Origin of the sequence: Paenibacillus sp. ISL-20 (genome assembly GCF_018613005.1) — a bacterium.
Taxonomy (GTDB): domain Bacteria; phylum Bacillota; class Bacilli; order Paenibacillales; family Paenibacillaceae; genus Paenibacillus_AQ.
Genome location: NZ_JAGGRD010000035.1, coordinates 57,672 through 115,342, shown reverse-complemented (window position 1 = coordinate 115,342; position 57,671 = coordinate 57,672). Strand labels below are relative to the sequence as shown.

Genomic DNA, 57,671 nt, shown 5'->3' with positions numbered 1-57,671 from the left:
GAATAGGGATGATTGGTGATAAATGGAGATAAACCGTTGAGGTATATTTTTGATTCACCACGTAATATCTTTTACCTTCACGCTTCTGCCAAGCGGCTGTTACATCTTCGGGTAATGTATTGGCTTCCAGCTTCTCGGCTGTATATTCTGAGAAAGCCAACTGTCCAAGTCCTGGCAAGGATATATAAGATCGAGACCACAGGTACGTACTTCCGTTCTTCTCCGTTACAAATTTCAACTTTTCTGTGCCTTCATCGTTAAGAAAAGTTCCATCCGCTGTATATGTGTAATTTTTAGCCGAATCACTCGGCGCTGTGAGTGTGGATACCGTCATTTGTCCAGTATGATTCATTTCGATCTTCTTAACCGAATTATTGCCGCCATATAGACCAGCATACGTGGATATTTCTTCGGGTATATCGGCCTTCACTGGCACGCCAAACGATTTTTCCGGCTTCCGTTCTGTAATAATGCCCTTTTCCTCAAGTGCGCTGAGTAATAATTCACTCGCAATGAACTGATCTTTGGCACTTGTCCCACCTGATGAGGTAACGGCTGCAGCCAGATTGTATTCCGGCAGTACGATTAATGATGAGTGATACGATATGGTATCTCCACCTTTCGTAACGGCCTTGATGCCGTATTCACTGAATGGGAACAAGTTCACACTATCCCACCCTAGCCCGTAAGATATAGACGTATCGCTATCCTCCGGTCACATGCCTCTTTTGTATTCTTCTTGCTCCATGGCCTCTACCGACTTATTGGAAAGAATGCCTTCGACCTCTCCCGTGAAAATTTGTGAAAATTTCACAAGATCTTCAGCGGTAGAGTAAATGCCTCCAGTAGCGATGATATTATAATTCTCTTGTGGAAGCTGCCCCTCAACCAAAGGAGAATAGATTCCCGCCATTTTTGCCGGATCAACCAGATCCTGCGGTGTTTTGGTATGTTTCATGTCCAGGGGCTCTGTAATATATTTGTGTATAAATGCAGTAAAGCCCATGCCACTAACTCTTTCGACCAGAACTTCCGCTAATGTAAAACCATCATTACAATATACGGAGTATTCTCCTGGATCGGCTTTTAGAGTCTGTGTCGCCAATTGATCCAGAAAAGTGTCATGTGAATACGTGTCATTATCCCCGTACAGTGTGGCATTGCTGCCGGAGCTGCCCAGCAGACCGGAGGAATGATTCAACAGCATGCGTGGTGTAATTTGTTTGTAGCGATTATCTTTCATCTTAAAGTCCGGGATATAGTTCACAACAGGCACATCCAAATCAATCTTGCCTTCGTCAACCAGCTTCATTACAGCAGTGGTAAGCACCATTTTACTGGTTGAACCAATGCCATAGATCGTGTTCGAAGTAAGAGGCACCTTGTTATTTACATCGTTCTTGCCCGTTTGACCGGACACTACAATCTCTCCAGCATCGATTAATGCATATTGCACACTGGTCGTACCGTACGTCTCGGTGAGTAATTTGGCTTTTTCGACCACCGTTTTCTTCGTTGTCTCGTACGTAAAATTACTGCTGTTCATGACAGCTGGTGCGGCCATGACTGACATTGGAGTTAACATCATTAACACCAGAGTTAAGGCGGTGATTGAAGTTCGTTTTCCCTCTTGTCGTCCCATTCACATCATCTCCTGAGTTTAAATTAGAGTTCTTTCGGATCTACAAATTTCACCTCTGGGTAGATGTCGCTCGGCCCCTGAATCAGGTTTCCACCCGTTCCTTTCAATTGCTTGTTAAAGAAATCGAGTACATATTGATTTACGATGCTTGATCCTCTTTTACCATTGATCTCTCCTGTGATCCCGGACAGTTTAATCAGTTCTGAATAAAATTGAAGATCCGTGAAATTGAAGTGCTGGGTTCCTTCTATATAAATCACATTTCCCCCATGTTCAATAACATTTTTCATAATGTGCAGCTCATCTGAAAGAAACTTAGTTACTTCGTCATCCGAATTTCTATCACTTTCAAAATTGGCTAACCAGTCTTCAAAATTTCCCGATCTGATAAACATAAACGGCTTGTTTATATCATCTCTATCCTCTACTTCATTCAGTGACCCATCCATATTAACCCCGGCCTTGATTCGATGATCCAAATACGTTGCATTAAACGCCGTTGCACCCCCAAAAGAATGCCCCATCGAGCCTATGTTATTTAGATCAATTTTCCCTTTGAATTGACTTTCAATTGCACCTGAATTCAGCTTTTCGATTTCATTGATTACAAACTCCACGTCTTTTGTCCATATATCCCCGATTTCTCTGCGGTCATCTATGGTTGTCATCTTTGTTGTATAGCCCGTTACACGGCCATCAGGAAAAAGGGTAGCAAAAGTGCTGTACGTATGATCGATTGTCACTACGATAAACCCATGACTGGCCAGATTCTCGGCCTGTGATGCTTGTAGAACTCTACTGGTTCCCATACCATGAGATAGCAGCACCACAGGATAAGGACTTGCAGAAGGTAATATTTCTACATTTTCATAAGAGTTGCTATGACTATACTTCCAGTAGTCGAGCACAAATTCAGGCAGTTTCAAAGAAGCAGAGAAGCTCTGAATATACGTTTTGAACATTTCTTTATTATTTGGAAACAGCGTGTCACGCTTGTTGTTATTAATATTTTCAGTTGGGTACCATACTTGAACCATTAATTCCCTCTTATCACTTTGATCTTCAGTCAAGACTTCATCTCTGTTCTGATCTGTAAAATGAAAGGTTTGAGTACCCACTTTCTCTGGACCATCAGGCTTCGGCAAATCAAAGACTGGCAAGTATACAGACAAGCCGGTAGATACAACAAGTAAAATGACGATTAGGGAAGATAAACTATACTTCAACAGCTTCCCTATTTTTAGATTCACCATCTTACCTGAATGTCTCAATAAAACGATGAGTATGAATAGCGCCGTCATAATATATACCAAAAGTAACTGCCATCTGTATCCCTCAACAAACAATTGAACTAATAATATAACGCTACTTCCTATACCCACACCCAATCCTGTCTTCTTAGCACTTCTTTTAATGAACAATAGATCTACGAGTAAAGCGAAACAGGATAGAACTAAAAGTATCTCAAATAATCTCATTTTGAATTCCTCTCTCTCATCACGGACATCAGCAGAATTGGACATACTATGGAAAAACCGTCCCCAGGACGGCTTTTCATATTCATTAATACACAACTGTGAAATTACGAGTAGACTTTTACAGGATGTTTATTTCGTTTCGTTCATGAATGCTCTAACATCTTCAGCTATTTCTTTGAATAACGTATGGTGTAAATAATGTTCTCCATCCATCGTTATTACTTTTCCATGTACCGAGTCTTTGATCTGTCCTTCGTGCAAAGGTATCCATCCTTTTACACCTTCATTATTCGCTTGAATAAGGAGAAGAAGCGGAAGATCTTTAGGGAAGGTTAACCCTTGAGCCTCTTTAAAATTGGAAGAAATATGGTCCATCTCATTCAACATCGTGGAACTATTTGAGTTTTTATTTGACAGCATTTTCATCTGCTCTACAGTGTGGTCATCAAATGGGAGTCCGGTATAAGGGTCACTACCAAATTTGACCGCCAATCTTTGGAGACCTGATTTTTTAAGAAATGCGAACGTTTTTAATGGGAATTTAACATCCATACCCGGTTGTGTTGGTACACTGCTATCGATTCCGACAAAGGCAGTCACCTCGTTTGGATATTTGTTCACATAATCAATGCCGTAAATGCCTGCAATGGAGTGGCCCATGAGCATGTATTGGTTAATGTTAAGCTGTTGTAGAGCTTCATGAACCTCACTTACGATATTCTCTGTGGTTCGTTCTTTTTCAGTTCCATCACTTAATCCATAACCGAAAGGCTCAACCGCCACAACTTTGTAATATGGAGATAGCTCATCGATGAGCAGCTTGAAATCAAGCGCTGGTGCAGCTGTTCCATAACCTGGAAGAAGCACGATCGTTTCCTTGCCTTCGCCTTGAATGAACACATTCATATTTTTCCCGTCTACAGATACGTGCTGGCCGTAGGGCTCTATCTTTTTCGCCTCCGAATTGCTACTGATCACATTCGTGATATAAACGATACCTAGAAAAAGAACAATGGCGATAACGATTGCTCCTATGATTTTAAGTATAATGTTTCGTATCTTCTTTGATTTCGTTCCCTTAGTTTTCATTACCTCTGTTTGTGTCACTCTCATCTTCTCCTGTCTAGAGCTATTTGATAGGCTTCCTTCATTGCCGCTAATGAAATCTTATCCAATGAAGATGTACTCCCCGTGACGTCAATATGAACGGAGTATGAACAAGCAAATAAATGAATAATTACTGCGACGTCATTGGCGGATAAATTGGCGTGAACACATTATTGAATTTCCTTTATAAATCCCCTGAATCTTTCAGCAATTTCTTTGGCATGGGAACGATACAAATAATGATTCGCTTCCAGGAGCACCACTTCACCATGTACAGAATCCTTTATTAACTTCTCGTGCTCGGGAATCCATCTGTACGTTGCCGGGTGATTCTTTTGAATAAAGAAAATAACAGGAAGATTCGGAGGGAAAGTTAGCTGTTCAGCTGCTTTAAAGTTGGAATACATGCTTTCTGCCTCATTTAATTGAGTGGTATTATACATGTTTTTGCGTATCAGAATGTTCAATTGTTCTTTCGTTTGTTCATCATAAGGCAGTCCATCATAAGGGTCAGCACTCAGTTTCAATTGTAATCGGGCGAAACCTAAGTTGCGGAACCATTTAATCGGTTGTGTTTCTGACGAATCAATCTTTTGTTCACTCAGCGCTGGAACACTACTATCCAGTCCGACAAATGCACGAACTTCATTTGGATATTTGTTCACATAATCCAGGCTATAGATCCCGGAAATGGAATGGCCCATAAGGATATAACGATCAATATGGAGACTCTGTAAAGCTTCATGAATCTCACTTACGATATTTGCCGTGCTGCGCTCCTTTTCGGTCTGATCGCTCAATCCGTAACCAAAAGGCTCTACGACGACGACTTTATAATATGGGGATAACTCTGAAATAAGCGGTTTGAAATCAAGTGCTGGCGATGCCGTTCCAAAGCCGGGTAAAATCACGACGGTTTCTTCGCCTTTTCCTTGAATGGTGACATTCATCTGATTCCCATCTACAGATACATGCTGACCATAAGGTTCCAATCTCTTCTGCTCCGAATGACTGCTGATTTTGTTAACGGTATACACGGCGGCAACAAAAAGTAGGATAGCTATAACGATTGCACCTAATACTTTAAGCAAAATGTTTAATACTTTCCTCGATTTGGTTCCACCCCATTTTTTCTTCTCTCTTTCTTTTGTCACACACATCTGCTCCTGTCCTCATCTGGTTAATGGCCGTAACAAGCCGTTCATGCAAGCCTAACCAACCAAGATGTCCTCACCTTGACGGCAACATGAACGGAGTATGAACTAACAAAAAAATGCCACGTTTCACATACAAGAAAGCTTGCATGTGAAACGTGGCATGAAAATACGGTTTAGACAATCCGGATGGACATTCTATACATCCACCTTATCCTGTAATTCTAACTATCGGTTGGCGTAGAGATTGGCAACGTGACAATAAAGGTCGTTCCTTGACCTGGTTCACTTTCTACTCGGATGTCCCCTTGATGAAGCGATACAATCTGTTTAACGATGGCAAGTCCCATACCGCTACCGTCATACTTGCGGCTGTGTGAACGATCGGCCTTGAAAAAACGCTCAAATATGCGCTTCTGATCTTCCAGGGGAATACCGATGCCCGTGTCGGATATTCGAATAGTCACGTTTTTGATATCCTGCTGGATGCTGACGTGAATCACGCCGCCATCCTTGGAAAATTTGATGCCATTGCTGAGGATATTCGTCCATACCTGATTCAATTGGTCACGATCAGCCGTTACTTTAACGGTCTGTAAATCAAGCTCAAAATGAATGTTGCGGGCAGACCATTGCGGTTGGAGCGCCACGATGACTCGCCTAATCTGTTCATCAAGACTGACTGTGACGAGCCGCAGTTGCTGTGACTGCGATTCAAGCATACTCAGCTTGAGCAGGCTATCACTCATGGTGGACATCCGCTTCGCTTCAGCGATGATAATATCGAGATACCGGCTTCGTTCTTGATCGGAGAGGTCTACTTGCTTGAGCGCTTGAGCGTAACCGGATATCGAGGTGAGCGGGGACTGTACCTCGTGCGACACGTTCGTTACGAATTCCCTGCGCATCTGCTCAAGTTGCTGGAGATCGTGCATCATGTCTTCGAAACTGCGAGCCAACGTACCTAGCTCACTCGTTTGCTTAATATTCAGCTTGACGTTGAAATCTCCAGCTGCAATACGTTTGGTTGCTTTTGTCAGCTTTTTGATTGGTCTGACCAGGAATACAGAGGCAATAAGAATCAATAAGCTTCCTGCAATCAACGAACAGGTTGCAAAGATCAATCCCCACTTGGCGACAAAAGAGGTAGAAGGTGGAGCGAGCGTCTCCAAAAACATCGCTTTCGTTCCCATTTCTGTTTTCACCGGCAACCCTAAGAGAACCGTAGCAATACCATTCGGCGTGTCTTGAACAACGCCTCCATCGATGACTTTCTTTAACTGCTCCATCGTCACCGTAGCAGGTTTGTGTCCGTTAAGTTTACCGTAAGACTGGAACTCTCCCGTTGCTTCGTAAATCCGAATATGATAAGAATCGAGCTGCTTCATTCCACTTACGAACGAGTCCGCTTCACTTAACGGCAGGGTCTTGTAAATCTGCACGATGTCTTGTCCAAAGTTGCGCAAGTTGATTTGAGCGTTTTGGTTCAATTTATCTTCGAATATCCAAGTGGACATAAAAAAAGAAATGATCGTGCCCGCAATGACGGAGACTAGAAATGTCAGGACCACACGGATATATAAAGATTTAATCATTCGTAAACCTCAAGCCGGTAGCCAAGCCCACGAACCGTTTCGATCCGAAAATCAGATGTAGCCGCAAACCGTTCGCGCAAGCGTTTGATATGTACATCTACGGTTCGATCATCTCCAGCATAATCAATCCCCCAAATTTGATCGATCAATTGCTCGCGCGTATAGACTTGTCCGGGTGTACCAGCAAGCTTATACAGCAATTCGAACTCCTTGAGCGGCAGCGTGAGCGCCTCTGTTCCTCTCATCACCTTATAGGTTTGCCGATCAAGTGTAACGCTTCCTAACTGAATCGTCTGTGTAGAGCCGATCCGGTATCGTTTAAGTAATGCTCTCACACGCACCGTTAACTCCAATGGATCGAAAGGTTTGGTCAAATAATCGTCTGTCCCAAGTTCGAATCCTTTTACCTTCTCCCATGTTTCGCCTCTCGCTGTCAGCATAAGAATCGGAAGATCAGGATTGACTCTTCGGAGTTCTTTGCACAACGTCCAGCCATCCATAATCGGCATCATAATATCGAGCACGACAAGATCAACATGCGTTGAAGCATAGACGTTCATTGCTTCCTTGCCGTCCGCGGCCTCGGCCGTTGTGAATCCGTCGTTACGTAGAAATAAACAGACGAGTTCGCGAATATTCGCATCGTCGTCAGCAACCAGTATAGTAGGCATCCGTTCCCTCTTTCCCATCTCCTATTGAAGTACCATTATACTATAAAGTAATCATGTATTAATCCCATACTACCTAATCATCATACCCGGGATTATCATGGAATGCACCTCGAATGCTTTCATCCCTGGACAAATCAGCGACAGAGGATTCATTCCCCTGCCGCCTTCTCTTTCGTATATTAATTTTTCCGATTCCACTCCGTTATCCGCTTCTGCTTTCTTTTTTGAATTTCATGATGGACCAGACAACCAATAACAGCAGAACGGACAGACATACGCTGATGCTGACCCGATTCTGTCCATCGATGAGAAAAAGAACCGTGATTACCGAAAGGCAAAGCGCAGTAAACGCGGTTACATAGGGGAAGCCCCATACCTTAAAGCTGGGCTGCACCGGATAAGCTTTGCGAAGCTTCAGCTGGGAGAAACAAATACAGATCCATACCAGCACCACAACGAAGCCTGGAACCGCCATCAGAACCCGAAACAATTGGTCTTGTGCGATCAGTCCCAGCAGTGAACCTGCCAAAAGAATGATCGCGCAAAGTTTCAGCGTATTAAGCGGAATGCCTTTGCTCGTGGTCTTGGCCAGGCTCCTTGGTGCCTCCCCGGCAGCTGCCATGGAATAGATCATGCGCGTCGCACCATAGATACCGGAGTTAGCTGCAGAGAGCACGGCCGTTACCAATATGAAATTCATGATGTGGGCCGCTCCCTGTAATCCCGTAGCGGACAACACCTGAACGAAAGGACTTGACTCTCCCCCCAGCTGGTTCCATGGAATCAATCCGCAAATAATCAGGAGCGGCAGCGTAAAGAACAAAATCACCCTTAATATAAAGTTGCGTACAACTTTCGGCAGGATTTTCTCCGCATTTTCGGTCTCGGTTAATGTGAGACCTATTAGCTCGGAGCCTCCATACGAAAAGGTGACGACAAGCAGAGCCGAGAATATGGCAAACCATCCATTTGGCAAAAACCCGCCGTGAGCAGTGAAATTTTGAAGGTACGGGGTGTCCGAACTCGGAATAATGCCAAACATCAGAAAACTTCCCAGCACAATAAAACTAATAATCATCGCGATTTTTATCCCGGCAAGCCAGAATTCCACTTCGCCAAAACTTCCAACACTCATCATATTGATTAAAATAATGAGCGCCGCACTTGCAAGGCTCAGCAGCCACAGCGGAACCTCCGGAAACCAGTATTGCAGAAAGCTGCCTGCTGCAATCACTTCAATCACGCATACCGACAGCCACATGAAACAATACATCCAGCCCATGACAAAAGAAACCCGCTTACCAAAGGCTTCGCGAACAAAATCCTTCATATTGCGGCCCGGATACACCGTAGCCATTTCCGTCATCGCTCCCATAACGACCAGAAGAAGCAGTCCCGCAAAGATATAAGAGAAAATAACGCCCGGACCGGCGAGACTGATCGTCTCGGCACTTCCTTTGAATATCCCGGTGCCGATTACACCGCCCATCGCCATAAAGCTGATATGCCTTGGCCTCAATTTCTTCTGTAATGAAACTTCATCTTGTTTTGCCATTCACATATCCCCCTGATGACTTTCAAATTAATCTATTGATAAGTATAACCTTTTCTTCTAAGGAAACAACTTAAGAAATTCGCAAAGTTAATGAGGAAGTACGATAGCTCTAATGCCTCATATTCTTTAATAAACGGTAAATAGGTTGTTCCTGGAGCGCGGATCATAAAAGAGCCCTGGGAGGTCCCGGGCTCTTTATTCATTCGTTATGATTATCGCTAGCTCATACCATCACTGCTTCAGTGACGGACAGTACTTCATGGTTTGATCATCATTGAATTACATTCATTGCTTCCCTGTTGAGACGATTCTGACATTGCTGATTTTGGACATATTACCGGAAGTATCGTACGCAACGATAAAATATTGATACGTTGTATTCGGCGTCAAGCCGCTATCCTTATAATCCGTCGTATTCGACGTTCCAATGACGGTATTATTCCGATAAACCTTATACTCTGTAATGCCAGCATTATCGAAAGAAGGAGTCCACTTCAGTTCCACCGATGAATCGGATACGGCTACCGCCTCTTCGATGGTTGGCTGCATCGGCGCTTCGGTATCCGCGATGGTCGGTGACCACCAGTTACCCGAAACGACAATCATGCTTAGGAGACGCAGCGTATTCCCAAAGTACACATCATCATTCGTGGAGATGGAGGCATTGTGGTCCCATAATCGGTTGAGCCACTCCTGATTCGCCGGATTTATCATGGCGCTGACCATCATCGGCGCAGAAAATGATGTATCCGTATAATCCACGAGTGCTTTTGACCCGTCCAGCTTGTAACCACCATATATTTTGCTTGGATCATCTCCGGTCACTTGGCGAATCCAAGACGTCATTTTATTCAGCTGCTCCTTGGCACGAGTTTCCCCTGTCATGAGAGCGTCCGTACCGATCCGCCAAGGAATACGCGAAGAGTTATAACTATAGTCCCCGTCCGTTTCAGACTCCAGGAATGTTGAATCTGCCGGAGCATAGCTGCCGTTTTTCTTCACCACAAAATCGGGCAGCAGTCCCGCATTCGGACTGTACTTTTTGTATAATCCTTCGCTGATGGAATAGGTTTTGTCAATGACGCGGTCCCAATTGGCGTCTCCGCTCGCGTTTTTGAAGTCTTTCAAATGTTGAAGCATAAAATCGGAAGGACGCGTAGCACTGCCATATTTAGCATCGTCGTCGCTTACCCAATCTGCAAGCTTCAAAGTCCACTCAGCATGACTGACATCGCTCTTCATGATCGCGTCAATTACTTTTTTGGCTTCGGCCAAGTAATTGATCTCACCATCGCTTCCCCACTGGCGATCCGCAAGGAGCAACGCGTATGCGATATCCATATCACCGTCCGTGGCCGAATCCACGCCGCTGACATTCACGACAGCCTTGCCTGTATCGCCCTGCTTCCAAGCCATAAGGTCCGGGTTGATCTTGCTTGGATGTGCTCTGAAATATCGATATAGTCCGTCAAAATAAGCCTTGGCCTTAGGATCATGACCCGCCATGTGTGCGGTGATCAGCATCCCGTATCCGTGCGCTTCCGAAACGGTCATCGCTTGATACTTGACATTAAGCTCCTTGTCAAACTCTTCTTGGAACCAGTCCCCGTCGGCATACCAGACGTAGTACTGATCCGGCTCCGAAGATTGAAGATACGGCTTCTTTTTCAAGTATTTATGCTTCCATTCATCATACAGCCGGGCAACGGTTGCATCCAGTTGCGCTTGTTGCATATGATTTGGCTTGATCGAGCCGGAGGTGTAGGCCGTATGCTGCGGAAACGGCTTGTAAGGCCCGGTTCCTTGTGAAGAAGACATCGTTTTCAAGCGGATTTCTTCAGACGGCAGCGATTCGACTCCTCCCGCGGTAACGGCTGTCACCTTGTACCGATATTCCGTGTCAGGCGTCAGCCCGGTATCGATATATGTTATTTCCTTGGTTGTTCCAACGTGACTATCGTTGCGGTAAACATGATAACGATCCGGCGCCTTGCCGGAAGGCGCTCTCCAGGTCAGGTCAATTTGGAAAGGAGACACGCCTTTGCCCGCCAAACCATCCAAAGCGGTTGGAGGCTCATTCCCCTCGGCCTGATTCGAAGTGCTTACCGTGACTGGGCTGGAATTGTCTCTTCTGCCAACAGACTTGATCACCAGATTATATTGAATATCCGGGTTCAATTTGTCGATAACAACGCTGTACTGCGACGTTCCCGACTTTACTGGCACATAGAGGCTCCAATGCTTGCTGATCTTGTCATCCTTTTCGTAAATACGGAATCCTCTTACCTGCTCTTTGCTTGAGGAAGGCGACTTCCAGGTCAACGTAGCTTTGGTACCTTGGAGTTTAACCTGTGCTCCCTCCACCGGATCCGGTTTGGTGTCTGTTCGTTTGATACCGTAATGATCGTACACCTTCAGCCCATTTTTCCCGTATCCGCTCTTTCCTTCATCTTCAACAGCAGCCGTATAGGCATCGAATTTCAGAATTTGATCTGCAACCGACACATCCGTAAACATTTTTTTCTTCGGCTGGTTGTTAATCGCTGCGAAGAAGTCGTCATAAGGTTCGTTCTTGTAATAGAATTTGTTTCCAAACGCATTGGACATCAAATACACCGTTCCTTGAGGATTGACGACGTTGCCTGCTTCGTCTTTTTCCAGTTTTTTCGGATCGATGACCTTGTCCCCGTACATCTGGAAGGAACGCATATACATATGATCGTGTGCCTCAAACACCATATCGATGCCAAGCTCGTCAAAAACAGGAATCAGATTTTTCCTGTAAAATTTAACGCGATCTCCTTCCCATTGCGCGGAATTATCGCCAGCTGCATAAGGCGCTTTGTGAAGCGTCACGAATTTCCACTTCTTGTCGGTCTTCGCCACCGTATTCCGCATCCAATCAATCTGGTTCCAAAACTGTTCGTGCTGTTCATCATCCCAGTCGACGGTGCCGTCTTTGTTCAGCTTGCCGTCAAACTGCGAGTTGTACACCATGTAAAGCGCGTCGCCGTATTCAAAAGAATAGACCGAGCCGTCATGCGTTGCATCCACCACTTTCCGTGGCAGATTGAAATGGTTGTAAAAGTTATTATTCGGCGTTGTGGCATCCCCGTCCCAATCCGATACTTCGTGTCCGCCCAGTACGGGTACAAATGGCACTTTCATCAGATGCTCCTGCGCGAGCCCGAGCATCCACTGCCATTGCTCTTCCAGGTCGCCATTATCAACCAGATCGCCGGCATTGATCAGAAATTTGGGGTTACCCATATGTTCGTAAGCTTTCTTGAAGGTATCTGCCCATGGTTCAAAGCCCGATTTGCTCGAGGCCTGAGAGTCGGCTCCCACGATAAAGCGATATGGTTGCGGTGTCGCCGTATCGGTTTTAAACGATCCAACGGAGCTCCATATCGAACCGTCGCCTACCCGGAATACATAATCGGTTCCCGGCTTTAATCCATTCGCGCTTGCTTTATGGCTGAAGAACTTTTTCTTCTTACCCGTCGTTCTGTCACCCTTGGTCATATAAGTCGAAATTTCCTCGGAAGATCCGGTGAATTCAAGAACTCCCTCTTTCGGAAACACGTTACCGGTTCCCGTTGATTCGGCTACCTGGACTTTCGTTCCGGCCGAGGTATCCGTGTACCAAGCGAAAGCCATGCTTGTTTTAGGATCGCCGTTCAAGGTCATGTTAATGAGTTTCGGCTGAGAGACTGAACCTACAGTCGTAAAACTCCACTCGATATTTCGAATCAGGGGAGAGCCGTCTTTTCCTTGGACCGCGGTTTGGGGAATGGTAACCCTGTAGCTTTTCCCTTGACCTAATCCGCCATGCCCAATGCGCAAGGTCGTTTGATTTATGACTTCGACGGCAAGGCTTGGAACAGGCTGATTCTGTCCATCCCGAACCGTGATGTCCTGTTTGGCCGTTACCGTGATCGGTTTATTGAACTTAACCTCAATCGGCGTTGTTACGGCTACATTTTCCGCACCTTGTCCCGGCACATAGGATACGTCGATGGTAGGCTGTTCAGGCGTTGTTCCGGAAATCGGTTCTCCGGTTACGCGAATGTTCCGAATTTTACTGGAACCTCCCGATCCAATGCCTTTCGGATTATCTTTAGGGTTGGTTGGCTTATTAGAGTTAACCACCCAGCGGATATACAGCATTTGCTTATCGTCTGCATTCGGCAGGGAGACGTTATTAAGTATGCAGGATTGATTTGGACAATTGTAGCTTGAAACGATATTCATCTGAACAGTGCCTCCAGGGACGTCGGTCCATACCGTTCGGTCGGTACTTACCTGTACTTTGAAATCGTTAGGAGCGGAACCCGAGGAGCTTTGCTCCGAGGATAGTTTGATATTCTTGTAGGCTGAGGTAGAAACCATGGCCAACCAATATTTCTTGCCCTGGCCGTTATCCCAGCCCTGGTAGCTAATATCTTGGGCTTTACTGTCGTAGTATTCAAAATATCCTCCGACCTGTTGGAGGATGGAGGAAGACTTGTTGAGTCCTCCGGTTGCAGGATGGACGCCTCCTTCTCCCTTGTTCTTGAAGACCCATTCGGCGATTAAGGCCTCGGCCGCTTTCCCCGACCCATCGGAGGTCAGCTCGGGCTTACCCGTCACGGAGTCGGCATATGAATTCGCCGGCAATGTCCAGGGGATCAACAATAATGCTAAAAACAATAAGAACATCCGCTTTGGATTCCTTCCTCTTTTCTTCTTGATTCGCATGCTTTGCACCCCTTTCCCGTTCAACATGAACGGTTTGGCTTGAGGATTCGATTTGAATCCCGCCTTCTTGAATATATCCGATGTTTTCTCAGGATTCTCGCGGAATCTTATTTAAAAATGGCCCTTTTCAACATATATTGCTGTTATTTTGATTAACAATTCAATCGGCTTCGGGTACAATGAGGACATCATGACCCAGTTGGATTTTCGTGAGAGGTGATTTGACATCAACTTTTTTTGCTCCGATCCCTTTTATATCAGTCGAGAGAGCAAATCCCGATCGAGTATTCCTTCATTCCACTATCACGACGCTTATGAAATTCTGTACATTGTCTCGGGCGAGCTGCATTATTGTATTGGAAGTCAGCCGTTTCAGCTTGTGGGCGGTTCCATGCTGCTCATTCGCAAGAATGACGGACATCGTCTGATCAATCCTAACGGTGCGCCATTTGAAAGAGTGACCCTGCTCTTTCAAGAAGATTTCTTAGGTGGGTTGTTGACCGAGGATTCGTCTTTTCATCCGCTCTCCCCTTTCCAAACAGGTTCCGGCTCCATCCGGTTAAAGGGTCAGGAGCAGGGGTATGTCGAAGGGATTTTTGCGAAGATGGCCGCCGAATCGGCCAACGGATTTCCAGAGTCGAATTTCTATCTCAAAATCCTGTTGTCTGAGCTTTTGGTGTTCATCCACCGCATTCTAAACAGCGGCCGTCAATACATAAATGTCTCAACCAACCAGGTTCATCAGCGTATTTCCCATATTGCCCACTTTATCAATCACCACTACGATCAGCGGCTGACATTAGAGGAACTCACCAGCCGATTCCATGTAAGTCCCTCCCATCTGAGTCGAACCTTCAAGGAATCAACAGGGTTTACTCTGATCGAGTATGTGAATCACGTACGGATCAAGCAAGCGTGCCATTTGTTGAAAGAATCCCATTTACAAGTTTCCGAAATCGCCGAAAGCGTCGGCTTCGACAATTCCACCCATTTCGGCCGCACGTTTAAAAGCATAATCGGTCTCTCTCCCCTGAAATTCCGTAAAAATCATCAGGCGGATTTACGGCCGTAAACAACAAAGAGCCGAATTCCTTTAAGGGAATTCGGCTCTTCGGAACGTATGTTATGAGTATACAGACAACAGTTAGTAGTGCAAACTAATCCAAGTAATTGTAATATTCGATAATATCCGCTATCGTTTGCTTCTGATTCTTGGTTAAAGTGTAGTCTGTCGATTTATTGGATATATCCTCAAATCTTACAATGATTTCATCATTTGCTGGAATCACGTTACCAAGTAGGTCTTCCATTTTTTTATCTACATTTATATCCACTATTTCTGTCATTCCGGAACCAAAAAGATCCACATCATTCACTTTATCCATCGGGTTGAAATCAAGCTCCTGCAATTTGTCTCCTGCACGGACCTTCACTTTGGTAAACACAAATAAGGCTTTTTTTGCGTCCTCCTGATACCCAACTCGTAAGATCATGTATTTTTTGGAATCCTTTACGCCGATGTAAGGATAGAAGCTCAAGCCTTTGGTAACACCCGCGGATGGTGAGATAAAGGTAATATTTTCGACTTTATCTTCTTTAATTTCAAATTTGGACTCCAGTTCCGTTTTTCGATTCTTGATCTTAGACTCTATGTCGGTTTTCAGTTTCGTATATTCATCCTTTTTCTCAGCTTTAATAGCTTCGTCGACTACTACATTGGCTTGAACATAGTTTCCATTTTTGAATAAATCCTGTGCTTCGGCAAATTTGGCTTCATGATCATCAGTCTTGCTAGCACTTGCACTCTTCGCTGTTGTGCCGTTACCTGGATCGGATGAGGAATTGTCGGATAATCTGCCAATGACAAAAAGAACGACAAGAACCCCCACAATTATTAGCAAAATCTTTTTAAACTTCGACTTTTTTTTCTCCACTGTTACATTTTTCCCCCTTAAGGCTTATGAAATATAGTTCTATAGTATCATCGAACTATTCCAATATCAACCGTTTGAGAGATTATAAACCAAAGAGTCAAGTATAACCTTATATGACGTTGCCAATACTGTTATCTACCAGTTTTCTATTTCACATGAATCCAATTAGTTTACATAATATTTATTACGTAATATTCAGTTTCCAGGGTGCAATTCGTGGATTTTGGAAACCAGATCTACTGAATTGGTATGAAACGCTTCGTTTGAATCCGTCCATGCTGATTTCAAAAAATAGGAAGCATGAAACCGCCATCCCTGATGGTCCGGGTTAAAATCCAGTTGAACCTCGCGCCCCGGCCTTCCCCGGTACACACTGGAACCCGGCTTGCGCCAACTGCCGATTCTTGTGATCCTGTCCGGATTCTGGCCAGTGATATATGTAAACCGTTCATTGTAAGGAATGTCCTTCAAATAAAACTTTGGACACCCCACAGCAAATACATGGATTCCCCGAAAGTCGTACTTCTCCTCCAAATAAAGCCCTGTCTTATAGGCGACCACGCCTCCAGCGCTGTGCCCGATCAGGATCAGTTGATCCGCATCTGCTGCAAGCTCGCGGATGATTTGCCCTGCGTTCACTACCCGGCGAGACTGCTCGCGAACCAAGTCATAGCCAACTTGAGCAAGCTGCCGGGCTAGCAGACGGATTAACGAGGAACCCGCCATTCCGTTTGCCATCCCATAAGGAAAGATCACCACAATTTTGGCATTTGGATATTTAAGAGCAATCTCACTTGCAGCGTCTTCAAAATTATTCCGATAGGTCAGGACACCGGCAAAAAAGAAAACCACCGTTTGGCACTTTATTGAACAAGTGCTATAGGAGGATACGAACGTCTCTGTCATGAATTCACAGTCCCCCTCCTAAAAAGTGTTCCCAATCTTCCGCGCATATGAAGAACCCCCATGATAACAACGCGATTCATATCTGCATTGTAGCATGAGGGTCCTCATTTTTTCATATTCTATTCGCCTTATTTTTTGGCGGACAACCATTCAGATAACACATTAATTTCGTCAGCGGAGAGCTTGCCTTGGAATGCCGGCATTCCATTTCGGCCATTCGTGATGATGGCTGAGATTTGGCTGGCATCGTATTTGGCCCCTACATTTTGCAGGTTTGGAAAATTCCCACCTCCGCTTAAGTCCGTCGCGTGGCAAGCCATGCAGTTTGCATTGTAGAGCGAGGTTGCTTCTGTATTCGTCGCATCCCCGCCGGTTGTACCTTCCTGTGGAGCTTGCCCGCCGTTTTCTGCAGGGGCAGGCTCGGAAGTGTTTTTACCTCCACATGCCACCACACCAAAAGCAAAAGCTGTCATAAGCATGACAAACAGCAACCCTTTTTTGAACATATTTGAAACTACCTCCTTTTGTAAAATGCAAGTTATACGAGTAACCCGCCCTTTTTGCTGTATTCGAGGATTCCGTCCGCTGCGCGATACGCAAGAGCCCCGACCGTACCTGTCGGATTATAGCCGCTGTTATGCGGGAAAGCGGATGCACCCACGACAAACAAGTTTTCCATATCCCACATTTGCATGTAGTTGTTGATGGCTGAATTGCCTGGATTCTCCCCCATAATAACCCCACCGGTATTATGCGTGGATTGGTATGTCGTTATTTCATAAGGTCCCAGTTCCTTCAATTTCATAATATTCTGGGCCCCCATCTCCTGCAGGATCTCCGCGCAGCGATCCGAAAGATACCTCGCCAACTGACGGTCCTGCTCTTCGAAATCGAACGTGATTCGAATCAACGGGTCTCCGTATGCATCCTTGTAAGTGGGATCCAGGTCCAGGTAGTGATGCCGAAAAGGCATTGAAGATCCTTGGGAGGCCACGGACAGCACGCTGTTTGCATACTTCAAAGAATTCGCCTTAAACTCTTTTCCCCAACGCGGTGAATCCTCCGGAACAGGATTGTTCTGAATGGGTCTTTGTCCTGTTACCGTATGGGCGATGTTCCCCCCATGTATGAACTTCAGGTCCGAATGATCAAAATTGTCGCCGTTATAATCGTCCAAGCCCATCCCTAAGCTCCCCGCTCCGGCAAATAGATTGAATTTATCCTCAAAAAATCCGGCGGCGGTCCCCTTGATGACCTGATAAGCATAGTTTTTGCCAATCACACCTGTTCCGCTGGACGAGTCGTACGGCTTGCCGATCTTGGAGAGAAGCATCAAACGAGTATTATTAAATACATACCCGGTTGATACGACGATATCCGCTGGCTGTTCGATTTCCTCTCCCGTCGTTAGATCCGTGTACATGACACCCGTTGCCTTACCTCCCGTATGCAGAATTCGTCTCACATAGGAATGGGTCCGGATTTCGAACTTCCCGGTTTTTTTGGCAACGGGAATCACGGTAACGACCGGATCCGCTTTCGCCCCGTATTCACACCCAAACCGCTCGCAATATCCACAGTACTGACAACCTGCCCGGGCAATGCCATCCGGATTCGTATAGCTTTCCGACAGATTCGCTGAAGGCACCGTATAGGGATTGAGCTTCAGTTTTTTCGCCGCTTCTGTGAACATCTTCATGGATGGCGTGTGAAGCATAGGCGGTGTCGGGTAAGGATTCGAACGTTTCCCTGCAAAGGGATTTTCTTCGCCGGAGATGCCGGTCGTCTTCTCAAACTTATCAAAGAACGGCTCTAGCTGATCATAGGTAATACCCCAGTCCTGGATCATCATTTCCGGCGGTATTTTATCTTTCCCATATCGTTCTTCCGTCATGCTCCGAATTTTAAAATCGTAAGGCAGGAAACGGAACGTTTGCCCATTCCAGTGTACGCCGGCTCCTCCCAATCCCTCGCCTAACAAGAACGAGCCATATTGCCTCATCGGAAGCGCACGTATTTTTTCAGTGCTTCGAAATGTAATCGTTTCTTTGGAGAGATCCTGCATTAAATCGTACCGAAGCGCATAACGGAGCTCATCGTGAGCCATGTAATAGTCTTCCGTCACTCTTTCTTTACCTCTCTCCAATCCGACAACGGATAAACCGTTCTTGGTCAGTTCCGAAGCGATAATGCCGCCAGCCCAGCCGACGCCAATGATGACAACATCCGTTTTAGGTAATTTTTTGGCCATATCTATACTCCTCTCGCTAATCGTGAGCCGTTATAGGTGATCTTTTAAACTCTTAGGCGGGATGACGGTAAAATTCTTCTCGATAATATTCGTGTAAGCCATTTGGTTACCCGGATATTGCCGCATCGCCCAGCCCTGCATGTTTTTATTGCCACCATATAGCGGATCACTGTAAACTCCTTCCAATGTACTGCTGCGGAGCAGGTTGAAGAACCCGCTGGCTGAGATCGTTGTCAATTTGACCTCATCGTTCTGAAAGGCTGTTAACACAGCATCCTGTTCCTCTGGCGACAGGCTCGGGAAATCTTTTTGATAATTTTTTTGGCTGTAGTTCTGAATTTCGCGCAGCCCAATGTAGAAAATCTCTCGTCTTCTTAATCGTCCCTGATAACCTTGCGTTTTCTCTCCAACGTAAAAAGGCGGCTGCATGTAGTCTCTTGCATTAAAACCCCAATCACCGGCCAACTGGTGGTCGATGAAGAATGCGGCGCCAAGTTCTTTGGCGCCAGGACCATTGTCATCTGCAGGGAATATACGCTCTACGGCTGCTTCCGTGATCCGGTATTGTTCCTGGTTGAAGAACATTAATGCTTGATTGTAGTTGTTTTCATTCGTCTCAGGTGCTGGCGCTGCAGGCGGAGTTGCCCGCTTCGGCAGCAGATAACCGAGTACCCCGCCCAGCACGACACCTCCCACGGCATAACCGGAGTTTCTCAGAAACTTCCGCCGTGACATCGTCTGTGAGCTGCCAGGCTTCGATTGGTTGGATTGTTGGTCATGTTCGCTCAAACTTTCAACACCCCTACTCTTCATCATTTGGAATAATGGGTATTGTCCCCATCAAAATTTCATTCATACATTATTCTCCATCCGGGCATGATAAAAGCACTAAAGTTATGGAGGCGAATGCTCATGAATCAATTGTGGAGCAAGTGGAGAGGTCCAATTTTGGGCTCAGCACTGCTTCTTTCTTTAACAGCCTGCTTAAATCAAAACGACAATCAACAAAATGTGCAATCCATGGAACAGCGTAATGCCGATGGCGTACACTTGCACAGTACCGATGTGATCCCAAGCTATCATGGGCCCAAGACCGAAACGACCAATGTCCACGGGAAAACGACAAGCGGAATGGGCATGTCCGTCTATAGCATGATCGGTTCATCCAGCCTGCATGAAGGCGGTGTCTCTTCCCATGTTCAGTCAAGGCTCGCGAGTTCAGGCATTGAAGGAGTCAAAGCCTTTGTTCTCAATGACACGATTATTCTGGCACGTGCAGAATCACGCGTTTCTTCTAACCACTATGACAACATGCAGCAAAAGGTTTTAAGTCAGACGCAAGGAATGTCGGGTAAAGGTGAACCAAACGAAGGTGTGATCGGGGCCAAGTCTGCGGACAACGATAATATGTCGCAAGCCAAAGAGCAAGTGAAGAACATGTTTAATGAAGAAGTGCAAATTCTAACGGTTACGAATCCGCAAGCTCCTGCGCTGATCGACCGAATTGCCTCGAAGCTGCATGATGCGCCGCGCGACGAGTCGATCGCCAGAGATATTACAAAGCTGCTGCAAATGGCATCGGATAAAAAATAGGTAAAGGAGTTGATCATATGCCTTTAGGAAACATCGGAGTGACAGGGCTGATCCTCATTCTGTTGATCGCCTTAATTATTTTCGGTCCATCGAAGCTGCCTGAACTGGGCCGTGCCTTCGGTCGTACATTGAGCGAGTTCAAAAACTCAACGCGTGAACTGGTTTCGAGCGAAGATATCCATGATGGAGATAAATTGAAATGACCGAGCACGAGCAGGCACAAGAACAGGAGCAGCATATATTGGAGCATTTAACAGAGCTCCGCAAGCGGATTCTCATCACATTGGGCACCTTTTTGGTAGCCCTTTGTGCCGCTTTTCTGTATGTTGAACCCCTATATGAAATGTTGACTCGCGACGTGGAGGGTCAGCTTCAAGTATTGGGACCAACGGACGTGATTTGGGTATACTTCATGATTGCAGGCGTTATAGCTCTGGCGGTGACGATGCCTGTTGCCGGATTTCAGGTATGGCGTTTCGTCGTACCCGGCTTGAGCACCATTGAGCGGCGCGCATCACTAGCGTATATCCCCGCGATCGGAGCCCTTTTTCTATTGGGGTTGGCTTTTGGCTACTTTGTCATTTACCCCATGGTCCTGTCTTTCCTGGATTCGCTGTCGCATCATTTCATAACAGCTTATACAGCTGAGAGATACTTCCGTTTTATGGTGCATATGACCGTACCATTCGGTGTGCTGTTCGAAATGCCCGTCGTTATCATGTTCTTGACCTCGATTGGCATCCTGAATCCGCTCCGCTTAGCTAAAATGCGGAAAATCGCCTACTTGCTGCTGACGATAGCAGCCGTTACCATTACACCGCCGGATATCGTATCGGACATTCTCGTCATTGTCCCCCTGTTGCTTCTATATGAAATTAGCGTCGGACTGTCTCGCATTGTATATCACAAAAGGCTGACCAAGCTGGAATTGATAAGCGAATAAAAACCAGGTTCGAATCAGGGACATTGCGTATGGATACTAAAAAAGCTTGGAGATCTCTTTTAGATCCCAAGCTTTTACTATGAGTAAGAATATTTTAATAACGCTAGAAAATCGTAGGCACCATTCCGCCATCCATACGGATTGGAGAACCTTTAAACGCGGATGCGTAAGGACTGCACAGGAATGCAGCCAGTCTACCTATTTCCATAGGCTTGATAAATCGCTGTATTTCGGATTGAGGCAGGTTCGTAACCATAAATTCCTTCTCTTTTTCAGAAAAAGTCATATTTTTATCAGGGTACATTCCTTCAATGATTTGGTACACATTCTCTGAGAGGGTTGGTCCTGGCATAATCGTATTAACGGTTACTTCCGTTCCCCTGGTTAATTTGGACAAGCTTTTAGACAAGGATAAGAGCATTGATTTTGTCATGCAGTATTGAGGCATTTGTCCTGAAGGCATTACGGCTTCTTCGCTGGCTATAAAAATAATGCGCCCATCATCACGTTTCAACATATGAGGCAAGTAAAATTTAGTTAATCCATTAGCAGCAAGCACATTCGTACGGAAATATTTCCCCCATACCTCATCATCAACATCCTCATACTGCATAATTTCATAAATACCCATGTTGTTAACTAAAATATCCACATGGGGATATTTTTTAAACAAAGCTTCTCTTTGCTTCGAATCCACGATATCGGCTGCAGCATTTTGAGGAGAAGTCGCCGGGAATTGGGACTTGATGTCATTCACGGTTTGCTCGACCTCTTCATTGTTTCGTCCATTAATGAGTACATGAACACCTTCTCTTGCAAGTTCAATAGCAATGGCCTTACCTATGCCTTTTGTTGACCCGGTAACTAGTGCTGTTTTATTGTTTAATTCCATATCCATAATATAATCATTTCTCCTTTGTGTTCCGGATAGTAATTATATTACTTTGTCAGTAATGTTGAGTAACTAGCACATAACGCCAAAGTACTTGTATAACACGCCAATTGATATTACTAAAGCAACATAATGAAGTAACTGCAACCTGTCTATAGAAACCGTTTAGTTGAGAACGCTATGAATTCATGGTCAGCATTCCCTGCCTTTGTTCTGATGGCGAATGGGTACTGAGATGCTCAGTACGCCAATTTGATGGAGTATCTCCTTCCCAAAGACGGAAGGCACGGTAGAACGAGTTCTGATCTTCATATCCAATCAAAAAAGCAACTTCTTTGAGATCGAGCGAGGGGTCTGCCAAGTACTCGATGGCCTGCTCATGTCTAGCTTGTGTCAGCAATTGCTTAAAGCTCGTATTTTCTTCCGTTAGCCTGCGCTGTAACGTACGATCGCTCATATTGAGCTCCTTCGCCACAGACTGAATGTCAGGTCGCCCTCCTGTGAGACTGTGTTTGATGATCCACTTGACCATCTCGGTAATGGAGCGGTTGTTCTGTAATTCATAAAGTGATCGGTCTAGAGCGGGAGTCAGGATCTCCAGCAATTCTTCGTTGTATGAGATAAAAGGGCGATCCAGATCTCTTCGATAGAGTGTTAACCGGTTACGCTTAGCACCCATCCGGATACGACAGCCAAAATAAGCTTCTAGAGCTTGTACATCACCCATAGGCTGCGAAAATTCAACCAAGTGTGCGGTCAAAGGTTGACCTGTGCCCCGGCGTCCAAGCTCCAAAAGACATGCTAGTGTGATACCCACAAGCAGCGGTGGACCGGGTTGCTCGCCTAGATTCAGCCATTCCAGCTCGATGGTACCGTATTCGCCTTCCTCGGTGATCAGCAAGCGTTCGGGTGGACATAGTTGTTTATACCGAGCCATTCGGTTTAGAGCATCGCGGTAGTCACGAGCGTGGTAAGGCGCTAACACGGTCGGTGGGTACTTCGCCGTTTCAAAGACGGTCGCAAGCTTGACGATGGCTTGGGCAGTGTCACCAATGAGATCGGAATAAGCCTGCCAGATCGCGAAATATTGGGCGGTGCTGACTATAGATTCCGTTATGATGGTGAGCGGTAATTGTGCTTTGCGAGCTATGTCATGGGCGGCAATCCCTAATTGATGTAATCCTTCCCAAAATCCCGGCGGGATTTTAATACGGCCAGATGTATAAGGCTTCATATATAGGGCTCCTTTAGCTACTGTTTATTGTAATGTTAGATATTCCTTGCTTCCGTCCAGGATGGAACTTACCATCCTGTATTGGACTTCTACTTTATAGGTCGATTCTGGATCGTGCTGTGTTTGTTTGCCATGCGAGCGATCATTCGAACTGGTTATATCCGCCATACGATAGCCTGCTGAGCCGAATAAACAATATGAGCGACTAAAGACCATACGAATCCATCTGCTCTGAAGCTGCTGTCGGTAACCATCCTTCCAGCAGTGCTCCCCATTCCGGATGATTGCTTGCGGCAAGCTCGCCTCCGTGTTGCCTAACAATTCTTTGTGAAATGGTTAGGCCTAATCCGCTTCCTCCAGTAGAGCGACTTCTGGAGGCTTCCCCGCGATACAGCGGTTCAAATACGCGCTCAAGTTCTTCCAGAGAGAAGCCCGACCCGGTATCGCGTATCGCAAACATAACCTTATTGCCATCTTTGTTGCACTGGACTTCGATGTCACCATCTGTAGGTGTGTGTCTGACGGCATTATCCAGAAGATTGTTCATGGCTCGCTCCAATAAATGCATATCTCCATTAATGATGCAGCCCTCTGTTACACGGAATGAGATCGAGATGCCTTTTTGCCGAGCCAGCGGACTCAGACTGTCCATCGATTTCCGGATTACTTGGTTAAAATCAACCGTTTTAGTGTTCAGTTCCGACTCCACATACTCCATTTTTGTAAAGGTGAACAGATCCTCTACCAAACGATCCAATTGTGCTGATTTATCCTTGCAAACCGCCACATATTGGGACATTTTCTCCGGGGATTGTGCTATCCCTTGCTCCAGACCATCCAAGTATCCCCGCAAAGCGAACAACGGTGTCCGTAAATCATGCGCAACAGCCGCAATGACGAATCGGCGTTCCTCCTCCAATTCGGCCTGTTTTCGATAGGATTGCTCAAGCCCCTTGACCATAACATCGAAACCGTCGCGTACTTCAGCGATTTCGGTGATCCTGGACGTGGGTAACCGAACATCCCAATCTCCTGTTGCAATTTGTCTAGCTGCATTTCCCATCTTCTCGAGTGGTTTAAGAACGAATCGTCTCATTTCCATTCCGACAACAAAGATCGCAAGCAGCAGCCCGGCAAAAGCCGACATCACTTGAAATTGATTGGACTGAGGCAGATACAGAATAACCCTTCCTAGCAGCTGGCCGTCCTTGATGACGGAGAATCGCTCGGTTGATAACTTAGTGCCTCGTCGATCCGGATTGGAACGATAAATATCCTGATCTGCTGCGGAAAGAATGAGAACATCCATCTTCGCTTCGCGCAGCGCTGAATACAGTTGGTTTTGCCAGTCGGGATCCGTCCATTGGTCTGTGTCCGATTCAATTCGCTGAGTCATTTCCGATATATTTCGTTGCAGCGTCTCGTTTTGCAGCCGACCTTTTTCGAAGCTTAGCGTCTTCGTCTCCATAAAGTGAGCAGCAACAAAGAAGATCCAAGGTAATAAGAGGATAAAGAAAAAGCAAAGCATAGTAAACGTGCGAATGCGTAGTGACCTCATGCTACCCTCCCTCAAAGCGATACCCTACTCCCCATACGTTAACCAGGAATATCGGTTGGTTCGGATCGGCTTCGATTTTCTCGCGAAGCCGGCTAAGATGGACCCGAATCGTGTGCCTGTCGCCCACCCCATCCCAAAATTTCGCTAGTAATTGTTCATAGGAGAAAACATGTCTCGGGTGTTCGGCAAATAATCGCAGCAACTCATATTCCCTGGGCGTGAGCACGACGTTATTTCCATCCACCAGTACTTCTCTTGTGGACAAGTTTAACTTGATGCGGCCGTAATCCAAGACCCTGCTATCCATTTGCTGCGGAGAAGCGGAACGCCGCAATACCGCTTTCACTCTGGCAACGATTTCCCCAGGTGAAGCGGTTTTGACAATATAATCATCGCCTCCGAGAGTCAGGCCTCGAATCTTATCCACATCATCGCTGCGAGCACTCAAGAACAGGATCGGAACATGGCTCTCCCCGCGAATTCGGCGACAAAACTCAAATCCGTTTTGGCCCGGCATCATAATGTCCAGAACAATACAATGAACGGAGGTTTGCTTAAATATGTCCCACGCTTGAGCGGTATCGCAAGCAGTCATTACTTGAAAGTTGTCATTCTCTAGAAAATCTCTTAATAACTCAACGATACTTTGGTCATCGTCTACAACCAGTATCGTCTTGAATACACTCATGTTTATCCCACCTTTGCTTTCCTAGTTTATCATTTTTTTAGCTAGAACTAACGCGTACTTATGTATTGTGATGATTTGTTTATACTTTTGTGACCTTTCTACATCTTCGTTTGAGATATTCGTTTGTTATGCTTCTACTTGCGCACACAGACAGCCTATATTTCGGGTGATCTTCCCGCGCAGTCATCGATAAAGGAGGTTTACATATGGGTTTGGAAAATAACACTTTCTCGTTCTTTCCTTTTGGTGCTTTGTTTTGTCTCACGCTGTTCTCTTTCCTGGCGGTTCGAATATACACGATTCGTCAGCGTTACAAAAGCGATCATCAAAAGGATGACATCGCTATGATTCTGAAGAACCGAATGGCCAAAGGTGAAATTGATGAGAAGGAATATCGCATGCTGAAAGATCTTCTGACTAAATAGAGACAAGGAGGATTTATGGATGCTAAACGTTCAAATCGTATTGTTTGATGGCTTCGATCTTCTGGATGCAATAGCACCTTACGAGGTCTTTTGCGCCGCAGCCATGAATGCTGAAAACGAGTTAAACGTAAAATTGGTCACAGCAGAAGGACCAAGATCCGTGCCTAGCGGCATCAACGGGTTGAGGATTGAAGCAAGTGGCAGACTGGACCCGGAACGTGCGGGCATCATTCTCGTTCCGGGCGCGTCCGGCGACGTCGAAGGTGATGGGCCCGATTCGATTCCGGCTATTCTGGGCCGAGCCATGAGTAGCGAATTGACCGAGATGATCAAGCAGGCTCTCCAGCTAAAAGATATTACAGTCGCTACCGTCTGTGGCGGTTCCCTGATTCTTGCCATGGGAGGCCTCCTAGAAGGCAGGCCGGCGGTAACGAACCATCTAGGCATGGACTTACTTGGTGCAACTGGAGCAATTCCCGTCTCGGCTCGCGTCGTGGACGACGGTAATCTGGTTACCGGCGGCGGTGTAACTTCAGGACTCGATGTAGCGCTATATCTGGTGGAACGTGAATTTGGGCCTCGTATTGCTCACGCGGTCGAGCAGTTATTCGAATATGAACGAAGAGGAACGGTTTGGAGGGATGCAGGGATAACGCCTAACGTTAATAAACCATTGACGAGTGACGAACCAAACACTGCGATAAACAAAACAGCGATGACACTCACCCCCCGCTCCCAGCATAGCAAAAGCACACAGGCATCGGTCTTCGACGGGGATTGGGAGACCACTATCGCTACGCCCGTCGGGAAGATGGAGGTCAAACTCTCCATATTGACAAGGAACGATATGATCCAGGGCACGGCAACGCAGGGGGATGAAACCATTGAGTTTATGAACCCTGTGCTTCAGGATAACAAGCTGGCCTGGTCACTGCGAATCACAAAACCCATGCGCTTGAATCTCAAATTTGAAGTTGTCGTCGATGGAGATCACATGGTCGGAATTGCCAAAGCTGGCCTTCTGCCTGCATCCAAATTAACAGGGAATCGGGTTTCCTGATCGTAAGAAAGAAAAACCGCGGCATACACGCGATAATGGCTTCCAAGTATGTATGTCGATCGAGTTTTTCTTTTCCAGTAATGGTGTGCATCAAATATGGAGTTTCGGGAGTTGCGAACGGATGAAGAAACGGAAATCGCTATATCTATTGCTGGCCTGTGTCAGCATTCTATTTATACTATACGCCTTGGTGAAAAACTATTGGATCGATCCCAGTGCTTCGGGGTTTTTAAGTCATAAGAACGGGCTGAAACGCGAGCTCAATCTCCCGGTTTGGCTTAATGTTATGTACGTTCATGTTGCATTCGCATGTATGGCCATGGCATCGGGAATGGTTAACTTTTCGAATCGGATATTTGAAAGAAGCCGCAGGCTCCATCGCATAAACGGCTATGTATATATCGTATCCGTACTGCTAGTTGTGCTGACTTCCGGATATATGGCCCCCTATGCCACAGGCGGAAAAATAAGCAGTATGGGATTCAATCTGCTGAATATGATCTGGCTGTTTATCACCATTACGGCGCTCGTCCAAATCAAAAGGAAACGGATCATCCGTCATCGAAATTGGATGATTCGTAGTTATGCCTTTTGCTTCACGAACATGTTGATTCATCTCATTACTTCCCTTTTTCATCAGGGATTCGGGTATGTTTACGCTACCAGCTACACCATCGGCGTTTACGGCTCAATTGCGCTGCTGCTAGTTATTCCTGAAATTATCATCAGAACGAATCGAAAGGAATTGGTATAAGAATGAAAAGAATACTTAGCTTACTCATGTCGTTTACGCTCGTTCTAAGTCTGTTAGCCCCCGCAGCAAGCGCGGAAACAAAAAAGAATCAGGATCCATCCAAAGACAAAAGCGTGCATGTACAAATCGTATTATTCGATGGATTTGATCTGCTGGACGCATTAGCGCCATATGAAGTATTTGCAGCAGCTGGAATGTACACTGGAGGAAAAGTTACGGTAGAATTGGTATCTGCAGAAGGTAAGCGTTCGGTGCCGAGCGGGCTGAATGGGCCCACCCTTGAAGCGCAAGCCGTATTAGACCCTAACCGTTCCGGGATTATTGTGGTTCCTGGAGCTTCGGGAAAGCCAGCGGGGAATACCGTAGATGCAATCCCCAACATATTAAGGCAGGCTAAGGATACGGGCTTAACCAGTATGATGAAACAAGCTATGAATAATAAGGAAGTTACGGTGGCTACCGTGTGTGGAGGTTCATTGCTGCTGGCTATGGATGGTTTATTGAAGAATAGATATGCTGTCACCAATCAGATAGGCATGGGTGCTCTAGGAGCTCTCGGTGCAATTCCAGTTGATGCAAGAATCGTGGAAGATGGTCCTCGCTTAGTGACTGGCGGAGGTGTTACTTCCGGACTTGATGTGGCCTTGTATTTGGTTGAGCGTGAAGTCGGGCCACAGATTGCGAATGCCATTGAGAAGTTATTCGAATACGAGCGTAGAGGCACGGTGTGGCAAGCAAAAGGCATCACGCCAATTAGCTTTGAGACGAGCCAAGAAACGCCTGAAAAAATACAACCGGCTGTACCAGGGACTAAAGCTGAAAAATAAGGACTCGTGGCATTCGGGGAGCTTGAAACCTCGTCGGCCCCACCTGCCGTTTATTAGAGATATCTAGTCACAATGAATACATGTCGTTTCATTTACTCGCTTAAAGAAATTGCATGAATTCATCAAAAAAGCCGCAATTATGCGGCTTTTTGCGTGTATGTTATTCTCTATCAAAAAATCTACTATACCCTTTTTGAAAATCCGGCTTGCGAGGATTATTCTGGAGAGTTTCAACCATATCCTCCTCATCCCAAAGCATATTATCATAATGAAAATCCCCATGCACAACGCATGTCTGAGACGATGCAGAAATTTCATAATACTTACTCAGGAATTCCATAACTTGATTCATCTCGACTCTGGAAAGTTTGGTTTTCCAACAGTGGGAGCCCTTGCTCCATGTCGTTTCGAACATCCTGTTCAAAGGGGTATGCAAGTTTAAGCCTTGTTTTGCATTTTTTATATTTTCCTCAACGTAACTGCTCATTCATCGTGTTTCCCCCCACATTGCATAAATCCATCATGTCCATATCGCGAACATGCTGATACTTATCATTACTACGCTGAATACCTTTACGCTTTTGAAGATAAGGTGCCTTCTAAAAATGTAAAAATCAAACCAGCAAGTTCTTCTGCATGTGTTAGCGTGGCCATATGGTCAGCCCCCTCGATTACCTCGAAACGGATGTCTTGAACACGCTTGAACTGTTCCGCAATTCGTTGTATATCCTCCCATTCGACCGTTCCCTGAATAAACAGCGTCCTTACAACAAGCTCCTCCAACCGCTCGATCGCTGGTGGCATCGGCCACACAACCTCGAAGCTCTTCCACTCACTAAACACTCTGGTCATATACAACGTGTGCATCTCGCGCAAAAAACCCCGTTCCGAGCTGGACATCGTCACACGATAATTCGGCCCGCTTAACGATTGTTCAACCAGACGGTTAGCATCAGGTGCGCATGCATTCACTTGGGCCATCCAATCGATGAATGGCTGGGAGTGCTCGAATCCGGTTAGCGATGGTGCAATTAATACTAAATGGTCAACCCTGGAAGGGTAAGTCAAGGCAAAATCCGTAACTGCCTGCCCTCCCATGGAATGACCGACAAGCGAAGCGCTGTCAATTTCCAGATGATCAAGCAATGCTCGCAGGTCTTCAACCAAGCTGGTTGGTTTTTGCGGCGCTGGAGATTTTCCCGTTCCCCGACCATCATACGTGATGACTTGATGGCTCCGGGCTAAATGCGGGGCAATATACCTCCATTCTCTTGAGTCTACACCTGGACTGTGTACCAACACAACAGGTGTCCCAATGCCTTGAGTTTGATAAGCTAAATCCATTTGAAAACCCCTCTCTCCAATGAATGATTATCCAGATTATGATTCTAATATAATTTAAGACTGAACGTTCGGTCAATAGAAAATGTAATGAAACAAACAAAGCCGCCAATGGCGACTTCTTAAACATGTGATAACCCTATCGAGAATTGGTGAGGGAAGCCCGGTTGGCCTTTGAACATCAGGACACCCTCACTGACTAAACTCCAGATTCTGTACATGATGAAAGAATAACTTATATGTTGCTTTGAGATTTCCAATGTTTTAGTCACGACTTCTCCAGCGTTAACCATATCACCAGGATTGTGTTTATCTAGCAGCTCCATGACCGATTTAACAATAACCTCGTCCAGTTTATCTTCTTGGCAGCCCAAGACTTTTCCCTCTTCCCAGAGTCGAAGCACATAATCCTGTCCTGACAGCTCCAACCATTCTGATTCATATCGCTTCCTTAGATCAGAATTCAGAGGGATCCCCTCACCGTAATTTCTGACAATATCGATGTATTTATCTCGTTCGACCAATGCCTGCGATATTGGAGCATTACCCTGCCCCGTTTCTGTGAGTGTTTGTGTCACATTGACCACATAGACTGGACTTTTCCGCTCCCTCAGCAGATACATTGCAAATCGAAGTCCCGTTTGATCATGGGCGTTATCCGCACACCATGTCACAACGGTTTTGTTCTCCGGTATATTCTTTAGCGTATCTATCATAAGCTCGATTTGGTGTTCCTTGTTTATACTGTCTGAATAATATGAATCCCTGTCATGTTCCATCAACCAAATTTGTCTCCGGAGCTGCCCTTCCTTTGTGCTCAATTCCGTGATTGGACCGACTGAAAACCAATCATTAAAAGCGACTACCCGAGATTCCTCACGTTCACCAAGTTGACTGAGCGCAACTTTTAATGAGCCGGCTTCAGAGAGGCTGAACACAATATGGACGTGAGTTTGAAGCTCCTCTTCCTGCAGCCGCTGGTTGTTAACGGACTCTATATGCTTTTCCAACAGATTATACAATCTCTGACCGAACACTCTATCTTCATGTTCACCATTCGTTGAATCGTGTATCGCTTTATTCAGCAACTGACGAAGTAAAAGCCAACGTTCTCTTTCTCCAAACCCGCTTAATTTCTCCAAGAGTTTATCGATTACGATCCCTCCCAAACTTTCAGCTAATCCATATTAAAAAAACAAGAAGTTCATCACTTCTTGTTTTCAGCACAGCTGCCTCGCTTCGATGCCGTGTCCAATACCGACTGGATAGTTTGCTCTTCCAGGTATTGATACAATTGCCGTTCTGCGCCGTCCATCACCTGTTTGACCAGGCATACGCACTCACGGGGATTGTCCTCTTGCATCTCGGCAGCCTTCTCTTCGGTTAACAAACGATGCTGCTGCGAATTGATATTAGAGCATTCAAACAACTGCTGCCTTCCTTCAATCACCTGTATAACTTCAAGGAATGTAATCTGCTCGGCCGTCTTGGCCAGCTCGTAGCCACCGTTCACTCCCGGAACTGCCCGCACGATTCCATCCTGTCTCAGCTTGGACATGATTTTGGATAAATAGCTTTCCGAAACGCCCAGCGTCGCAGATAACTCCTTGATTCCGATGTTCTGGTCACGCTCCGAATGAGCCAAATGGATTAAGGCGTGCAGAGCATAATCAACGCTTTTGGAAAACTGTATGGCGGTTTCCTCCTTTAATTCGAATGACATGGACCTATGATATCCATTATATTAATTTGGATTCTCTTTTGCAATGAATCCACGTTTCAGGATGAAGCATGGTTAAATTTACCTACTATTACTTTGTGAAGAACCTACTTTTTTTATTTTTTAAAAAAAGCCGCCGAAATGGCGACTTCGCAAGCAAATTATATTATAGCCTTCAAAGCTTAAATCCTTCATGAATCAGTCAGTATGACTTCCTTTTTCTTGTAATTGATCACGAACTTCTGTCAGTGCGAAACCAAGCAGATTCTTTCCACGCCATTTCATGGGATTGTCAGCGTACGGATCATCCTTCGCCAAGCCGATTCCCCATATCCGGTCAACAGGACTTGCTTCCACCAAAATCCGATTTTTCGTTGTGCTTATATACAATCCTAATTCCGGGTTCTGCTTGAACTTGGCATAATTCCCGCGCTTCACAATGTCATAGCAGTGTCGTTCCCAAACCTCGTTATCAAAGGATCGGACTGCACGACCGAATGCTTTCATCTCTTTGGGATGTTTAGCCTTCATAATCGCTTCCAGCATCTTATGATCACCAAACAACCGTGCTTTTTCTGCCATCATATATTGCTCAGTGCAGTTATAAGATACGCCATCTATCACAAAGGTGCATTTCCACCACTGACTGAAGCAGCTGTTACTAACGCTGCCGTCGGCTGGAAGCGTATGACCCCAGAAGAACAGAAACTTCCGCTTTCCCCCGGCCAAATAGGTCTTTTGTAAATCTTGGATGCTGTATATCAAGTGAACACCTCCTGCTTCTATTAATGAGACAGTCCAAAAGACTATTTCAGTGTGTTGCTATTCGGAGGATCGTACATGCCCGATGTGTCCTTGAACCATTCGAAGATATGGGATACACAAACCTTGAGAACCGCATAGCCAGGAACGGCTAACAGAATGCCAACCACACCGAACAGATTACCGGCCGTCAGTATGACAAAGATAATCGTAATGGGGTGAATCTTAAGCGTTTTGCCCATGATTTGCGGAGAGATGAACTTCCCTTCAATTAATTGCACGATCGTCCATACCGCCACCATCTTCAGCAGCATCACCGGAGAAGTAACCATAGCCACAATCAGCGCAGGCGTAATCGCAATTGCGGGTCCCAGATAGGGCACCACGCTGGTGAACGATGCAATAATCGCCAGAATCAGCGCATAATCCAGACCGATGATCATATAACCGATATAGAGCAGAATCCCAATACAGAAGCTCACAATAATCTGCCCGCGGATAAACGAGCTGATCTGATGATTGATATCCTGAAGCACATGCAAAATTCCGGAACGACTCTTTGTCGGAAGGAAAGACAATATTTTCTGAGGGAGCCTTTTTCCATCTTTTAGCATATAAAACAGCACAAAAGGTACGGTCACGATCGACAACACAATCTCCGTAAAAGCACCCAGGAACCCGCCCACTCTACTCCAAGTATGGTTCAGAATTTCCGTTGCCTTTTGCGTGACGGTTGTCCACCATTCTTGGGAATTAATGTTCATTGTTTCTTGAATCTGATTATACAACTCGCTGCCCGTTAAATCTTCAAACTGCTGTCTAACCTTTTCGCTATATGTCGGAAAATTGTCAATCAGTCCCATAATCTGGTTGCGCAGTACCGGAATGACGGCAAGCACCACGATCGTTAGAATACCGGCAATAACCAGATATAGGATCAGGATGGACCATCCGCGCTTGATTTTCCTTTTCTCCATCAAATCCACCAGGGGGTTCAGCAAATAATAGAGGATCCCTGATAAAATGATCGGCAAAACGATCGTCTTGAGTAACACGGCGAGCGGATGCAGCACAAACGAAATCTTGCTTATAACCAACACGTTGAGTCCAACCAGCAACAGAACAAGCAAAAGAAGCACAAACTTATTGTTCAGAAAAAAGCGCTTAAACCGATCCGGCCAAACACGGGGTTGCTCCATATATGTCCTCCCTTACTTATGTATACATATTCAAGATGTAAAGCTGGGCATCGATTCACGACACCGAAAAAAATCCGCCAAAATGACGCCATCTTCATTCTTTTAACTATAATGTTTGAACGGGGCACATGTCCAGTTTAGCAAGAACGAACAAGGATTATGTTTAGATATTCACTGACATTAATCCTGGAACAAGCCCGCATGTCATTAAGACACGCAGGCCGAAGCTGTTCAGTGTTGTTATATTACAAGTACCGAGAAATAATGCGCACCAATTTTGCTGGCAGCTCATTCAGGTTGGTAATATCCAAAAACCTCTCGACACCATAGATCTGACTAATGACATCCTTGTCTTGACCGATGGCTGCCGCCAGAAATTTGACTCCTTTTCTTTCGTATTCGGATAGAGTCTGCTGCATGTCCTGAATGGCCAGACTTCCGGTATAGTCTTCCATGGCTTTAGGCTGCCCGTCGCTGATGCTGATCAACAGCTTGGTTTGCTTTGGTGAATTTGCTAACCGTTCCGCCATAATTCTTAAAGCCATACCATCCCGATTATTACTTCTGGCTCGGATCCCCATCAGCCTGAACCGATCGCGGACATCCGGTTGATCGTAATCGGCATAAGCGAAGATGGACATTTGCTCCAAACGGGAAACATCCGCAGTATCCCCATAAATTAAAACAGGAATATGGCAAATCTGACAAAATTCATAGACCGCGATAACCGCCCGCTTGGCCGCCTCCAATCTTCCGAAAGCAGCCATCGATGCGGATTCATCCACCCTCAAACCGACCACAAGACCAGGGGATTCCGTCGGAGGACGCTTCTTGGCAAAATACCTGAAATCGCGGTAGGCCACACTGTCTGCCTGAAATTTAGAACCGTAGTAATGGTTCTTGGCAAATTCTGCAGTTATCTCGTGCTCCAATAGCGGCAGCGTCTGTCTGGCAATTTCCCGGACGATGGGCATAAGGCCCTTACTCAGACTCCGATATTCCTCCTGCTGGTTCGGGTCGTATTCAGGACGGTGAACGATCAGCTTAACAGCCTGATGAATCGAATCGGACACGATGGATCTGGAGACTTGATTCAGCTTTTTGCGGAAGTCCCGCTCCTTCTGTTTCTCCTCCTCCGTCATGGGTTCGGGATTGGCCTGGTGATATTGCGGTGATCCGTCCTCCCCCGAATCCGTACTCTCCATATCCGCTGACTCATCCGAAAGAATGGATGTGCTGTCTTCGCTTTCAGCGGACTTTTTTAACCGGAGCCCTTCTTCCTTGGCTTGCCCATCAGGAATGGAATCCAGGTCGATATCGCTGTCCCAGGTTGTGATCTCCACTGCCTCTGTATTTCGTTTATTATTCATTTCAAGCGGGACTTCCTCTAACATATCCAGTAAGCCTTCGCCTTCCAGCGCATGTTCCAGCAGTTTGATCTCTTCCGAATCGGTTGTTATTTTGTAGATCACTTTATGATAAAGGGATTCCCTCGCAGAAGCACCTTGAGCAACGGCATCCACCCAATAGAAATAGGAACGCATGCCAGCAACGCCTTTTATGGCATTAGCCCGGGCTGTTTTATCCAATAGGATAATGACGCTTGCCAGTACGTCCAGCATTTCATCGTTCCGATAACCGGTTTTGGCCATTGCCCGCTCCATCATGATCTCTTTGGTCGGCAGGTCCATCTTCTCCGTATGCTGAACCCGGTCACGCAATGCCTCGTTAAGCGGCCTCGATCCCGCATAACTGCGGTTTGCCGTAATCACGGCTATGAAATCCGGATGCCGGTGCACGATCTCCGTTGGGAGATTAAGACTCCCACCCGGCTCCAATGCGGAATTCAATGCCATCAATACGCCAGCATCCCGAATCACGTTCGGTTCCTGTATTTCTAGCAGATAGCCCTTTTGAAAAGCTCTGACGATCTCGGAAGCGTAAAATCGATATTCTACAGACCCATCCTGAGCGTTATTCGCGGCCAGCTTCAATAAATGCTTCATCTTGGCGGAAGCCATCTCTTGTGTGATCTCCAGCGCCTCCATTAAAATATCCGTCGAGCTTCGAAAGCCATCGCTTTCGTATAATGCTTTCAAGGCTGCTTGGTCCGCAGCTTCCAACTGCTTCATTCTATCAGATGAAATAACCGGTAAAATGGCTCCGAGAATATCCGATTTATCCATATCGGCAAAACAAGTTACTTTGGTATAGGGTAGCCTGAAGTTTGCGGACAACGCCTTGGCGAGCTGCGTTTTTCCGGAGCCGGCATCTCCCTCCAATAGAATATTGGCGATTTTCATCTCACCGCGATGCCAATTACGCTTGATTTCATTCGTGATTCGCCGTTCTTCCTCGCTTACTTTATGCGTTAATGGTTTTTTCCAGACAAGGCTCTTTTCTTCCTCAGTTAATGCTCTCCCAGGAGACAGCACGTTAGATTCATTGTCATTCTGGTCTTTCATGACTGCTCACCTCCAACCCCTCGTTAACACTGAACGCAGGAGAAGCCTCGTAACTCTCCGTTCGGCGACTTTCTCATCGTACATAACCCAATTCTTCTAGCATTCTCGTTAAAGTGCGCAGACGTTCTCCAATCATCTCACCGTTATCGCTCAATGCCTCGTTGAATAGCTTGATATCCTCCTGAATCTGTTCATTATCCGTGCAAACAGCCACCGTCATGGCGTTCCCCTGCAATCCGATCCGATCGATCACAGGATGTTGTGGGTCATATAAATGTTCAAATCTATAGGCTTCGCTAAAATGTGTCAGGGCACTGCAAATGAGAATAGATAAATCTAGAATTCGATGAATGGGTAACTCATCCGATGGACTGGTCCCTTGTCCCTCTGCAGCTCTCCATATCTTGGCGGCAATATGCGCCTTGCCATCCTCGTTCTGCTCGGACAATCCCAAAGATAGAGCTCCTACGTCTGTCTTAGATGCGAATCGTCCATCCACTTTCCCATAGTTATCCGACACAAACACGGGTTTATGATTTGTTGAAGCAGGTATTTTCATTGTTTCTCCTCTTTCCATGGATTGAAATCGCAATAATAACTGAGAGCTGCATGGTTTAGTTTGCCCTTTAACACTTCGTTTCCAACCAGCTGCATGAAATGAAAATGACAAACAAAAAATTACTTATCTATATATATAATAGACAAATCGAATATTGTTGTAAATAGTTCATTCAGGATAATTCCATTGAATAGCTTTCAAGGGAGGGGTTAATTTCAGAATTGTAAAGTGGCTTTAGAAAAAAAAAGAAGTATTTCCTTGTTCAGACTACAGCTTCCAAAGCTAGAAGCTCAACCGTTAAGAGAGAGAAGCAGCACAACGCTGGGGTATACCCTTTATTTACTATATATAGCCAAAAACTCATCTAACTGACGCTGTATCTCAGCTACATACTCATCAATGCCTGCCACCTTTAACTTCTGAATTGCCTTAGGATACTCTGTCTCAAAATCCATAAAACCGGAACGTATTGCCTGATCATCCCAGCTTTTATACATATCGATGGACTCTTGTGCCACATTCGGCCCGAACAATTGGTAATTTGGTTTCTAAACATCCATTCATAGAAGAATTCGCTAGGGGTGAGCTTATTGATTCATCCATCCACAATCTCGTAATCCTTGTTATCAATGTGGGCCAAACAATCAGTTATCGCCATCCGCGCGGGGCAGACTGATCCGAAACAGGGTGGAATATCGCGGATCGGTCAGAAGCTCAATCGTGCCTTCGTGGTGCGCAATGATTTTCTTGCATATGGCCAACCCCAGTCCTGTACCGTCCTTTACTGGCGAGGTGCCGCGTACAAATTCTTCAAAGAGGTCCTTCTTGTCCTGTTCCTCTAAGCCAACACCGCTATCCCCTACGCAGAGAACAACGCGTCCTTCCTCCCCCTTGCATGATGCAAAGAGCGTAGTCCCGGCTGGGTTAAACTTGAGCGCATTATTGATCAAATTCGCTACCACGCGATTCATGTGCACGCTGTCCATCATGACGTACAGCGGTGTTTCCGGAATATCGACTTGAAGACAGAACCCTTTATGCTCGATTTCAGGATAGTATTCCGCGATTTTTTGCTGAAACCATTTGGTCATGTTTACTCGCTCCAAGTTCAGCTTCAGATGCTGGTCATCCAATTTGGCCAGTTCAAACAAATCTTGAATCAGTTGGCTCATATAAGAGGATTTATCATGAATGTATTGCAGATATTTGCGCTGCTGGTTATGATCTGTTTCCGGATTGTCCAAGAGGAGATGGGAATATCCCAGAATGGTCGTGATCGGCGTTTTCAAATCGTGAGATAGATGCAGCAGCAGGTTTCTCTTATTGTTCTCCACCGTTTCCTTTTCGGCAGATGCAACCTGCAGTCGTTCCGCCATTCCGTTAAACGCGTCGCGGATTTCCGCAAATTCCTGTTCTGCAAAAAAGTCCAATCGTTTCTCATAGTGAAATCGTTCCATCTCTTTGATACCTTCAACGATTTGTTGAAGCGGCTGCTTCACTTGCCGCACTGAGTATTTCGTGTAGAAATATAGGGCGAAAACCAATAAAACGATGCAGGAAATTGCAAAAACACCTAGAGCGACCAGCGTCATCCCGAACGGTTCGGGAATTTTCCATAACAGTACATACGGCTCTCCATTCGGCCCTGTAACCGAATAAACATGGTAAACAATGGAATCATCGTTTCGATACGGGTCCATTTTGGCATAGAGCAGATCACCGGGGTACGACATGATATCGTCTTCTTTATCTCCGTTAACGGCAATCACCTTACTCGATTCATCCACAAGCTCAAGCCATCCGCCGTATTCGACGGGCCAGTCCCCGTTCAGCGTACCTGAAGGTCCGTAGAGATCCTTAGCGTCTACTTGTTGAAAGTCTGGCGTTTTGACTAAAAACCGGTTCATCACAAAATCCATACTGATCAGGGAAATCGTGATCACCGCGAACAAAAGGCCGGTAATCGCCAAATAATTCACGAGAAACAATCGTTTCAGCGGTCGCTTGCCCGTACGTTTTTTAATCTTTTTCAAAACGGTAACCGAGCCCCCTGATCGTGATAAGATGAATGGGATTCCTGGAGTGATCTTCAATCTTGTCCCTGATCTTGCTTATATAGACCATGACCAAATTTTCGTCCCCCATGTATTCTTCGCCCCATACCTGTTCGTAGATTTGCGCTTTGGTAAACACCCTACCAGCTTGACTCATCAATAATGCCAGGATTCTAAACTCATACGAAGTGATCTCCTTCTTCTCGCCACACTTGTAAAGTTCGCAGCCCTTGAGGTCCAATTTGATGTCGCCAATCTCAATAAACTCCCGGTTTGGATGCTCTTGAAGCGCGTACGATTCTGCGCGCCTGAATAAAGCTTGAACGCGGCTGACGACCTCGAGTGGGTTGAAGGGCTTGGTGATATAATCATCCGCGCCGAGCTGCAGTCCGTTAATTTTGTCCATATCATCGGATTTGGCAGATATAAATAGAAAAGGAACGTGCGAGTCTTGCCGCATCCTTCTCAGCAGCTCGATACCGTCCATTTCTGGCATCATAATATCGGCTAAAACGAGATCGATCGCCTCCTTTTGAAAAAGTGCAAAAGCTTCCTTTCCGTTACCTGCTTCAAAGGTTTCGTACCCGTAATTCTTCAGATAGATCACAAGCAGCTCGCGGATTTCCTGTTCGTCGTCGATGATCAGAACGGATTTGATGTTTTCTCACTCCTTTCCAAAACATATCCCTCTTGCCCGCGACAAAGACGCAAACAAGAGGGATTTTGATTGTTGAATGCTAATACAAGTTATCTGCAAACTTCGATAATAGAGCAGCCGCTTCTTGCCGCAACATCGGCGCTTTCGATCGATAGTCGATGGCCCCTTCTTTGGTCTCGACAATATCAGGTCCGTACAGTTTTTTCGCTGCGACGTAACGAACTCCATCCAGCGCCCATGCATCAGTCACACCGTCAAGCTTGGCTTCCATCGGGGTCGCATGGAGATAAGCGGATGCCATCTGCCAGACAATGTTCGCCGCTTCTTCCCTGGTAATCGGCTTCAGCGGACTGAACTTGCCGTCTCCCGTCCCTTTTATAATACCAAATTCATAGGCGGCTTGTATTTCTTGCGCGTAGGGGCTTCCGGATATATCTTGGAATACCGGCTCTTGTTTGGAGGGGGCAATTCCAGACCACCGGATGAACCAACCGATGAACTCGGCTCTTGAGATCGACTGTTCCGGTTGGAAAGACGCCTCATCGCTTTCTTGGCCGATGATGTCAAGCTGTCGCAAGTGATCGATGTAAGAGGCAAAAGGATGTTCCGGGCCAACATCCGGATAGCTTAGGGGCTTGGGCATTTTTTTGGACCAGCTATCCGACTTCTGATCGTAATATAAGGCCCGTACCGTACCGTCGGCGTTCAATGTAAAGGCTGCTTTCACGCCATTCTCGTCTTGGAACAGCAACGGCTCGATTTCACGGAGCCTATGCTCCCCTAACGGATCAGTTGCGATTAGCATTCCGTCTTGAGCACGAACGCGGGTTGTCCACATCCGGTTTCGCAAATCGCTATAGACGCCCTCGAATTTAGCAAGGGATTGTTCCGCAGGCGTAAGGCTGGTATCGGGAGAGCTTGTCTCCGGGTAATAGTGGTCCATGAATGCCTCAAACAAGGGAACCCGGAAATCAAAATCTTTGTTGACGTTGACGTATACGCCGACTTGCTCGTCAGGCAACAGCCACATATCACTATGGTAGCCGTCCACATCGCCGCCTTTCTCCAGGACGTTATAACCATTATAGATATGCTGGTTGGAGTATTCAAAGCCGTATGCCATGTTTGGTAGCTTCGGATGGATGGCAAGCTGGGGCTTATGCATTTCCGCCACCGTCGTTTCATTCAGAATCCTCGCGTTTCCAAGCTGGCCGCCATTCAGATGAGCCATCATAAATTTGGCCATATCAGATCCGGTTGAGAACATGCTGCCCGCGGGAAGCACGGTCGGAACGGTAGCATATTCGGTAATAGGTTCACCTACAACGTTGTATGGAACGGCCAAATGTTCCTTCATTTGCGGAGTCAGCCGAAAGCCGCTGTTGCTCATGCCTAGAGGTTCCAAGATATGGTCGCGGATATAGTTTTCAAACGGCATGCCCGACACCTGTTCCACAGCGTAGCCCTGGATCGTGAATCCCAGATTATCATAGCGGTAGTACTTACCCGGTTCACGGATCACCGTAGGCACATGATCCTTGACAAAGGACTTCAAGGAGACTTCCCGATTCAAGTCTTGTGTCGTTAATTCGGAGGTATCCCCGTATTCAAAGCCGGTGCTGTTCATTAATAAATCTCTCATCGTTAGCGGTGTTCCCGTTTGGTTCGGTATGCGAATACCTCCCAAATAATCCGACAAGTCAGCGTTCAAATCCATTTTCCCTTGATCCATTAACTGCATCACCGCTGTAGCGGTAACGACTTTCGATACCGAAGCAATTCGGAAGACGGTTTGGTCCGGATCTACGGGCAGCTTCCGTTCCACATCCGCATAGCCGTACCCTTTACTCGCCAGGACTTCGTCACCTTTAACGACAACGATCACGCCCCCTGCCATGTTGTCTTTGATTTCTGAATTAGCCATAAACTCATCCAGAAACCGTCCCACTTCTTTAGGATCTTGCGGTCCTGCCTCCGCCGATGCAGCGGATGCGGCCGGAAGCCAGTGACTCCCTCCGATGGCACCTGCTGATATCGCAATGGCCAGGGCAATGGCGGTCTTGGCATGCAACGTTCGCCACATCTTCATTTGTTCGTTCTCCTCTCATTTCATCTTCTTTACATCGTTAGATTAACCGAGCCATCTTAACCTGGTTTATATACAACCTTAATGTAATGTGAAATTCGAGTTTAGATATCACGCCTGATCCGTAAAGGGCTCAAATCAAGCCGTAAAAGCCGACGCGCTCTTCCGCCCGCAAAAGCAAAAGGCTGCCACTCTATAGCCGTGGCAGCCCTAATACAGCTGAAGTTATTCCATTATTTATAGCAACCATTATTCACAAACTTACTACTCCAGATTAAATGCTACTTCAAGTTCGCTAATCCGATCGTCATCGATATGGATGACATTGCCGAGTGTTCTTGCCGACAGAATGGACTTGGCGCTGTACTCTGCAACTTCCAGTCTATCAAAGGCGTTAAGCAGGCTTTGACCAGCTACGATCACGCAATTGTTGTTCACTATGGCAATCGGCGTACTCGCTTTAAACAGCGAAGCGGTACGCTCAGGCGCGTTATAAACCGCATGAAAAGGAAGCTTTGGCATTCCCCGAAGCAAGATATAACTCTCCGGAATCGTTCTTGAATCGAAAGCGGTATCGGTTACGGCAAATGCCATGATGTTAGGAGGATGCGCAATAATGATCGAATGCACATGCGGCTGCATTCTGTAAATCGCTTCATGGAGAAAGACAGACTTGCTTGGCTGTTTGCCAGCCTCGACTTTACCGTTCTCAATACGGACAAGGTCACCCGGTTCCAAATCGTTGCGGTCTTTGCCGTAGGGTGTGATGACAAAATCATTTCCAAACAATCGATGGGAAAAGGTGCCCTGCGTGCTTGTGAACAAACCTTGTTTATACGCACGCCGCATGAGTGCGCACATATCTCGGCGGATTTCTTTTTCCTCCGACGTGCAGGTGTCGTAGATATACGATTCCAGCTGCAGCGTGCTTTTGTTGCGGACGGTATCATAATCCTCATCGGTCAGCAGGACGGGATTTCCGAGTCGACGCGCCTCGATCTCCAGCCGCGCACAGAAGTCCAGGGTTTCAAATCGGTTAAACGCTTGAGAAAGGTCCCCAGCTCCGACCACAACGCCATGGTTCTCCAGCATAACCGTGTCGATCCCGCGCTTGAAAACAGCCGCAATGTTCTCCCCGAGCTGCTCGCTTCCAGGCAGGGCGTAAGGCGCGATCCCGATCTCGCCACAAATCTGCCGTTCGTTCGGAAGCAGCCTGGTATCCGGAATGCGCCGGACAATGCTGAACGAAACCAGTGCGGGCGGATGGGCGTGAATGATCGCTTTCAAGTCCGGACGAGCTTGATAGATAAGCCTGTGAAACGGAAACTCGCTGGATGGCTTGTGAATTCCCAGGACCGTGCCGTTCTCCTTCACGCATACCATATCCATCCGGGTTAATGAGCCTTTATCCACCCCGGCCGGTGTGATCCAAATATCTCCGTTCTGGTCCCTGATCGACAGATTGCCCCCGGACGTGGTTGTCATGCCATGATTGTAAATACGATTGATAAATTGAAGAAGCAGATCTGCCGGATGCAAAAATTCCTGATTCATTCCTACCACCGCCTTACCCGAATTTCTTTGTTTAGTTTTGTTTGTTTTTATTATACTGTTTTTCCTATTGATATTCGAGAATAATTGTGGCAAAAACATAACAAGTAGAAAAATTAGGATTCGTATTACCAGCTTCTGCACCAGAAGTTCATGATTGGCGTACTAATACGAAAAGTCGCCATTTCAGGCGACTTTTTTATCGTTTAAGATCGGATGCCAACATCACTAAGCAGAATGGTTCCACGCTTGGTCAGGTTGAACTCAATACGAATCTTGCTCAACTGCTCTGGATTGAATTCCGGATTCATTTTGTTGAAATCCTCTAGATGGAAATCATAGCTTTGAAATACGGGTTCCGAGGTATTCCCTGCTTTAGAAAATGGCCATTTCAGCAGTTTACCTTCAATGACAGGCGGCAGTTTGGATATATGGCTAAGGGGAAGACTTGCCTGATGGCCCTTCTTGTCTTCGACGGTAATCGTAAAATCGATAAACTCTTTCGGGTTGCCGTTTTCCTCTTTCCTGCGGGCATCCGCAAGCGAAAATACGATGGAGCTTTCCTTCCCTGTTTTTGCCCCCTGATCCGGCAAAGTAACCGTATAGGATGCCGGTTTGACAGATCCGTTCGAATTCCAGCCTAAGCGAGCCGCGCTGTAAGCCGCTTCACCCATTTTGACCTTCACCTTTTCCTCCTTCCATTGCTGGAGGTTCTCGCCCATCAGGCTGCCACCGGGAATTGTGGTGCTCTGCAAATCAACGTCTTCCTCATAATCCGCCAGTAAGATCGTTTGCGAATCGTAATAATTGCCGATGTACAGGGTATCGGGGAGCCATTCCTTGGCATAACCCAAATCTCTGAAAACCTCCCGGTATTGCCGTTGGTCCTTCAGCGTGGCATCCAGAAACGAAGATATGAACACTTTTGCAATGGTTTCCTGTTCATCTCGTGGCATAATTTGACGTAGGTTAAACAGTTGTTTCCCCAAGCCTGCCACATCCCCTCTGCCCCAGCCTCCGTTAAACTGGCCGTGGTTAGCTCCATAAATATAGACCAGCGATTTCATGTAATTTGTACCCTTGGTATAACGAATCCGGTGATATTGCTTCGCGCTGTCCAGACTGTTGACATCCATATCATGAGCTCCATGCAAAGCCAGATAATTCACGTCCTGCAGCGGCAGCGGTTTGCCTTGAGGTTTATACTGCCCGTCCGTGCCCGCAATGGAAATGAGCGAGCGGATCGAGAAGTTATAGTCAAACTTGATGTGGCCATGGTCCGGATGACGGCTGAGCTTGTTATAGGCTGCCGCGATCGCGACCGCTTCGCCGCCTCGGGAATGCCCGATGAGGGCGATTCGTTCCATATCGACCTTTTGATAAAACGGATGGTCCGGATCACGGTTCCATCCCTTCCAGGTTTGCAAATGCTCCAACAGCAGCAAGCCTCTTGCCGGATTTTCACTCAGCAGCGGGCTAATCAGGAACATATCCTCGTATGGAGAGACATTAAGAAAATTTTCATCCACGGAGACAAAAATATACCCTTTACTAGCCAGCAGCCTGCCGAGATATTCATAACCCGGATCGGAATAATCATTCATTAAGTGATTACCATGTACGATCAAAACAAGCGGAAAGGCACCTTCCCCTTCGGGATACCACACTTTACCGTTTAACGGCAACGCCTCTGGCCCAAATCCAAGCGACTTCGTACGCAAGGACGACCATTTCTCAACAAACTTGGACGCATCCACCGTTTGGGTGGTCAGGGATCCGCTCTGGTTAAACTCTTTCCTGTAATTGTCGGGGCTTCCGTATAACAGGCTTTTGACGGAATACTCGCCTTCTTCGGCAGGGTTTTTCATCGAGGCGCCATCATATCGGGTTGAAGTCTTCAGCTGTTTTAAGGTCACGTCCGGAGCGGCTTCATCCCCGGCCCGAATCAACCAGAAGCTGCCGGCGCCGATCACGACAGTGATCAGGGATAAACAGGCCAGGGCGCCGATCTTCCTAGTGTTGGACGCTTGCTTGTAGCTTCCCGTTGCAAATTTATAAACCAATGCACCAAACAAAGAAAAAACTACGGCAAACAACACGATGAAAACCACCGAGACTTCCAGCGGCCCTATGAAAGAGAATAAAAGCATGATAAGGGAGCACAGCAATATCCACATATAACGGCTTGGCAGTTTCTTGACTCCGTGCAGCAATAATGCAGCCAGGCCGCTTACAAGCGCTGCAGCTAAGACAAACATGAAGGTACCCACGATGAATTTACCGAAACCATGCCCCGTCAATAGATAATTGGCCTGTATCAGAATCAGGATAAAGGCGATGACGCCAAGGCCAAGTGACGCACCTTTCCATCCAGGGGATAACGGGCCCCGTCGCTTTCGGTTGGCCATTATTCTTCGAACAAAAGTAACATCCTTCTCTGTTTCTGTCTCTTTTTGTATTTCCAATCTCTCCAGTCCTCCTGTATCCCCATATCGTTATTAGTTCTACTTCTGATTATATCGGAGAATTCTTTCTCTACACTTTCCTGAACCTTTCAGTAATCTTACAAATGATCAGGCAGAAAAAGAACGAAGTTCGTATGCCCGTTCGTGGTCAGCGTGATGTTACCCCCATGTTTTTCTACCACTTGTTTGGCAATGGCAAGACCTAGACCCGTACCCCCATCGCTTTTACGGGCTTGGTCTCCGCGGACAAAGGCATCAAAAATCGTTTCCTTCATAACATCCGGGATTCCGATGCCATCGTCCGAAACGTGGATTTCGACTCCATTTCCCCTCGTTTCCAATTTCAATCCAACGGTTGTGCCAGGCGGGTTGTATTGGATTGCATTGGACAGGATATTGGAAACCGCCCGGTATAACCAGGTCGCGTTGAAGGGGATTATGATTACACGATCGGGAATATCATACTGGAATAGAAACTTTTTTTCTTCGAAAACCTCGTAATACTCGGCTGCGATTTCCCTCATGAATTCCGTAAGGTCGGATGCCTCAACGGCAAAAGGATAGTCGGGACTATCCAGCTTGGACAGCTCGAAGATACCGTCGATCAGCTCTGACATCAGACTGGCTTTGTCGGAAATCAAACACAGGATTTTTTGCCTTTTCTCTTCCGAATCGACGAGCCCCACTTCCATCGCTTCGATATAACCCTGAATAGTCGTCATCGGTGTCTTCAGGTCATGGGAAATGTCGATCAGCATTCGCTGCTTGCCCTCCGCAAGCTCTCGCTTTTCCCTCTCCATCCGTTCAAGCCGCTCCGCCATAGCATTGAAATCGTCCTGAATTTGCGCAAGCTCATAACTCGCTTTAAAATTCAGTCTTTTGTGGTAGTGTCCGCTGGCGATGTTCCGTATGCCGTCCGCTATGGAGCTAAGCGGGGTGGTGAGCCGGGAAGCCGTCCATCTTCCGAAGACATAAACGGTAATTGCAAACAATGCGAGAAAGAGCAGCAGGGCTTGGAAGGCCATTTTATAAAATACTCTCTCATGCTGATCGCTGTCCATACCTGGCACGGCTGTTGGACTGCCCATGACTCCAGCCTCCGTCTTGACCGGTCCGGTAGCCTCCATAAAATAATCCATGATCAACGCATTTAATACAAATAGCGAAAACACGGCAATGAGTGCAATCGTAACAAAAAAATAAATATATTGGCGAATCAGCGAACGCTGCAGGCGATTAGGAGATTTCATGGCTGCAGTTCATCTTTCTTCGCAAATCGGTAACCGAGTCCGCGAATGGTTTTGATATAAACAGGTTTCCTCGGACAAGCTTCGATTTTATCGCGCAGCCTGCTGATTTGGACCATGACGGCGTTATCGTCAGCCAGATAATGCTCGTCCCAGGCTTGTTCAAAAATTATCTTTTTCGTAAATACGCGCCCCGGTTCCCCCATGAACAGCTTCAATAATTTGTACTCGATCGCACTCAGCGAAATCGGTGTTCCCTTTATGTACAGCATGCATTCGCGGTGATCCAGCAGCAAGTCCCCGACGCAGGTTTCGGATAACGTGCGAGCTTCCGACTCCGACGGCTCATTAAACTCATAAGAACGTCTTAACTGGGCCTGAATTCTCGCCATCACTTCGAGCGGGCTGAACGGTTTGGACACATAATCGTCTGCCCCCAGCTTGAGACCGGTTATTTTATCAAGTTCCTGATTTTTGGCCGAAATGAGAATGACCGGGATTTTATAATCCTGCCGCATCATGCGGAGCAACTGGAATCCGTCGATGAACGGCATCATGATATCGAAGAGTGCGAGATCCACGTGCTTGCTTCGCAGATGCTCTAGGGCTGCTTTCCCGTCAAAAGCCTCCAAAGTCCTATATCCTTCTGCCTCCAGATAAAGTTTAAGCATATCTATAATATCCGGATCATCATCGACCACAAGTATGGTTTTAGGCATAAAATTATCCTCCTCCAAGTAATATATGGTTCTCTTTGGGAGGAGAAATTCCTTTTTTGTGTTTGTTCGTTAGCAACATTACCATGGCAGATTCGAAACGACGGGCAAGTCAAATGCCCACTGGAAATCTCGCTTCTTGCCAATAACGGTTCGTTTTAATGTAATTGATGGCGGGATGTTCGTTAAGCCTTGAATCGCAAATTCCAAATATTCCGACGTTATTGGGTCCCCTTTCGTATAAGCTCCACCGATATGGACCTTGTATTCCTGTCCATTATTATCAACTGCTATCCATTCATCCAGTAAAGGCTGATTCACAAACCTTCCCTTGGCGTACAGGGCAACAGCTTGTTCTCCCGTAGAAGTATCTTTCAACAGTGAAGATTTTGTAAACGTAAGGGTATCTCCTCCATCCGTCATCACAGCGGGATTCTTATCCAGCTCCCTGGGGTTAAGCTGAATGGCGCCTTCGTTTATGAAACGCATGATCAATCCGTCGACCACCACCCTCAATTGACCGGAATCCGGAGGGATCACGGTCGAATCGAATTCATTGGACCATTCCAGGGTCCCGCTCGAAGTATTCATTTGCTGCGTTTCCACTTTTTTAACATAGGATCCGATGGTCTTATACCCGTTACCTTCCTTAATCTTCACATGATACAAAACCTCCAGGCCGTTATGCCAGTTCGATGGGACTTGTTCGAGCATCTGGGGAGCCAGGGATATCGACATATCCATGCGGACACCGTTTGGTGTAATTAGAAGCTGTTTCATGTCCATGTTGAGCCCATCCTGCGTTGAATATGTATCCTCTAAAGGTTTAGATACCGATAAAGATTTGGCATTTGTCATATCCATCGTCAACTCCAGCGGCCAGTTAACCAGGACACGTTCTTGCGGTTGTTGTTCTGGATCAGCTACTACTTCTACTGCTTTACCGTGGATAACAATGTGATCCGGAACCGTACCGTTGAATACATAAACATAATCCTGTATTCCCGAATCCGTGTTGCGAAGATGCCTACCGGGAATTGCAACTTGGCGTCCCTGCGTGTCCGTAATCAAGAACGGATCGCGCACGCTGTCTTTTAGTGAACGGCCATCCGGTCCGAATTGCTTCGTCATGATAACAATATGGGATCGGTCTTTCAGCACGGCCATGATTTCCATCGAGTATCCGTCATCTTCTACTTTGACGTCCTGCTTTAGCAGAAGATCAAACCGTTGAGCTCTTTCATATTCCTCATCCCATAACCAATCGCCGTTGGTGGACAATGAGTCGCTTCCTTGATACCGATGCTCACCGATCAAAGAGGCACTGTCAGGCGAATTCTGCCATACCATATACGCTCCGCCCATGAGAATTACGGCAGCAGCTCCGGTCATCACCATTCGCCGGAATGCCTGCTTGAAAGAGACTTTCTTTTGCAAGCCTCCGTCCAGCCCCCTCGGGTCCATTTCGATGTTCTCTAAAGCCTTCATCACGTTTGAAGTAAATTCGGGGTCTGGTCCTTCCTCATATATTTTGAAGCCCCAAAACTCCTCGTCATTAGCCTTTGATATAGGTTTCAAACCAAATCCCTCCCTTGTTCTCAATTTGTTTCTTAAGGCTCTTTTTGCCCCTGTGCATGGCATTTCGAACTTGGTCAGCGTTTAATCCGGTAATCTCGCAGATTTCTTCATATGTCAGGTCATTCGTATACTTGAGAAGCAGCACCAATCGATACTTAAAGGGCAATTCCTGTAGCTGGCGATATACTTCCCGCTGCATTTCCTTTTGAAGGACAAGCTGTTCAGGCGTATGCTGGTGGCCTGGTTCGAGGGTCCCTTCATTTGAAGCAGAGCGGATTCGATTTTGGCGCTGAAGATCCTTCACCGCATGAACGACGATTCTATATACTCAGGCCGAAAAATGCCCTTCGTCCCGATAATTCGCCAAGCTGCGGTAGATTTTAACAAATGCTTCCTGAGCAATGTCCTGAGAATCCTGATGATTTAACCCCATGCTGCGGATGATTCCGTATACTTTAATTTTGTAACGATCGACGATAACGGCAAATAATTGCTTTTCGCCTTCGACGATACGACGAATGATCTCGGTTTCGGAAGACGGATCTGTCATGTGTTTCACCTCATTCCCCTGCTCGTTTAGTACAACCTATAAACGTAAGCTGTCACTCAAACTTCTCAGTCTAATTAAAAATAAAAAACAAAAAAGAGCCTACCGGAATCGGAAAGGCACTTTCCATCTGATTGATTTTATTGGCGTCCAATAAAACCAAACAAGAGAAGCTGGTTAAGCTCAGCCATCTTATTTTTATAATTTCCGGATCTTGCCCAGGAAGCTTGGAGCGTCCCGACAACACTTAATAATTCCAAAAGGGTCTCCAGAGAAACAGAAGAATGAATCGCCCCTTCCTTCTTCCCCAGCTCAATAAATTCCTGAATAAGCTCAGTTCTAATTTTATTGGTGTTTTCACTATATAAGCTCACCAGCACCTGATCCTCAACTGCACCCGGTGTAGAAAGCAATTGATAGTCATGCTCAGCACAGATCTCCAGTACTTGGGATAGCTTGTCTTTAAACTCGATATTTTGCTTCAACAGCTCCTTGGCCATATGGATGGTATTTTGCATCAGAACGTTGGCACATTCAGTAACCACCCCTTCTTTGCTGCCGAAGTAGTTATACAGCGATACAGACGATACACCGGATTCTTCGGCAATGTCCTTGATGCTGACATGGATGAAGCCTTTTTCTTTAAAAAGCTTTAATGCGGCATGAATGATCGCATCCTTCTTTTGCTGCGTTCTTATCTCGAATTTATTCATCCGTTTTCACTCACTTCCCGTATTCGTCGCTACAAGTAGTTTACCATAAAAAGAGTAGTTTTTAAATTTCGGGGTCGATATTTAAAAACTTCTTGACAGTCCGGTCGATATCCATATAGAATCAAGCTATAATTTTTAAATATTGCATCAATTATTTAAAAACTATACTGAAAACAAAAATAAATGTTTGAGAAAACACGGTTTGATCAAATCGTTTAACCCTAATGGAGGAGTTACTATGAAAATATTGGTTTATGGCGCTGGGGTTCTGGGCAGTTATTTAGCCCACGAGCTGGTGCGTGGTGGTCACAACGTCACGATGCTGGCCAGAGGACAACGAGCGGATGAGTTGGAAAAGAGCGGCAATGTCATTCGGCATTATTTTCAGTTCCAAACAACGGTTCATAACGTAAGGGTGATCCGGGAACTACAGCCTGACGATGTTTATGATCTTATTTTTGTTGTGATGAAATATCCGGATTTCGAAGCGGTACTGCCTGCACTTGCAGCGAACCATAGCAGCCACATCGTTATAATGGGCAACAATGCGAGTCCTGGGGAAATGGAGAAGTATTTGCAAGCCCATAGCCCGGTAGCGAAAAAGGTTGCTTTCGCTTTTCAGACGATCGCTGGCTGGAGAGAGAATGGCCGGGTCATTAGCGTACGCGGACCAAGAACCAAAATCAATATCGGCGGTTTAGGTGAGGAGCTGTCTTGGCGTTCGGTGATCGATCAGGCTTTGGTTAACACCAAATATAAGTGGACCTACCAGAACAATATGAATGAGTGGCTGAAAAGTCATTTTGTCATGATCTTGGCATTGAATTCCATTGCTTCTACATATCACGGTAATTTGCGCAGAGCCGCAAAAGACAAAAAGCTTCTCAAGCTTGTTATCCATGCTGTAGATGAAGGGCATCAAGTGTTGGAGAAAAACGGATTTACGGTTACGCCTGCTGCTCAAAAGCAATTCGCCCGCAAAAAAAGGAAGCTGTTCTACATCCTGCTGAAGATAATGCTATCAACCCCGATTGGCAGAATCCTGTTAAGTGATAAGGCTGTGTCAGCAAACGAGATGACTGCTTTACAGCAAGCTTTTGATCATTTGAAGATTCGAGCGAACGTAGCGACACCTCATTGGGATGATCTTCAACATTACTCCCCACCCATACAGGGATCATAGATGGTGGCTTTATTGATCTATAGCTTAGCCTGGTAAGAAATATGTTCGCAAAAAAATCTCTGCTCAACCAACGAGCAGAGATTTTATGAACCTTCCGGCGGGCCTTGACTGATGCTTCAATCACAGACACCCACCGCCAGCCTTGAACATACCTAAACAGCTAAGCATCCCCTTCACTCTCCCTGACATGGTTGTTGTTCGAAGCAGCCAAGCTTCCTCTTCGCTCGTACGCAACAACAACCATAACCATGCTTAATGCAGCGCAAATCATATACAATGTCCCTGTGTGACAAGTAAACCCGGTGCCCTCAGGATCTGCTGTTTCTTCCATAAACGAAATATAAAGTAACGGAGGACATGATCATCAATATCACTGAATAAACCAATGTCAACGCTTTGGTATCTGCTAGCGCCTGCGCATCCGTACTGTTCTTGATGACGATTCCTAACGGCTGGTACAAAGGATGATAGAGAAACACGGTAACGTCATAATCGGCCAAAATTCCGTTGAAATTCAAGGCAAAAACAGCTAGCGTCGACGGTAGAATGATCGGCAGCAATACTTTTCTGAACGTATAGAACGGTTTGGCACCCAAATTCCTTGCAGCGTCTTCCAGATTGCTGTCCAAGCTGAAGAAGGAGGCCTTGACCATTCGCAGGGTGAAAGGAATATGGACGATGACATAGGCAATCAGAAGCATCCAGACCGTGCCAACCAGCACCGTATTCCCGATCATCAGCTTTGGCGTGTTAAAGGTTACGATCAGTCCGATTGCAATCAGCGTTGACGGCAGAATCCACGGAATCAGCAATGCGTATTCCAGGGCAAGCGCCCACTTGTTCTTATATTTATGTAAGATCCTTGACGCGGCCAGCGCCAATGCGACGACAATGACCGAGGCTGCCGCGGCATATAGAATACTTACGAGATAAGGCTTGAATGCCGACATGGATGAAAACACTTGAATGTAATTATCCAACGTGAAGCTGTTCAAATTCAACGTGGCGGTCGAGATACTGGCCGCATCGGTGAACGAAAAGATGATGATCAGCACAACCGGAACGATGTAGAGAACAAACAGGCCGTAAGCCAGAATATGAGCGGCTATGTTACCGGATTTGCTGCGGATTTTTTGTTTGACCAGCTCCGATTTGACTTTGGAGACCGACATGAAGTTGCCCTTACGTTCGAACCGGATCATCACGGTCAACAACACCAGTGTGGCCACTCCGAGAATAAGAGCCAGCAGCGCAGCCAAGTCTCTTGACGTCATGCTTCTCGAGAATGTCAGAATCATCGGCGTAATCGTCTGGAATTCCTTGCCCCCGAGGATAAGCGGCGCGGACGTCGCAGCCAGGCCGGTAAGAAAAGTCAGGATCGTCAGCGCGTAGATCGTAGGCTTCAGGACCGGAAGTACGACCCGCCATAGGATATACCCAGTAGACGCCCCCATATTTCTCGCAGCTTCCACCGTTTGGAAGTCGATTTTGCGAATCGCATTGCTCAGGAACAGAAAGTGATTGGACGTGCAGGCGAACGTCATGACGAATAGAACCGCCCAATAGCCATGAAACCATGTCGTATCAAAAGAAGGGAACAATTGAACTAAGAGCTTGGTCATAAACCCCTCTTCGCCATAGACGAATTTATAGCCGGACACCAGCACGACTCCGCTGTAAATCAGGGTCGTAAAGTAACCCAACCGCAAAATCTTCGCGCCTTTGATATCGAAATATTCCGAAATCAAAACCAGCGTAATGCCCACCACATTTACCGTAATGACTAGCGAAAAAGCGAGAATAAAGCTGTTGTATAAACTTCTCATTGCGCGTTCGGACGACAGCAGCTTCTCTGCCGCTTCCAGCGTAAATTTGCCGTCCTTAAAGAATATTTCGCCGTAAATATTCAAGTTCGGATAAATCAGGAAGGCAATGACAAACCAGACAATCAACCCGTATAAAAGGATCGAGAAAGGGTTTATGGAAGCCAGTCGGGTGCTCATGTTCCGGGCATTCATGCTTCCCCCTCCTTCATCGGATACTGCAAAATATCGCGGGCCGGGAGGTAGATGTCTACATCGTCACCGACCTCATGATGGACGAGCGGGCTTTCTATTTCGATGATTTTTAACCGTCCGCCGCCGGCAATCTCCAATAGGTATTTGCTGTATAAACCGTAAAATTCCCGGTCTGCAATCTTGCCTTTCAGTTGGACCGTATCGATCCCCTGCAGGGGCAGCAGGCTTACCTTCTCATTGCGGATATAGGCGATATTCCCTGGCTGAACAATATCCTTCAACCGGCTGTTCTCTACCATCCGCGGATCGATCCGATTAATATCTCCTATGAAATTGCATACAAACTCAGTTTGAGATTGATTGTAAACTTCCATGGGCGTACCTACTTGCTCCAGGACTCCATGATTGAATACGCCAATCCGATCGGACAGCGTTAACGCTTCTTCCTGGTCGTGCGTGACATAAATCGTTGTGATCCCGAATTTCTTCTGCAATTGTTTCAGCTCATTGCGCAGCTGCACCCGCAGCTTGGCGTCCAAGTTGGATAAAGGTTCGTCCAGTACCAAGATGCTCGGCTTCAAAACCAGCGCCCTGGCAATCGCGACGCGCTGCTGCTGGCCTCCGGATAGTTCCGATACCTTCTTGAACAGCTGATCATCTTTCAGATCAACCTTTCGAGCAATGTCCTTTACCTTCTGGTCCACTTCCGCCTTGGAAAACTTCTTGACACGCAAGCCAAAAGCGATATTCTCGTACACATTCATCGTCGGAAACAGCGCATAGCTTTGAAATACCATCCCGATCTCTCTTTTTTCGATCGGCAAACGGGTAATGTCGGTGTCTTTCAGCAGGATCTGTCCGCTCGTAGGCATAATAAACCCGACCAGACTGCGGAGGGTCGTCGTCTTCCCGCAACCCGAGGGACCGAGGAACGTGAAGAATTCCCCTTCCCGAATATGCAAATTAAGGTTTTTGACCGCATGAAATTCTCCGAATTTAATGTCAACGTTCTGGAATGTAATCATATTATTATCTTCCTTTTTGTTGTACTTGAATGAACGGCTGCATATTGGCGTTCCCAATATGCAGCCGGCTTGACTCCATTCCGTTATTTAGTGCATAATCTCCAACTCGATTTTCTCCGCCCACAGATCCATGTTTTCGGCAATAAAGGCCCAATCGAAATCTTGTGGTTTTAACGAAGTAAACAGCTCCTTGACGGAATCATTGGCTTGCTCGACCGCTTTTGTATTTGCCGGCATGGCATTGAACTCAGCCGCAAATTCTCCTTGAATTTCGCTGGATCCGAGCCATTCCACGAACCGCTCCGCCGTTGCCTGTTTCTTCGTTCCGTTCACGAGCGCTGCATGTTCCACGACCATCGGTACGCCGACTTCGGGACTGACAATGCCTGCTTTCACTTTATATTGCTCTTCCTTCTGCTGCAGGGTTCCGGAAACGAGCGCCCCTAGCGGCGTTTTGCCGCTGGCCAAATTGGCATAGAAGTCTTCGCCCTCGACTGCGCTGACGCCGTTGTCATACAATTGCTGAATTTCATTCCAGCCTTCCTCGGATATACCGAGATCACCATTCGGATCTTGGAAACGGGTCAGAATGCCCGCTACAATAAGACGAGGCGTATTTTGTCCAAGCAGGGTAGGGGCTTCGTACTTCCCTTTGTACGCATCGTTCTTATAAAGGTCGGTCCAGTCCTTTGGCGCGGTTTCGGCCGTGAATTCGTTCGGGTTATACCCCAGCAGAATCGCTTGCTTCACAAGGCCATGATAGTAGCCCTCCGGATCGTTCAAGCCCTGCTCCACATCTCCGGCCCAGCTTGGAACAAACTTAGCCAGAGCGTCTTCCTTTTTCAAGTTCTCATAAAGCATATTGTTCAAGCCGTAAACGACGTCCGCGATCGGGTTGTTCTTCTCGGCAATCAACCGGTTCGTCAAGTCGGCGCCGCCCGCTCCGACAATTTCGATGTCAAAGCCCGCACCTTTCGCTTTCTCAATCAGCCATTCGCCGCGGCCGTCAGAGTTCGCATTCGTGTACACGATCAACTTTTCATTCTGGACCGGTTCCGTAGACGACGATTCCGACCCGGCCGGAGCCCCGGGCTCCGAAGTGCCCGAGTTTGCATTGCCGGCATTGTTGCCGCCTCCGCAAGCCGATACAATCACACACATAATGAGAAGTAGCGCCATTGAAAGTTTTCTCATGATTCCCTTAACTCTCCTTTGATCGTGTCATTTTATTTGGTTTAAATGTTGATGATCAACCCGTCATATGCCGGCAAAATTCCGACGGGGCTGAAGATGCGGACAAAATCCTCATGAAGTAGCTTGGAATTATGGCTAAAATGTGTGACGACGATTTGGCCTTCAGGCTTAAGGATATTTTCTTTTTGGAACTCGCGCTGGACTTCCAGCACTGTTTCCACGCACATATGATTGCGGTCGCGGGAGTTCCCCGTATATCCATGCGTGCAGTCGAGGATGGCGCAATCCAGATTTTTGCCCTTTAACCATGCCCATGTCGCATCCGGGAACCAGCCCGAATCGTGCCCGTACAGCAGTTTTTTTCCTTCCTTTTCGATCACGTATAACAGACAGGTTTCCATGCGGTCATGATCCGCCAACAATGGCGTTACCCTTGCGTTGCCCATAGCAAAGGTCTCAAACGGGCGCAACAGATGGAATCGATACCTTTGTCCTTCAAAGCGGCCGATAGCGGCACGCGTGTGATGCATCACCGTACCATTCCCATAAATGTGCATCGGATGCTGAAGGCCGTGCGCAATTCCTTCCCTGCGGCATTCCAAATCAACGGCATTGTAATGGTCCGAATGCGAATGCGTGACCAACAGGTGCTCGATTGCTCCCAGATCGATATTGTCCCGCAGCGCCTGCATATAGGAATCCGGGGAATAGTCAAACTTGATGACATCGTCCATGATGGCGGAAGTTCGCGTGCGGATATTTTTTCCCCCAAGCTCCCGCGCTTTGTTACAATGCTCGCAGCGGCAAAAGGCATTGGGAAAGCCCTCTGCGGCTGCAGTTCCTAGAAAGTGAATTTTCAAAGTCATGTCTCCTTGCCACTGTAGTGATCCATTTTACGTCCTGGACTGAACGGATTGTCGTTCTACAATCGATGTTTGAATTTTAATGGTGATTGGATTCTCGTTGGAGTTGCCAACGCGCTTCATCAGCAAATCAACGGCCGATCGGGCAAGTTTCTCGGTATCTTGTCGAACCGTCGTAAGCGGGGTCGGAATATATGCCGCTAACTGGATATCGGAGAACCCGACGATGGACAGCTTTTCAGGAACCGGAATACCCATTTGCAGTGCGGTGTGAATGGTCGAGATGGCGACATGGTCATCCCCGCACATGATGGCCGTCATCCGGGGATTGTCCTGAATAAACCGCTCCTGTTCCGGATCGCACTCATTAATGCGGCTGGTATCGCAAGCGACGCTTCGAAAATGAATGTTCTGGATCTTCACCGGAATTTTATGGTCGAGCAGCGCTTGGATATAGCCTTGATACCGTTCCTTCCGGCTTGTGATATTGTCGATCGGATTCGAAGTGTATCCGACTTCCCGGTGCCCCTTCTCGATCAAATACTTCGTCATTTGATAAGAGCCCATATAGTGGTCGTGATACACGCAATCGATCTCCACTTCATGGAAAATACGATCGATGATCACCAGCGGCAGTTTGCGCAACTTTAGTCGCAGCACCTGATCGCTGCAGGTCTTCCGCCCCTGAGGAAACAGAATGATACCGGTGATCCCTCCTTC

General features: G+C 46.5%; 50 protein-coding genes and 1 pseudogene (2 of these 51 cut by a window edge). 9 read left to right on the top strand and 42 right to left on the bottom strand.

The genetic code is table 11. The annotated features are described in order from the left end of the window. The 8 genes and pseudogenes from J7E85_RS20335 to J7E85_RS20300 all read right to left on the bottom strand — a co-directional run. Window positions 1-1,642, bottom strand: a pseudogene (locus J7E85_RS20335) (serine hydrolase domain-containing protein); it reaches 449 nt to the left of the window's first position. A gap of 23 nt (window positions 1,643-1,665) precedes the next feature. After that, a complete protein-coding gene (locus J7E85_RS20330; RefSeq protein ID WP_353049537.1) occupies window positions 1,666-3,165 on the bottom strand; it encodes an alpha/beta hydrolase family protein in 1,500 nt (499 codons plus the stop codon). A gap of 84 nt (window positions 3,166-3,249) precedes the next feature. Beyond that, entirely contained in the window at window positions 3,250-4,227 is a 978-nt protein-coding gene (locus tag J7E85_RS20325) for an alpha/beta hydrolase (protein WP_215160873.1), read from the bottom strand. A 170-nt stretch (window positions 4,228-4,397) separates the two neighbouring features. After that, complete coding sequence (locus J7E85_RS20320; protein WP_215160871.1) at window positions 4,398-5,387, bottom strand: alpha/beta fold hydrolase; 990 nt, start codon at window positions 5,385-5,387, stop codon at window positions 4,398-4,400. Between the two features lie 218 nt (window positions 5,388-5,605). Next, window positions 5,606-6,976 (bottom strand): sensor histidine kinase, encoded by a 1,371-nt coding sequence (locus J7E85_RS20315; protein ID WP_215160869.1) that lies wholly within the window; start codon window positions 6,974-6,976, stop codon window positions 5,606-5,608. Further along, on the bottom strand, window positions 6,973-7,647 hold the full coding sequence (locus tag J7E85_RS20310; protein WP_076323391.1) for a response regulator transcription factor: 675 nt from the start codon (window positions 7,645-7,647) through the stop codon (window positions 6,973-6,975). The genes J7E85_RS20315 and J7E85_RS20310 overlap by 4 nt, the downstream gene beginning before the upstream one ends. 202 nt (window positions 7,648-7,849) lie before the next feature. Further along, window positions 7,850-9,202, bottom strand: a complete 1,353-nt coding sequence (locus tag J7E85_RS20305; RefSeq protein WP_215160867.1) for an amino acid permease — start codon at window positions 9,200-9,202, stop codon at window positions 7,850-7,852. Window positions 9,203-9,487: 285 nt separating this feature from the next. Then, window positions 9,488-13,942, bottom strand: coding sequence for a glycosyl hydrolase family 8 (locus J7E85_RS20300; protein ID WP_251035881.1), 4,455 nt, complete (start codon window positions 13,940-13,942; stop codon window positions 9,488-9,490). A gap of 226 nt (window positions 13,943-14,168) precedes the next feature. Between J7E85_RS20300 and J7E85_RS34895 the strand changes: the two genes are divergently transcribed. Further along, window positions 14,169-15,014, top strand: coding sequence for a helix-turn-helix domain-containing protein (locus J7E85_RS34895; RefSeq protein WP_353049540.1), 846 nt, complete (start codon window positions 14,169-14,171; stop codon window positions 15,012-15,014). A gap of 85 nt (window positions 15,015-15,099) precedes the next feature. Here J7E85_RS34895 and J7E85_RS20290 read toward each other — a convergent pair whose 3' ends face one another. The 5 genes from J7E85_RS20290 to J7E85_RS20270 all read right to left on the bottom strand — a co-directional run bounded on the left by J7E85_RS20290 (window position 15,100) and on the right by J7E85_RS20270 (window position 19,822). After that, window positions 15,100-15,876, bottom strand: a complete 777-nt coding sequence (locus tag J7E85_RS20290) for a hypothetical protein (protein ID WP_215160863.1) — start codon at window positions 15,874-15,876, stop codon at window positions 15,100-15,102. 195 nt (window positions 15,877-16,071) lie between these two features. Continuing rightward, on the bottom strand, window positions 16,072-16,782 hold the full coding sequence (locus J7E85_RS20285; protein ID WP_215160861.1) for an alpha/beta hydrolase: 711 nt from the start codon (window positions 16,780-16,782) through the stop codon (window positions 16,072-16,074). 128 nt (window positions 16,783-16,910) lie between these two features. Next, window positions 16,911-17,288, bottom strand: a complete 378-nt coding sequence (locus tag J7E85_RS20280; protein ID WP_215160859.1) for a c-type cytochrome — start codon at window positions 17,286-17,288, stop codon at window positions 16,911-16,913. A 32-nt stretch (window positions 17,289-17,320) separates the two neighbouring features. Further along, entirely contained in the window at window positions 17,321-19,033 is a 1,713-nt protein-coding gene (locus J7E85_RS20275) for a GMC family oxidoreductase (protein WP_215160857.1), read from the bottom strand. A 30-nt stretch (window positions 19,034-19,063) separates the two neighbouring features. Beyond that, complete coding sequence (locus J7E85_RS20270) at window positions 19,064-19,822, bottom strand: gluconate 2-dehydrogenase subunit 3 family protein (RefSeq protein ID WP_215160855.1); 759 nt, start codon at window positions 19,820-19,822, stop codon at window positions 19,064-19,066. Between the two features lie 123 nt (window positions 19,823-19,945). Here J7E85_RS20270 and J7E85_RS20265 point away from each other — a divergent pair, with 123 nt between their 5' ends. From J7E85_RS20265 to tatC, 3 genes are read left to right on the top strand one after another with little or no spacing between them, the layout of a single operon-like run. Continuing rightward, a complete protein-coding gene (locus J7E85_RS20265; protein ID WP_215160853.1) occupies window positions 19,946-20,626 on the top strand; it encodes a hypothetical protein in 681 nt (226 codons plus the stop codon). Window positions 20,627-20,643: 17 nt separating this feature from the next. Further along, window positions 20,644-20,829: a twin-arginine translocase TatA/TatE family subunit gene (gene tatA, locus J7E85_RS20260; protein WP_071221680.1), complete on the top strand. Its 186-nt coding sequence runs from the start codon at window positions 20,644-20,646 to the stop codon at window positions 20,827-20,829. Next, window positions 20,826-21,569, top strand: coding sequence for a twin-arginine translocase subunit TatC (gene tatC / locus J7E85_RS20255; protein WP_098744314.1), 744 nt, complete (start codon window positions 20,826-20,828; stop codon window positions 21,567-21,569). The genes tatA and tatC overlap by 4 nt, the downstream gene beginning before the upstream one ends. A 103-nt stretch (window positions 21,570-21,672) precedes the next feature. Here tatC and J7E85_RS20250 read toward each other — a convergent pair whose 3' ends face one another. The 4 genes from J7E85_RS20250 to J7E85_RS20235 all read right to left on the bottom strand — a co-directional run bounded on the left by J7E85_RS20250 (window position 21,673) and on the right by J7E85_RS20235 (window position 25,941). After that, window positions 21,673-22,467: an SDR family NAD(P)-dependent oxidoreductase gene (locus J7E85_RS20250; RefSeq protein WP_215160851.1), complete on the bottom strand. Its 795-nt coding sequence runs from the start codon at window positions 22,465-22,467 to the stop codon at window positions 21,673-21,675. A gap of 172 nt (window positions 22,468-22,639) precedes the next feature. Then, on the bottom strand, window positions 22,640-23,695 hold the full coding sequence (locus tag J7E85_RS20245) for a helix-turn-helix transcriptional regulator (RefSeq protein ID WP_215160849.1): 1,056 nt from the start codon (window positions 23,693-23,695) through the stop codon (window positions 22,640-22,642). Between the two features lie 205 nt (window positions 23,696-23,900). Continuing rightward, a complete protein-coding gene (locus J7E85_RS20240; protein ID WP_215160847.1) occupies window positions 23,901-25,253 on the bottom strand; it encodes a sensor histidine kinase in 1,353 nt (450 codons plus the stop codon). A gap of 1 nt (window position 25,254) precedes the next feature. Further along, window positions 25,255-25,941 (bottom strand): response regulator transcription factor, encoded by a 687-nt coding sequence (locus tag J7E85_RS20235; RefSeq protein ID WP_215160845.1) that lies wholly within the window; start codon window positions 25,939-25,941, stop codon window positions 25,255-25,257. A 206-nt stretch (window positions 25,942-26,147) separates the two neighbouring features. On the opposite strand from J7E85_RS20235, the gene J7E85_RS20230 reads away from it, so the two are divergent. The 4 genes from J7E85_RS20230 to J7E85_RS20215 all read left to right on the top strand — a co-directional run bounded on the left by J7E85_RS20230 (window position 26,148) and on the right by J7E85_RS20215 (window position 29,007). Further along, window positions 26,148-26,366 carry an SHOCT domain-containing protein gene (locus J7E85_RS20230; protein WP_215160843.1) on the top strand — a complete coding sequence of 73 codons (219 nt, stop codon included), beginning with the start codon at window positions 26,148-26,150 and terminating at the stop codon, window positions 26,364-26,366. Window positions 26,367-26,385: 19 nt separating this feature from the next. Then, a complete protein-coding gene (locus J7E85_RS20225) occupies window positions 26,386-27,426 on the top strand; it encodes a DJ-1/PfpI family protein (RefSeq protein ID WP_215160841.1) in 1,041 nt (346 codons plus the stop codon). Between the two features lie 121 nt (window positions 27,427-27,547). After that, window positions 27,548-28,180, top strand: a complete 633-nt coding sequence (locus tag J7E85_RS20220; protein WP_215160839.1) for a DUF2306 domain-containing protein — start codon at window positions 27,548-27,550, stop codon at window positions 28,178-28,180. Window positions 28,181-28,182: 2 nt separating this feature from the next. Further along, complete coding sequence (locus J7E85_RS20215) at window positions 28,183-29,007, top strand: DJ-1/PfpI family protein (protein ID WP_215160837.1); 825 nt, start codon at window positions 28,183-28,185, stop codon at window positions 29,005-29,007. Between the two features lie 160 nt (window positions 29,008-29,167). On the opposite strand, the gene J7E85_RS20210 is transcribed toward J7E85_RS20215, so the two are convergent. The 20 genes from J7E85_RS20210 to J7E85_RS20115 form a co-directional block, all read right to left on the bottom strand. Next, window positions 29,168-29,494, bottom strand: coding sequence for a phosphotransferase (locus J7E85_RS20210; protein WP_215160835.1), 327 nt, complete (start codon window positions 29,492-29,494; stop codon window positions 29,168-29,170). 86 nt (window positions 29,495-29,580) lie between these two features. Next, a complete protein-coding gene (locus tag J7E85_RS20205) occupies window positions 29,581-30,351 on the bottom strand; it encodes an alpha/beta fold hydrolase (RefSeq protein ID WP_215160833.1) in 771 nt (256 codons plus the stop codon). A 119-nt stretch (window positions 30,352-30,470) separates the two neighbouring features. Beyond that, window positions 30,471-31,490 (bottom strand): DUF1835 domain-containing protein, encoded by a 1,020-nt coding sequence (locus tag J7E85_RS20200; protein WP_251035880.1) that lies wholly within the window; start codon window positions 31,488-31,490, stop codon window positions 30,471-30,473. Window positions 31,491-31,555: 65 nt separating this feature from the next. Continuing rightward, complete coding sequence (locus J7E85_RS20195; protein ID WP_215161081.1) at window positions 31,556-32,041, bottom strand: RrF2 family transcriptional regulator; 486 nt, start codon at window positions 32,039-32,041, stop codon at window positions 31,556-31,558. Between the two features lie 225 nt (window positions 32,042-32,266). Next, window positions 32,267-32,833 (bottom strand): riboflavin biosynthesis intermediates N-glycosidase, encoded by a 567-nt coding sequence (locus J7E85_RS20190; protein WP_215160831.1) that lies wholly within the window; start codon window positions 32,831-32,833, stop codon window positions 32,267-32,269. A gap of 41 nt (window positions 32,834-32,874) precedes the next feature. Next, on the bottom strand, window positions 32,875-34,029 hold the full coding sequence (locus tag J7E85_RS20185; protein ID WP_215160829.1) for an AI-2E family transporter: 1,155 nt from the start codon (window positions 34,027-34,029) through the stop codon (window positions 32,875-32,877). A gap of 245 nt (window positions 34,030-34,274) precedes the next feature. Next, the gene (locus tag J7E85_RS20180) at window positions 34,275-36,494 is read right to left on the bottom strand and encodes an AAA family ATPase (protein ID WP_215160827.1); all 2,220 of its coding nucleotides are present in this window, start codon (window positions 36,492-36,494) and stop codon (window positions 34,275-34,277) included. Between the two features lie 73 nt (window positions 36,495-36,567). Then, window positions 36,568-37,053, bottom strand: a complete 486-nt coding sequence (locus tag J7E85_RS20175) for a DUF6530 family protein (protein WP_215160825.1) — start codon at window positions 37,051-37,053, stop codon at window positions 36,568-36,570. A 335-nt stretch (window positions 37,054-37,388) separates the two neighbouring features. Then, window positions 37,389-37,550, bottom strand: a complete 162-nt coding sequence (locus J7E85_RS34165; RefSeq protein WP_251035878.1) for a DUF3502 domain-containing protein — start codon at window positions 37,548-37,550, stop codon at window positions 37,389-37,391. A 147-nt stretch (window positions 37,551-37,697) separates the two neighbouring features. Further along, entirely contained in the window at window positions 37,698-39,086 is a 1,389-nt protein-coding gene (locus J7E85_RS20165) for a HAMP domain-containing sensor histidine kinase (protein WP_251035877.1), read from the bottom strand. Beyond that, a complete protein-coding gene (locus J7E85_RS20160; protein WP_215161078.1) occupies window positions 39,073-39,765 on the bottom strand; it encodes a response regulator transcription factor in 693 nt (230 codons plus the stop codon). Before J7E85_RS20160 ends, J7E85_RS20165 begins: the two co-directional genes overlap by 14 nt. Before the next feature lie 79 nt (window positions 39,766-39,844). Then, window positions 39,845-41,854 carry a serine hydrolase domain-containing protein gene (locus J7E85_RS20155; RefSeq protein WP_251035876.1) on the bottom strand — a complete coding sequence of 670 codons (2,010 nt, stop codon included), beginning with the start codon at window positions 41,852-41,854 and terminating at the stop codon, window positions 39,845-39,847. Between the two features lie 261 nt (window positions 41,855-42,115). Next, window positions 42,116-43,405, bottom strand: coding sequence for a class II aldolase/adducin family protein (locus J7E85_RS20150; protein ID WP_215160823.1), 1,290 nt, complete (start codon window positions 43,403-43,405; stop codon window positions 42,116-42,118). Between the two features lie 203 nt (window positions 43,406-43,608). After that, window positions 43,609-45,867, bottom strand: a complete 2,259-nt coding sequence (locus tag J7E85_RS20145) for a poly(ethylene terephthalate) hydrolase family protein (RefSeq protein ID WP_215160821.1) — start codon at window positions 45,865-45,867, stop codon at window positions 43,609-43,611. Window positions 45,868-45,965: 98 nt separating this feature from the next. Next, window positions 45,966-47,117: a HAMP domain-containing sensor histidine kinase gene (locus J7E85_RS20140; protein WP_215160819.1), complete on the bottom strand. Its 1,152-nt coding sequence runs from the start codon at window positions 47,115-47,117 to the stop codon at window positions 45,966-45,968. Then, complete coding sequence (locus tag J7E85_RS20135; RefSeq protein WP_215160817.1) at window positions 47,114-47,833, bottom strand: response regulator transcription factor; 720 nt, start codon at window positions 47,831-47,833, stop codon at window positions 47,114-47,116. Before J7E85_RS20135 ends, J7E85_RS20140 begins: the two co-directional genes overlap by 4 nt. A gap of 78 nt (window positions 47,834-47,911) precedes the next feature. Next, window positions 47,912-49,408 carry a hypothetical protein gene (locus J7E85_RS20130; protein WP_215160815.1) on the bottom strand — a complete coding sequence of 499 codons (1,497 nt, stop codon included), beginning with the start codon at window positions 49,406-49,408 and terminating at the stop codon, window positions 47,912-47,914. Then, window positions 49,386-49,727 (bottom strand): RNA polymerase sigma factor, encoded by a 342-nt coding sequence (locus tag J7E85_RS20125; protein WP_353049539.1) that lies wholly within the window; start codon window positions 49,725-49,727, stop codon window positions 49,386-49,388. Before J7E85_RS20125 ends, J7E85_RS20130 begins: the two co-directional genes overlap by 23 nt. A 9-nt stretch (window positions 49,728-49,736) precedes the next feature. Then, entirely contained in the window at window positions 49,737-49,958 is a 222-nt protein-coding gene (locus J7E85_RS20120; protein WP_215160811.1) for an RNA polymerase sigma factor, read from the bottom strand. Window positions 49,959-50,095: 137 nt separating this feature from the next. Beyond that, entirely contained in the window at window positions 50,096-50,668 is a 573-nt protein-coding gene (locus J7E85_RS20115) for a TetR/AcrR family transcriptional regulator (RefSeq protein ID WP_215160809.1), read from the bottom strand. A 238-nt stretch (window positions 50,669-50,906) separates the two neighbouring features. On the opposite strand from J7E85_RS20115, the gene J7E85_RS20110 reads away from it, so the two are divergent. Further along, window positions 50,907-51,851: a ketopantoate reductase family protein gene (locus J7E85_RS20110; RefSeq protein WP_215160807.1), complete on the top strand. Its 945-nt coding sequence runs from the start codon at window positions 50,907-50,909 to the stop codon at window positions 51,849-51,851. 308 nt (window positions 51,852-52,159) lie between these two features. Here J7E85_RS20110 and J7E85_RS20105 read toward each other — a convergent pair whose 3' ends face one another. The 5 genes from J7E85_RS20105 to J7E85_RS20085 all read right to left on the bottom strand — a co-directional run. Next, a complete protein-coding gene (locus J7E85_RS20105) occupies window positions 52,160-53,869 on the bottom strand; it encodes an ABC transporter permease (RefSeq protein WP_215160805.1) in 1,710 nt (569 codons plus the stop codon). Next, entirely contained in the window at window positions 53,866-54,894 is a 1,029-nt protein-coding gene (locus J7E85_RS20100) for an ABC transporter ATP-binding protein (protein ID WP_076323358.1), read from the bottom strand. Before J7E85_RS20100 ends, J7E85_RS20105 begins: the two co-directional genes overlap by 4 nt. An 87-nt stretch (window positions 54,895-54,981) precedes the next feature. Then, window positions 54,982-56,088, bottom strand: coding sequence for an extracellular solute-binding protein (locus J7E85_RS20095; protein WP_215160803.1), 1,107 nt, complete (start codon window positions 56,086-56,088; stop codon window positions 54,982-54,984). 41 nt (window positions 56,089-56,129) lie between these two features. Then, window positions 56,130-56,948, bottom strand: coding sequence for an MBL fold metallo-hydrolase (locus tag J7E85_RS20090; protein WP_215160801.1), 819 nt, complete (start codon window positions 56,946-56,948; stop codon window positions 56,130-56,132). 33 nt (window positions 56,949-56,981) lie between these two features. Then, window positions 56,982-57,671 carry the 3' portion of a GntR family transcriptional regulator gene (locus J7E85_RS20085; RefSeq protein ID WP_215160799.1) on the bottom strand. The gene runs 462 nt beyond the window's last position, so 690 of the gene's 1,152 nt are visible here — the last part of the coding sequence; its start codon lies off the right edge, out of view — the gene reads right to left on this strand; its stop codon occupies window positions 56,982-56,984.

What these genes read in the sequence shown, in the direction of transcription:
- J7E85_RS20330 (WP_353049537.1), bottom strand. Translation starts at nt 3,165, where the DNA reads ATGTCCAATTCTGCTGATGTCCGTGATGAGAGAGAGGAATTCAAAATG.
- J7E85_RS20320 (WP_215160871.1), bottom strand. Translation starts at nt 5,387, where the DNA reads ATGTGTGTGACAAAAGAAAGAGAGAAGAAAAAATGGGGTGGAACCAAA.
- J7E85_RS20315 (WP_215160869.1), bottom strand. Translation starts at nt 6,976, where the DNA reads ATGATTAAATCTTTATATATCCGTGTGGTCCTGACATTTCTAGTCTCC.
- J7E85_RS20310 (WP_076323391.1), bottom strand. Translation starts at nt 7,647, where the DNA reads ATGCCTACTATACTGGTTGCTGACGACGATGCGAATATTCGCGAACTC.
- J7E85_RS20305 (WP_215160867.1), bottom strand. Translation starts at nt 9,202, where the DNA reads ATGGCAAAACAAGATGAAGTTTCATTACAGAAGAAATTGAGGCCAAGG.
- J7E85_RS20300 (WP_251035881.1), bottom strand. Translation starts at nt 13,942, where the DNA reads ATGCGAATCAAGAAGAAAAGAGGAAGGAATCCAAAGCGGATGTTCTTA.
- J7E85_RS20285 (WP_215160861.1), bottom strand. Translation starts at nt 16,782, where the DNA reads ATGACAGAGACGTTCGTATCCTCCTATAGCACTTGTTCAATAAAGTGC.
- J7E85_RS20280 (WP_215160859.1), bottom strand. Translation starts at nt 17,288, where the DNA reads ATGTTCAAAAAAGGGTTGCTGTTTGTCATGCTTATGACAGCTTTTGCT.
- J7E85_RS20275 (WP_215160857.1), bottom strand. Translation starts at nt 19,033, where the DNA reads ATGGCCAAAAAATTACCTAAAACGGATGTTGTCATCATTGGCGTCGGC.
- J7E85_RS20265 (WP_215160853.1), top strand. Translation starts at nt 19,946, where the DNA reads ATGAATCAATTGTGGAGCAAGTGGAGAGGTCCAATTTTGGGCTCAGCA.
- tatA (WP_071221680.1), top strand. Translation starts at nt 20,644, where the DNA reads ATGCCTTTAGGAAACATCGGAGTGACAGGGCTGATCCTCATTCTGTTG.
- tatC (WP_098744314.1), top strand. Translation starts at nt 20,826, where the DNA reads ATGACCGAGCACGAGCAGGCACAAGAACAGGAGCAGCATATATTGGAG.
- J7E85_RS20250 (WP_215160851.1), bottom strand. Translation starts at nt 22,467, where the DNA reads ATGGATATGGAATTAAACAATAAAACAGCACTAGTTACCGGGTCAACA.
- J7E85_RS20245 (WP_215160849.1), bottom strand. Translation starts at nt 23,695, where the DNA reads ATGAAGCCTTATACATCTGGCCGTATTAAAATCCCGCCGGGATTTTGG.
- J7E85_RS20240 (WP_215160847.1), bottom strand. Translation starts at nt 25,253, where the DNA reads ATGAGGTCACTACGCATTCGCACGTTTACTATGCTTTGCTTTTTCTTT.
- J7E85_RS20235 (WP_215160845.1), bottom strand. Translation starts at nt 25,941, where the DNA reads ATGAGTGTATTCAAGACGATACTGGTTGTAGACGATGACCAAAGTATC.
- J7E85_RS20230 (WP_215160843.1), top strand. Translation starts at nt 26,148, where the DNA reads ATGGGTTTGGAAAATAACACTTTCTCGTTCTTTCCTTTTGGTGCTTTG.
- J7E85_RS20225 (WP_215160841.1), top strand. Translation starts at nt 26,386, where the DNA reads ATGCTAAACGTTCAAATCGTATTGTTTGATGGCTTCGATCTTCTGGAT.
- J7E85_RS20220 (WP_215160839.1), top strand. Translation starts at nt 27,548, where the DNA reads ATGAAGAAACGGAAATCGCTATATCTATTGCTGGCCTGTGTCAGCATT.
- J7E85_RS20215 (WP_215160837.1), top strand. Translation starts at nt 28,183, where the DNA reads ATGAAAAGAATACTTAGCTTACTCATGTCGTTTACGCTCGTTCTAAGT.
- J7E85_RS20210 (WP_215160835.1), bottom strand. Translation starts at nt 29,494, where the DNA reads ATGAGCAGTTACGTTGAGGAAAATATAAAAAATGCAAAACAAGGCTTA.
- J7E85_RS20205 (WP_215160833.1), bottom strand. Translation starts at nt 30,351, where the DNA reads ATGGATTTAGCTTATCAAACTCAAGGCATTGGGACACCTGTTGTGTTG.
- J7E85_RS20185 (WP_215160829.1), bottom strand. Translation starts at nt 34,029, where the DNA reads ATGGAGCAACCCCGTGTTTGGCCGGATCGGTTTAAGCGCTTTTTTCTG.
- J7E85_RS20180 (WP_215160827.1), bottom strand. Translation starts at nt 36,494, where the DNA reads ATGAAAGACCAGAATGACAATGAATCTAACGTGCTGTCTCCTGGGAGA.
- J7E85_RS20175 (WP_215160825.1), bottom strand. Translation starts at nt 37,053, where the DNA reads ATGAAAATACCTGCTTCAACAAATCATAAACCCGTGTTTGTGTCGGAT.
- J7E85_RS34165 (WP_251035878.1), bottom strand. Translation starts at nt 37,550, where the DNA reads ATGTATAAAAGCTGGGATGATCAGGCAATACGTTCCGGTTTTATGGAT.
- J7E85_RS20155 (WP_251035876.1), bottom strand. Translation starts at nt 41,854, where the DNA reads ATGAAGATGTGGCGAACGTTGCATGCCAAGACCGCCATTGCCCTGGCC.
- J7E85_RS20150 (WP_215160823.1), bottom strand. Translation starts at nt 43,405, where the DNA reads ATGAATCAGGAATTTTTGCATCCGGCAGATCTGCTTCTTCAATTTATC.
- J7E85_RS20140 (WP_215160819.1), bottom strand. Translation starts at nt 47,117, where the DNA reads ATGAAATCTCCTAATCGCCTGCAGCGTTCGCTGATTCGCCAATATATT.
- J7E85_RS20135 (WP_215160817.1), bottom strand. Translation starts at nt 47,833, where the DNA reads ATGCCTAAAACCATACTTGTGGTCGATGATGATCCGGATATTATAGAT.
- J7E85_RS20120 (WP_215160811.1), bottom strand. Translation starts at nt 49,958, where the DNA reads ATGACAGATCCGTCTTCCGAAACCGAGATCATTCGTCGTATCGTCGAA.
- J7E85_RS20115 (WP_215160809.1), bottom strand. Translation starts at nt 50,668, where the DNA reads ATGAATAAATTCGAGATAAGAACGCAGCAAAAGAAGGATGCGATCATT.
- J7E85_RS20110 (WP_215160807.1), top strand. Translation starts at nt 50,907, where the DNA reads ATGAAAATATTGGTTTATGGCGCTGGGGTTCTGGGCAGTTATTTAGCC.
- J7E85_RS20105 (WP_215160805.1), bottom strand. Translation starts at nt 53,869, where the DNA reads ATGAATGCCCGGAACATGAGCACCCGACTGGCTTCCATAAACCCTTTC.
- J7E85_RS20100 (WP_076323358.1), bottom strand. Translation starts at nt 54,894, where the DNA reads ATGATTACATTCCAGAACGTTGACATTAAATTCGGAGAATTTCATGCG.
- J7E85_RS20095 (WP_215160803.1), bottom strand. Translation starts at nt 56,088, where the DNA reads ATGAGAAAACTTTCAATGGCGCTACTTCTCATTATGTGTGTGATTGTA.